Origin of the sequence: Streptomyces sp. NPDC021224 (assembly GCF_044332905.1) — a bacterium.
Classification (GTDB): Bacteria; Actinomycetota; Actinomycetes; order Streptomycetales; family Streptomycetaceae; genus Actinacidiphila.
On sequence record NZ_JBIRPW010000012.1, the window covers coordinates 91,144 to 148,814 of the forward strand.

Below are 57,671 nucleotides of genomic sequence, written 5' to 3' on the forward strand. Positions count from 1 at the left end.
GGCGTACTCGGCGGACCCCGCGTCCCCGGCTGAGCCCGCGTATCCGGTCGCCGCTGGCGACGCGCCCGTTCCGGCCCACCTGGTCGTACCCGGCCATTCGGGCGCCTCTGGGATCCCGGCCGACTCGGTTCACGCGGCCGACCCGGCGTACTCGGCGGACCCCGCGTCCCCGGCTGAGCCCGCGTATCCGGTCGCCGCTGGCGACGCGCCCGTTCCGGCCCACCTGGTCGTACCCGGCCACTTGGGCGCCTCTGGGATCCCGGCCGACTCCGGTCACGCGATCGACCCCGCGTACCCGGCCGCCGGTGACGCTACCGGCCCCGCTGCCCCGACCGACCTCGGCCACTCGCGAGCCCCCGGAAGCCCGGCCGACCCCGATCCCGACCCCTCGCCCGACGACGTGTCGCCCTGGTCCGGTGCCGGGGTCGTCGTCGAGGTCGGGGCGGACGTCACCGGTCTCGCCCCCGGCGAGCGCGTGTTCGGCGTCTTCCCGGGGGGCGAGGCCCCGGGGCGGTTCGTGGTGGCCGACCTCCGGGACGTGGTCCGCGTCCCGGAGGGGTGGAGCTTCGCGCAGGCCGCCGCAGCGGGGCCCGCGTTCCTCACCGCCTGGCACGCCCTCGCGGACCTGGCCCGTACCGGATCCGGCGACCAGGTGCTCGTGCACGGCGCCGGGACGGCCGTGGGCCTGGCCGCCGTGCAGGTCGCCCGGCACCTCGGCGCGGAGGTGTACGCCACCGCCCCGGCCGGGGCCCGCGACGCCCTGGGCAGCCTGGGGCTGGACGCGGGGCATCTGGCCGAGCCCGAGGCCGACGTCTTCCCCAAGACCCTCCCGGCCGGGTTCGACGTGGTCCTCGACCCGCTGGGCGGGGACACCGCCGAGGCGTCGGAGGCGCTCCTCGCCGCCGGGGGCCGCTACGTGGCCGTGGCCGGGCGGTACGAGGCGCCGGGCAGTGCCGCGTACCCGGAGTCGGCCCCCGCGTGTGCCGCGGACGCCGGGGCCGCCCGGCAGCGGGAGATCCTGGCCGAGCTGGCGGACCTGCTCGCCGGGGCCGTGCCGCCGCCCGTGCGGGCCGTGGACGTACGGGCCGCCGCCGGGGGCCGCGACCTGCCGACCGCGCCGCCCGCCACCGCGGCCGGTCCGGAGGCCGCGGAGGTCCTGACCTTCCCCCGGCCGCTCGACCCGGACGGCACGGTCGTCGTCACGGGCGCGAGCGGCACCCTGGCGCAGCACGTCGTACGCCGCCTGGTCGGCGCCCACGGCGTACGGCACCTGCTGCTGCTCAGCCGCAGCGGCGCCGGGCTGCCCGCGGACCTGGACGACGCGCAAGCGACGACCGGGCGGGCGGCCGGGCAGGTGACCGCGCAGGTGACCGCGCAGGCGGTGGCCTGCGACGTCGGCGACCGCGACGCGCTCGCCCGCGCCCTTGCCCACATCCCTTCCGCACACCCGCTGACCGCCGTCGTGCACACCGCGGGCGTCCTCGACGACGGCGTGCTGGAAGCCCTCACCCCCGAGCGGCTCGACGCCGTGCTGCGGCCGAAGGCGGACGCGGTCCGGCACCTGGACGAGCTGACCGCCGACGCCGACCTGGCGGCCTTCGTGGTCTTCTCCTCCGCGGCCGGTGTGCTCGGCACGCCCGGCCAGGCCAACTACGCGGCCGCCAACGCGTATCTGGACGCCTTCGCGGCCCGCAGGCACGCGGACGGACGGCCCGCGGTCTCCCTCGCCTGGGGCCTGTGGAGCGAGGCGAGCGGCATGACGTCCGGCCTCGGCGACGCCGACCGCGGCCGGATCGCCCGCAGCGGACTGCTGCCGACCGGCACCGACGAAGGACTCGCCGCCTTCGACCGGGCGCTGACGGCCGCCGTGCCGTTCCTCGTCCCGGCGCGCGTGGACACCGCGGCCCTGCGCACGCCCACCGCACCCGTCCTGCTGCGCGACCTCGCGCCCGCCCCCGCCCCCTCCCGGCGCACCGCCGCCGAGGCCGCCCCGGCGGCGCCCGAGCCGCTGCGCGACCGGTTGCTCCAACTGCCCGCCGAGCGGCGCCGCGAGACGCTGCTCGACATCCTGCGCGCGGAGGCGGCCGACGTGCTCGGCTACGGCGACCCGCGCCGCATATCCGCGGACGGCGCCTTCCGCGATCTCGGCTTCGACTCCCTCACCGCCGTCGAACTCCGCAACCGGGTCAGCGCCCGGACCGGCCTGCGGCTCAGCTCCACCGCGGTGTTCGACCACCCCAGCCCCGCCGCCCTGGTCGACCACCTGCTCGCCGGACTCGCCCCCCGCCCGGCCGAACAGGGCGCCGGTGAACCCACCTACGAGCAGGTCATGGCCGATCTCACCCGGCTCCGCGGCCACTTGACGGCACTCACCCTGACCGGCGCCCAGCGCACCGCCCTGGCCGAGACCGTCCGCAGCATGTCGGTGCCCTGGACGGCACCGGCCTCCCCGGCGCAGACCGAGGAGGAAGCGCCCGCCGACCTCGAATCCGCGAGCGCGGCGGAGGTCCTCGCCTTCGTCACGAACAGCCTCGGCATCTCCGTCTCCGGCGACGAACCGCCCACCGACCCGAGTTGAGAGTGAGTTCATGCCCACCGAAGCAGAGCTGCTGAAGTACCTCAAGGCGGTCTCCGAGGAACTGCACGCCACCCGCGGCCGGTTGCAGGAGCTGGAGACCCGCCGCGACGAGCCCGTGGCGATCGTCGGCATGGCCTGCCGGCTGCCCGGCGGCGTGTCCACCCCGGAGCAGTTGTGGGATCTCGTCGTGAAGGGGGAGGACGCCGTCGGCGACTTCCCCGACGACCGCGACTGGGACGTCGAGACGCTCTACGACCCCGAACCCGGCCGCGCGGGCGCCACCTACACCCGCTCCGGCGGCTTCCTGCGCGACGCGGCGGAATTCGACCCGGCGTTCTTCGGGATATCCCCCCGCGAGGCGCTCTCCATGGACCCGCAGCAGCGCCTCATGCTGGAGGCGTCCTGGGAGGCGCTGGAGAACGCCGGGATCAACCCCCAGACCCTCAAGGGCACGCGCGCCGGAGTCTTCGCCGGATCCTTCCACCACGACTACGACCCCGGGGGCGGCAGCGTCGGCAGCCTCGTCTCCGGCCGCGTCGCCTACACCCTGGGCCTCCAGGGCCCCGCCGTCACCGTGGACACGGCGTGCTCGTCCTCCCTGGTCGCGCTGCACCTGGCCGCCCGCGCGCTGCGCAGCGGCGAGTGCTCGCTCGCGCTGGCGGGCGGGGTGACGGTGATGTCGTCCCCGACGACCTTCGTGGAGTTCTCGCGGCAGCGGGGGCTGGCGCCGGACGGGCGGTGCAAGGCGTTCGCGGACGCGGCGGACGGTACGGGGTGGGCCGAGGGCGTCGGCGTGCTGGTGGTGGAGCGCTTGTCGGATGCGCGGCGCAACGGGCACCGGGTGCTGGCGCTGGTGCGGGGTTCGGCAGTGAACCAGGACGGTGCGTCCAACGGTCTGACGGCCCCCAACGGTCCGTCCCAACAGCGCGTCATCCGCGACGCGTTGACGGCCGCGGGGCTCGACACGGCCGACGTGGACGTGGTGGAGGCCCATGGCACCGGCACCGCGCTGGGCGACCCGATCGAGGCGCAGGCGCTGCTCGCGACATACGGCCAACAGCGCCCCGACGACAGCCCGTTGTGGCTGGGCTCGCTGAAGTCGAACATCGGGCACACACAGGCCGCGGCCGGAGCCGCGGGCATCATCAAGATGATCGAGGCGATGAGGCACGGCGTCCTGCCCCGGACCCTGCACATCGACGAGCCGTCGCACCATGTCGACTGGGACGAGGGCCAGGTGCGGCTGCTGACCGAGAACCGCCCCTGGCCGGAGGCGCATCGGCCCCGGCGCTCGGCGGTGTCCTCCTTCGGCTACAGCGGAACGAACGCCCACGTCATCCTCGAAGCGCCCCCCGTCCCCCCGGAATCGCCGGCCCCCGAACCCACCGGGGCCCTCCTGCCGTGGGTGCTGTCGGCGCGGACCGAGGACGGTGTACGGCGCCAGGCCGCGCGGCTGCTGGCGCATCTCGATGACGCTCCGGGGCTGGGGTTGCGGGATGTGGGGCTGACGCTCGCGTCGGGGCGGGCTCTGCTGGATCACCGGGCGGTTGTGCTGGGTGCGGACCGTGAGGCGTTGTCGTCGGCGTTGGCTGCGGTCGCTGCCGGTGAGGACACGCCGGACGCGGTGGTCGGCTCGGCGGCGGCTTCGACGGGTGTGGTGTGGGTGTTTCCGGGCCAGGGCTCGCAGTGGGCGGGTATGGCGCGGGAGTTGCTGGATTCGTCCGAGGTGTTTGCCGCGCGGATGGGTGAGTGTGCCACCGCGCTGGACGCTCTGACCGACTGGTCGTTGCTGGAGGTGGTGCGGGGGGACGGGGCTGAGCTGGAGCGGGTGGATGTGGTCCAGCCGGTGTTGTTCGCGGTGATGGTGTCGTTGGCGGCGGTGTGGGAGTCGCTGGGGGTCCGTCCGGCCGCCGTGGTGGGGCATTCCCAGGGGGAGATCGCGGCCGCGTGCGTCGCTGGGGCGCTGTCGCTGGAGGACGCGGCCAGGGTCGTTGCGTTGCGGTCGCGGGCGATCCGCTCGCTGGCCGGTCGTGGCGGCATGGTCTCGGTGCTGGCGCCTGCGGAACGAGTGGACGAGTGGGTGACGGACGGGCTTGCGGTGGCGGTGGTCAACGGGCCCGAGCAGATCGTGGTCTCGGGCGCCCCGGACGAACTCGACGCCTTCGTGAAGCGCTGCGAACAGGAGAACGTCCAGGCGCGGCGGATCGCCGTGGACTACGCCTCCCACTCACCCCAGGTCGAGGAACTGCACGCCCAACTTCTCGACGTACTCGACGGGATCGCGCCCCGCAGCTCCGACATCCCCCTGGTCTCCACCGTCACCGGCGAGGTCATCGACACCGCCACCATGGACGCGGAGTACTGGTTCACCAACCTACGCCAGGCCGTCCGCTTCGACCGGGCCCTCTCCACCCTGCTGGCGGCCGGCCACCGGACCTTCGTCGAGGTCAGCCCGCACCCCGTCCTCCTCGGCGCGGTCGCGCAAGGCGCCTCCGGGGCCGGGGTCACCGGTCTCACCGCGGTCGGCACCCTGCGCCGGGACGAGGGCGGCCGTGACCAACTCCTGCGTCACGCAGCCGAGTTGTTCACGGCCGGGGTCGCCGTCGACTGGTCGTCGTGGCTCTCCGGCGGCCGACTCGCCGACCTGCCCACGTACCCCTTCCAGCACCGGCGCTACTGGCAGGCCCCCGTATCCGGCACCGACGTGCGCTCCAACGGTCTCGACCCCGTGCGTCATCCGCTGCTCAGCGCCGCCGTGGACCTCGCGGGTACGGGCGAGGTCGTCCTGACCGGCCGGGTCTCCCGGGCCACGCATCCGTGGCTGGCCGACCACGCCGTGCACGGCACCGTCGTCCTGCCGGGCACCGCCTTCGTCGAACTCGCCCTGCACGCGGGCGACATGGCGGGCCACCCCGGTGTGCGCGACCTGACCCTGCACGCGCCGCTGTCGTTGCCCGAGCGCGGGGACGTCGATCTCCAGGTGCAGGTGGGCGCCGCCGACGGCACCGGGCGGCCGGTGGAGATCCACTCGCGGCGGCACGGCTCGGCGGAGTGGACCCTGCACGCCCGCGGGCTCCTCGTCGAGGGGTCCGCCCCGCTGTCGGAGGACGCCGGGAAGCTGCTCGGCGCCGCGTGGCCGCCCGCCGAAGCGCGTCCGCTCGACGTGGACGCGCACTACGAGGCCCTGGCCGCCGCCGGGTTGGAGTACGGCCCCGCCTTCCAGGGCCTGTCCGACCTGTGGCGCGCGGACGGCGCCGTACTCGCCCAGGCGGTCCTGCCGGGGCGGCAGGCCGAGGAGGCGACCGCGTTCGGCGTGCACCCCGCGCTGCTCGACGCCGCGCTCCAGGCGGCCGCCGCCGACCGGGCCGGCGGCCCCGACCGCGCCGACGACGCCGACCGTGCGGACGGCCGGACGCCGCTGCCCTTCTCCTTCGGCGCCGTCACCCTGCACGGCCGCGGCGCGGGCGGCATCCGGGTCCGCGTCACCGCGACCGGGCCCGACACCTACACGGTGGAGGCCGCGGACGCCTCCGGGGCGCCGGTCGTCCGCATCGACGACCTGCTCGTCCGCTCCGTGACGGCCGCCGACCTCGCCGTGCCGGAGAGCGGCGAACGGACGCTGCTGGCCCTGGAGTGGACCGCGGCCGACCTGCCGGACGGCCCGGAGGCACCGGAGGCACCGGAGGCACCGGAGCCGACGCTGCTGCGGGTTCCCGTACCCGCCGCGGACGCGGGCAGCGCGCCGGAGCGCGTCCGCCGCGTCCTGCACGAGACGCTGGACGGGCTGCGGGAGTGGCTGGCGCAGCCGCGGCCCGCCGGTGCCCGGCTGGCCGTCGTGACCACCCGGGCGGTCCTGACCGGCGCGGGGGAGGACGACGGCGCTTCGGTGGATCTCGCCCACGCCGCGGTGTGGGGCCTGGTACGGGCGGCCCGCGCGGAGAACCCGGGCCGTGTCGTCCTGATCGACACCGAGGGCGCCGAGGAAACCGGCGCCCCCGCCGCCGACGTACTGCTGGCCGCCGCCCGCTCGGGCGCCCCCGAACTGGCCCTGCGGGCGGGCCGTGTCCTCGTCCCGCGGCTGCGGCAGCGCTCCCCGCAGCCGTCCCGCACACCCCTCGACGCCTTCGGCGGCGGAACGGTGCTGATCACCGGGGGGACGGGCGGGATCGGCGCCCACGCGGCCCGGCACGCCGCCCGGCTCGGCGTCCGCCACCTGCTGCTGCTGTCCCGGCGCGGGCCCGACGCCGAGGGGGTGCCCGCCCTGCGCGCGGAACTGGCCGCGGCCGGTGCGGAGGTGACGGTCCTGGCCTGCGACGCGGCCGACCGCGGCCAGCTGGCGCAGGCGCTGCGGGCGATCCCCGAGGACCGTCCGCTGACCGCCGTCGTCCACTCCGCCGGAGTGCTGCGGGACGGCATCGTCGACTCCATCGACGCCGACGCCCTGGACGCCGTGCTGCGGCCCAAGGTGGACGCCGCGTGGAACCTGCACGAGCTGACGGCCGGTACGCCGCTGTCCGCCTTCGTCGTCTTCTCCTCCGCCGCCGGGGTCCTCGGCGCCGCCGGGCAGGCCGGTTACGCCGCCGCCAACGCGTTCCTCGACGCACTGGCGCAGGACCGCCGCCGTACCGGCGCCGCCGGGCTCTCCCTGGCCTGGGGGCTGTGGGCGGAGGCCACCGGGATGACCGGGCACCTCGCCGAGACGGACATCGAGCGGATCAACCGCGGCGGGATCACCGCCCTCGGCACCGAGCAGGGGCTCGCCCTGCTGGACGCCGCGCTCGCCGCGGACCCCGCGGCTGGCGGGGCCGACCAGGCCGTACTGGTGGCCGCGGCCCTCAACCGGCCGGTCCTGCGCGCGACCGACCCCGGCCTGCTGCCCCCGCTGCTGACGGGGCTGTACCCGCCGCGCGTGCGCGCCGCCCGCGGCCCGGCCGTCCGTACCGGGGGACCGGCCGTACCCGCCTCCCGCGAGGAGGTCGTGGCCCGGCTGCGCTACCGGTTCGCGGGCACGATGGGCTTCGGCACGGACGAACTCGACGTCACCGCGCCGCTGGTGGGGCAGGGCCTGGACTCGGTGATGGCGATGCAGATCCGCAGCCTCGTCGAGACCGACTTCGGCCAGACCCTGCCGATCGCGACCATGTTCAACGCGGCCACCGTCGAGACCGTCGCCGACGCCGTGCTCGCCGGGGCCGCCACCGCCGGAGGCAGCCCGGCCCCCGCCGACGGCACCGAACCGGCCACCGCCACCGCCGTCGCGGAGATCGCGCACTACCCCGCCACCCGGGACGTCGTACGGCTGCTGCGGACCGAGCGGAGCGACACCCCCGGCGCGACCCACCACGTCGGACTGGCCGTACGCCTCGCGGAGCCGACGACCCGGGACCGGCTGGCCGGGGCGCTCGACCGGCTGGCCGGGCGGCACGCGGCGCTGCGTACCGCCGTCGTCCCGGACGACGACGGCGGGCAGCGGCTGGAGGTGCACCGGGCCGCGGCGGACGACCTGCTGCGGTGGACCGAGTCGGCGGACGCCGTCGATCCGGCCGCGCGGCTGCACGCGCTGATGGAGCCGCTGTTCGACCTCACCCGCCCCTCCCTGTGGCGGTTCGAGCTGGTCACCGGCCCGGCGGGCGACCAGGTGCTGGTCTTCGGGGCGCACCACGCGGTCTCCGATCTGGCGTCGCTGATGCTCGTCGCGCACGAACTCGACGCCGAACTCGCCGGTCAGGCACCGCCCGCGGCCGTCACCAACCGGGACGTCGAACTGCTGCTGCGCTCCCAGCCGGCCGGGGCCGACGCCCCGCCCACCGCGGCCGACGCGCGGGCCGACTTCGCGGGCGCCCAGCGGCTCGACCTGGAACTGGGCCGGCCCCGCCCCGCCGAGCGGACCTACCGGTCGGCGACGCACCTGACGCATCTGCCGCCCGAGCTGGCCCGGCGGGTCGCGGACGCGGCCACCCGGCTGAGCGTGACGCCCGCCGCGTTCTGGCTCGGCGCGCTCACCGTGCACCTGGCGAGGCTGCGCGGCCGCGACCGCTTCGTGCTGGCGGTACCGGTGGACACCCGGATGCACGTGGGCGCGCTGGACGCGATCGGCTACTTCGGCCTGCCCATCCCGTTCGCCGCCCGGCTCGCGGCGGACGACACCGGCACCGACGTGCTGCGGCGCACCGACCAGGGGCTCAGCCGTCTGCTGGAACGGGGCATCAGCTTCTTCGACGCGATGCCGGCCATGGTCGCGGAGGGGCTGTACCGCAGGAACGCCCCGCTGGTCGAGGTGTACTTCAACTACATGCCGCCGCAGGCCGGGGCCGCCGGGAAGCTGTCGGTCCTGCCCGCCGGGACCGGCTGGTCCGACCTGGACCTGATGATCACGGTGATGCCGGGCCTGGACACGGTGGTGCTGGAGTACAGCACCGACATCCTCGACGAGGCGGCGTGCGCGGCCCTCGCCGAGGGGGTCCTCGCCGTCGCCGCGGAGATCGCCGACGACCCCGCCGTCCCCGCCGTCCTCCCCACCCCCGCGGCGGCCGAGCGGGAGACGGCGGTACGGGAGGAGGCCCCCGCCGCCGAGCCCCCCGGCGTGGTCGCGGTCGCGGCCACCTTCGCCCTCGGCAACCTCCCCGCCCTGGTCGGCGTCGCCCTGGAGGACGCCCTCGGCGGCGCCTTCGAGGTCGCCGAGGCCCCCTACCACCAGGTCCTCGCGAGCCTGCACGACCCGGGCAGCGTCCTGGCCGCGCCGGGCACCGCCGCCGCGCTCGTCCTGCTGCGCCCCGGCGACCTCGTCCGCTTCGCCCCCGGCGACGACGACCTGCCCGCCCAACTGGCCACGGAGTACCCGGCCGCGCTGCGCGCGCTCGCCGAGCGCACCCGCACCCCGGTCGTGGTGGCCTTCCTCCCCGAGCGGGCGCCCGACGAGCGGCTGCGCGGCTGGGAGGAGCAGGTGACGCGTGGGCTCGCCGAGCAGCCCGGGGTGGCCGTGCTGCCGTCCGGGTGCTGGGCCGACGAGTATCCGGACGGCGGCTTCGACGAGATCTTCGACGAGCGCACCGACCAGATGGCCCATCTGCCCTTCCAGGAGGAGTTCCAGGCCGTCGTCGCGCTGCGGCTGGCCGACGTGCTGGAGCAGGCCCGCCGCAAGGCGCCGAAGGTCATCGTGGTCGACGGCGACGAGACGCTGTGGAGCGGCGTCGCGGGGGAGGCGGGCCCGGAGAACGTCGATCTGACCGGGCCCCGCGCACTGCTCGCGCGGCGGCTGCTCCAGTGGCGCGCCGCCGGGGTGCTGCTCGCGCTCGTCTCGAACAACGACCAGGACACCGTGCACGCCGTCCTCGACCGGCCCGACAGCCTCCTGGGCCGCGAGCACTTCGCGGCGATCTCCGCCGCCTGGGAGCCCAAGTGGACCCGGATCACGCGGATCGCCGACCAGCTCAACCTGGGCGTCGACAGCTTCCTCTTCCTGGACGACAACCCGGTGGAGATCGCCGCCGTACGCGCCCAGCTCCCCGGGGTGCTCTGCCTGACCTGCCCGCCCGCCGACCGGCTCGCCGACTTCGTCACCCGGCTGTGGCCGATGGTGCCCCGCGCGGCGACCACCGAGGACGCCGCCCGCGCCGACTTCTACCAGCAGGAGCGGGTACGCGACGCCGCCCGTGCGGAGCTGGGCTTCGCGGAGTTCCTGGAGAACCTGCGGCTGGAGCTGGACATCGAACCGGTGTCCGCCGCGACGGCCGAACGCACCGTCCAGCTCAGCCGCCGCACCAACCAGTTCAACCTCCGGCCGCGCCCGCTGGACGACGCCGGGCTGGAACGGCTGCGGCGGGACGGCGAGGTGTGGACGGCGACCGCCCGCGACCGGTTCGGCGCCTACGGGCAGATCGGCGTCCTCGCCCTGCGCAAGGACGGCGAGGCGCTGGAGGTCACCGCCTGGATGATGAGCTGCCGCGTGCTCGGCCGGGGGGTGGAGGACCGGCTGCTGGCCTGGCTCGCCGACCGGGCCGAGGCGCTGGGCTGCACGGCGGTGCGCCTGGTCGCCGAGCACACACCGCGCAACATCCCGGCCCGGCGCCTTGTCTCCCGCCTGGGCGGCGGCGAGGTCGAGGCGCGGCGGCTGGAGACGGAGATGGCACCGGCACAACTCCGGGAGTTCCGTTCCTGGGGCCTCGGATCGGAATCAGCAGCGGAGGTCGGCAATGCATGAGCCGGACGGCGGCGCGAGCCGCGACAGCAGCGACACCCGGCGGGAGGCGGAGGCACAGGCCGAGGCGCTGGAACGGGGCGGCACGCGCCGCACCCAGGCGGCCGATCTGCTGGCCCGCTTCCGCAAGGCCGCGGCGCCGCCCGCACCGCGGCCGTCCCCCGGCGGTGCCCGGCCGCGCGGCGCCGAGCAGCTCGCGGCCTCCATCGCGGCCCTGGCCGCCCGCTTCCTGCCCGGCGAGACCGCCGACGTCGACACGGACCTGTTCGACGCCGGGCTGTCGTCCGTGGACGCCGTCGAACTCGTCTCGCTGATGGCGCGCGAGCTGGACGTCACGATGAGCCTGGACGACGTCTTCGCCGACGCCCGGCCCGCGCGCCTGGCCCGCCGGCACGCCCCGGACCGTACGGCGGAGCCGGACGGGACGGGCGCCGCGGACACCCTGCCCGCCGTACGGACGGGGGCCCTGCCCGCGGGCCCGGACACCTCACCGGGCACGTCGTCGGACGAGGGGGCCGGCAGCGAGGACCTGGAGATGATCCTCGCCGACCTCGCCCTCGCCGACCGGCTGCCGTTCAGCCGCCAGGCCGAGCGGATCGCCCCGCGGCTGATCCTGCTCACCGGCGCCACCGGCTTCCTCGGCAGCCACCTGCTGCTGGACCTGCTGCGGCGCGGCGACGCCGACGTGGTGTGCCTGGTCCGGGCCGAGGACGACGCGGCCGCCGAACGGCGGCTGGGCGAGGCGCTGGTGAGCTTCGGCCAGCCGTGGTCCGGCGAAGTCCGGCGCCGCGTACGGGCGTTCGCCGCGGATCTGCGCCAGCCCCGGCTCGGCCTCTCCCAGGAGCGCTGGGACCGGCTGGCCCACGAGGTCGACTCGGTCGTCAACGTGGCCGCCGCCGTGGACTTCCTGCGCGGCTACCCGTCCCTGCGGCAGACCAACGTCATCGGCCCGCTGCACCTGGCCGAACTGGCGATGGCGGTACGGTCCAAGCCGCTGCACCACATCTCGTCGGTGGCCGTCTTCAACGAGGTCGGCATCGCCACCATGGGCGAGGACGACCCGGTGGCGCACGTCGACCGGCTGTTCGCGGGCTACGACAAGTCCAAGTGGGCCGCCGAGGCGGCGCTGCGGCGGGCCCGCGAGCACGGGCTGACCGCCACCTTCATGCGGCCCGGCGCCATCGGCGGCCACACCCGTACCGGGGTGTACAACCCGCGCGACCTGAGCACCGGCCTGATCGGCGCCATCTCACGGTTCCGCACCGTCCCGGCGTTCCGCTTCATGAACCTGGCCCCGGTGGACTGGATCAGCAAGGTCGCCGCCGCGATCGTCTACGACCCGCAGGCGTGGGGCCGCAACTACAACCTGACCGGCCGCGCCGAGACGCTGCCGGAACTCGTCAAGGACATGAAGCTCGCCGGGATGAACGTCCGCCCGACCGGCTGGCGGGAGTGGCGCGAGGACCTGATGCGCCGGCACGAGAAGGAGCCGGTCCCCGAACTCGACTTCCTGGTACGGATCCTGGGCAGCCCCACCGCCGTCAAGCTCTTCGAGGCTCTGATGTTCGGCCCGGCGGCGGGGATGGACCGCACCGAGGAGTTCCTCGCCCGGCACCGGCTGCCGCTGCCCGAACGCTACGGCTCCGAGGCCCAGTTGAAGGCCTTCGAGCGGATGGCCGAGGACGGTGTGGCCCGGCTGCCCAGCCGCGAGGACCCGCCGTACCTGTCCTTCCGGGAGCGCACCCGGGGCCGCGTCGGCCCGGTCGGGCAGGAGCCGGACACCGAGTGCCGGACCGCGTTCACGCTGTCCGTCGCGAGCATGTACCAGGTGGTGCGGCACCGCAGGATCGACGTGCGTGGCGAGGTCGTCTGCGCGCGGCTGCACCCGAAGCCGCTGACCGTGCTGGACGGCGAGATCCTGGTCCGCCCCGACGAGGGCATCCCGCACCGGCACGGCAACGACCACCCGCTGCTGCGCTACCAGCTGACCCTCCAGGACGAGGACGGCGGCCGCTGGTGGCTGGAGGGCTGGAAAACCGCCCGCGCCCGGCACGACTTCTGGAAGCAGACCCGCACGGTCGAGGTCACCCTCGGGCGCGAGGGCGAACCCGCGAGCTTCGCCGGTGTCGTGCAGGTGCCCGGGAAGAGCTACGTGCCCGACCAGATCGACGGCATCCGCGTCGATCCGCGGCTGTCCTCCCAGGAACAGCGGCTGGCCAAGCTCACCTGGCTGTCCTGGTTCTTCCTCCAGGTCGGCATGGGTCTGGCGGAACCGTCGATGCGCGCCGCCGCCGAACTGCTGGACCTGCGGCGGGACGCCATCGACCGGGATCGCGACAAGCACCGGCGCAAGCTGCGCAAGCTGATGATCGAGAAGGAGCAGATCCGATGACGCCCAGGCCTCTTCAGCACGCCCTGTCCGCCCGGGTCGAGGACATCCCGTTCACCGCCTCCGACGGCACCCGGCTGGGACTGACCCGGGTCGTCGCCGACACCGCCGGTGACACCGCCGAACGCCCCGCGGTGCTCGTCCTGCACGGCCTGACCGCCTCCGCGGACATGTTCGTGCTGCCGGAGACCCGCAACCTGGTGGACGTCCTGCTGGACGCCGGGTACGAGCCATGGCTGCTGGACTGGCGCGGCAGCTGCCGGCTCCCGTACAACGAGGGCCGCACCCGCTACACCTTCGACGACGTCGCGCTCTACGACATCCCCGAGGCCGTTGCGCTGGTGCGGCAGCACACCGACGACCGCCCGCTGCTGGTCGTCGCGCACTGCATCGGCGCGCTGTGCCTGTCGCTGAGCATGGCGGCGGGCCTGGTGCCGGGCCTGGCCGGAGTGGTCGCGCAGGGCGTCTTCCTCACCCCCAAGATGTCCTGGAAGACCCGGGCCCGCCTGCACTTCGGCGGTGAGCTGCTGCGCTCGCGCTTCGCGCACATCCCGACCGACATCCGGAAGGTGGGGCTGCGCTCGAAGTACGCCCTGCTGTTCGCCGAGGTGTCCCTCGGCGCCGAGTGCAAGGACCCCAACTGCCAGATCCTGCACAACGATTCATGGGGCGTCGGCGGCTCGCTCTTCGTGCACGACAACCTCGACCCGCGCACCCACGACCGGCTCGCCGACCTGTACGGCACCGTCCCCATGTGGGTGCTGCCGCACCTGCGCAGCGTGGAGCTGGCGCACACCATGATGCGCCACAACGACAGCGACGACCGCTACGCGGCGCTGCCCAAGAACGCGCTCGACGACGCCGACCGCATCGAGGCGCCGCTGATGCTCGTCTCCGGGGACGACAACCGGTTCTGGTACGACTCCAACAAGGTGTGCCACGAGATCCTCACCACCCGGCACCCCCAACTGGACGTCCGCTACGTGGAGATCCCCGGCTACGGCCACCTCGACACGTTCATCGGCCGCAGCGCAGCCCTCGACGTCTTCGGGCACATCGTGGACTTCCTCGACGAGCACCGTCCGTCCGCCGACCGCAGCCCGGCGACCCGTCCCGACGCCGCGGTCCGCTGAGTCCGACGCCGAATCCGACGCCGAATCCGACGCCGCCCGGTGCCACCGGGCGGCGCCGACGGGGCTCGGAGACGTGGGTCCACCGGGCGGGGGCCTCAGGGTGCGATGCCGCGCAGGATCAGGTCGACCACCCGGTCCGACAGGCCCGCGTCGAGCGCGGCGCCCTGGCGGAAGGCGCCGCGGGTCATCATCGTCCCGGCGACGAAGTCGACGAGCAGCTCCAGGTCGTCGCCCAGCTCCGGGCGGACCGCCCCGATGGCGATCCCGTGCTCCAGCACGCGGCGCAGCGCCGCCCGGCGCCGGGCGATGACCGTGTCGTGGTACTTCCGCCACAGCACCGGGTTGTTCTGCATCTGCCCGAGCATGTTCCGCAGCATCGCCGAGTCGCGCTTGGCGAGCCCGCGGCGGCGCATCGACTCGACGGCCACGAACAGGTCGTCGCGGAAGCTCGCGCCGCGGAAGCCCAGCGGGCCGGTGAGGTCGCTGTCCGCGGGGACGTCGATCTGCGCGAGGACGTCGAGCAGCAGCGCGTCCTTGCCGGACCACCGCCGGTAGACGGTGGCCTTGCCGACGCCCGCCTCCCGTGCGATGCCCTCGACGGAGAGGTCCGCGAAGGTCGCCCCGTCGCCGATGAGCCGCAGCACGGTCTCGACGACCTTGCGGCCCACGGCCGCGTCCCGCGGCCGCCCGCGCGGCGCGGCGACCACGCCCTCGGGGTGCGGGGCCGCCGCCTGCGCGGTGTGCGGGGCTGAGCCGGTGTGCGGGCCTGGGCCGGTGTGCGGGCCCGGGCCCGCGGGTGGGCCGCTCACCGTTCGGCACCGGCCTTCGCCAGCTCCTCCGTGCCGCCGCCGCCGGCCGACGCGGGCGCGGCGGGCGGCTTGGGGGGCAGGAAGACCAGGACGACGAGCGCGCCGAACAGCGCGACGAGGCCGGAGGCCACGGCGGTGACGTGCATGGCGTGGATGAAGGCGTCGTGCGCGGGCTGGACGATCCCGGCCCCCTTCGTGCCCATGTGCTCTGCCGCGCCGAGCGTCGCCTCCACGGACTCGGCCGCCGAGTGCCGCTGCGCGGGCGGCAGGTCGCCGAGGTGGCCGTCGATGCCGTGCCGGTAGACGGTGGACATCAGCGAGCCGAGGACGGCGACCCCGAGCGCGCCGCCGACCTGCCGGAAGACGTTGTTGACGGCCGAGCCCGAGCCCGCCTTCTCCCGTGGCAGCGACGACATGATCATGACGGTGGCGGGCGGCATGACGTGCGCCATGGCCGTACCCATGACGAAGAACAGCACCTCCAGCACCCAGATCGGGGTGTCCACGTCCATCAGCAGGAAGCCGATGAAGGCGAGCCCGGTGAGGGCCATGCCGACCGCGCACACCGCGCGGGCGCCGAACCTGTCGACCAGCAGCCGGGCGCGCGGCGCGAAGATCATCTGCGCGGCGGCGAGCGGGAGCAGCAGCAGGCCGGACTGGAGGGCGCTGTACCCGCGGACGGACTGGTTGTAGAAGACCACGAAGAACGTCACGCCCATGAGGGCGAAGAAGACCAGCCCGATCGCGGTGACGGACGCGGAGAACTGCCGCTTGGTGAAGTACGAGATGTCCAGCGCCGGGTGGTCGATGCGGCGCTCGTAGAGCACGAACGCGACGAGGACCAGCAGGCCGCCGCCGGAGGTCAGCCACACCTCGGGGTCGGTGAAGTCCCCGAGCTGGCCGCCCTTGATGATGCCGTAGATCAGCAGGACCAGACCGGCCATGGACAGGATGACGCCGACCGGGTCCACCCGGCCGGGCCGCGGGTCCTTGGAGTCGGGGACGAGCACGAACATCGCGATCAGGCCCGCGATCACGATCGGCACGTTGACCAGGAAGACCGAGCCCCACCAGAAGTGCTGGAGCAGCAGCCCGCCGGTGATCGGCCCGATCGCGATGGCCAGGCCCACCACACCGGACCATATGCCGATGGCCTTCGGCTGCTCCTCGCGCTCGAAGACGTTCATGATGATGGCGAGGGTGGCGGGCATGATGAAGGCGCCGCCGAAGCCCATCACCCCGCGGTAGGCGATGAGTTCGCCCGCGGACCCGGCGGTCGCGGACAGCGCCGACCCGGCGCCGAAGACGAGCATGCCGAACAGCAGCACCTTCTTGCGCCCGATGCGGTCGCCCAGCAGCCCCGCCGTGAACAGCAGCCCGGCGAAGACCAGCGTGTAGGAGTTGATGGCCCATTCGAGCTGGCTCTGCTTGGCGCCGAGACCGGTGGGCTTGGGCTGGGCGATGGTCTTCATCGCCACGTTGAGGATCGAGTTGTCCAGTACCACGACGAGCAGGCTGAACAGCAGAACGGTGAGGATCGCCCAGCGGCGGCGGTGTATCGCCTCGGGCACGGCGGGAGTTGCGTTGGCGGCCATGCCGCCAGGGTAGATCCGCATTACGATACGGCCCCGTCCCGTATCGCAAAGTCCCGGCAAAACGTGGCCCGTGAGGAGTGGTTGCCGACCGGCGCGGGTAATGTTCGCGCCCGTACGGCAGGGCGTCACCGCGTTCACGTTGGGCGGCGGGGCGTGCGGGGGAGCGGCGGGGGAAGGCGGTCGGCATGGACACAGCCCCTGTGCCGCCGCGACCGGCGGACCCGCCGCGTATCCCGCCAGGGCGGAGGCCCGCCAAGCGCACCCTTCTGCTCGCCGGGGCGGCGGCCGTCGTGCTCGGCGTCGTGCTCGCTCTCACGCTCGGCGGAGGTGACGGCGGTGACGGCGGCTCCGCGGACGGTCCCGGGCGCCCCCTCCCGGGCCTGCGCGCCGACGACGTCCGTACCGTCGTCCTCGACGGGGTGTCCGGCACCGTCAGGATCACCGCCGACCCCGGCGCGCAGGCCGTCACCGGCAGTTTCCACCGCCCCGACGGCCATCCGGCCGCCCTGCGCGGCAGCACGTCCCACGACCGCGTCCTCACCCTCAACTGCCCCGACGACGACGGCCGTCCGCAGCCGTGCGCGGGAGACCTGGCCCTGGTGCTGCCCGCGCACACCGGCCTGCGGATCCGGCAGACCTCCGGTGAGGCCGAACTCGACGGACTCGGCGGCGACCTCGACCTCGACGCCTCCTCGATCCGCCTCACCACCCGGGATCTGCGCCCCGCGCACGCCGCCGTCACCGTCGTGTCCGGCAGCGCCGACCTCGGCTTCTCCGCCGCCCCCGCCGGACTCGACGTGCACGCGACCTCCGCGTCCGTCGCCGTCCGCCTGCCGAGGACCGAGGACGGCTACGCCGTCACCACGGCCGCGGCCTCCGCGGACGTCCGGGTCGGCGTGCCCCGGGACTCCGCCGCCGCCCACCGGGTGGCCCTCACCGTGACCTCCGGCTCCCTCTCCGTCGACAACGCCTGACGCGGGGCGGTCAGTTCGCGCGCATCACGTCGTAGCCGACGAAGGTGAACAGGCGGACGCCGGGCGTCAGCGGGCGGGGCGCGGTGGTGGAGCGGTGGACGCCGACGCCGTAGACCGCCTCGGGGGCCGACACCCACTGCCGGGTGAAGCCGCGATCCTCGAACCACCCGCAGATCAGCGGGAAGTTGTCCGGGTCCTCGCGGTGCCGGGTCCAGATGACGGCGCCGCCCTCGCGGACCAGCTCGGTGCAGTGGTCGACGGTGCGCTCGATGTCGGCGTCCGAGATGTTGCCGAACAGGCCGCAGACCAGGACGATGTCGGCCGGCACGGCCCCGGCGTAGTGCGTGGTGTCGGCGGCGTCCCCGGCGATCGCCTCGAAGTGCTCCAGCCCCGCTGCCCGCGCGGCCTCCCGCGCGTCCCGCACATTGCGCGCGTCCAGTTCGACGAGCCGCACCCGGGCGTCCGCCGCCCGCGGATGCCCGGCCAGGGCCCCGATGACGTCCCGCCCCTGCCCGCCGCACAGGCTCACGATGCGCACCGGTCCGGGCGGCATCCGGTCCAGCTCCTCGCGCAGCCGCGCCTGTACGGTCTCCAGCCGCCGCGGGTAGGTGGAGTCGGGACGGTCGTAGTTCTCGTGCCATGCGTGCCAGTCCATGCACGGCACTGTAGGGAAGGGGCGGCCCGGAGGGCGCCCCGATTTCCGCCGGTGGAGCCTCAGGGCTCCAACTGCCAGGTGTGCGCGCCCGGGTGGGCGGCGAACTCGCAGCACGGGGTGCCGGCGGAGGGGCAGACGTCGAGGCAGTCCGGCAGCACCAGGACCGCGGTGGGCGCGTGGCCCCGCACCCAGGGCGCCCACAGGGCGCCCGCCGGATCAGGCAGGTCCAGCACGAGCGCGTGGTGGTCCCCGGAGTCGTGCGCCTCCAGCGTGCACCGCAGCTCCCGCTCGACGTCCGCGGCCCCGCCCGCCGCGAAGTAGAGCGCGGCGTCGAGCAGGTGGGGCGGCAGCCGGGTCCGTTCCCCGCACGCCCGCCGCCGCTCGTCCGGGGCCCGCAGCTCGACCCACACGTCCTTGCCGTCCCCGGTCGGCTCGACCCCCCACGTGTCGGCGACCCCCTCGACCACGAGCAGCCCCCGCCCACCCTCCGCCGCCCAGTCCGGCGCCTGCACCGCGGGCAGCTTCTCGCTGCCGTCGCTGACGGTGACCCGCACGCCCCGGCTGCGCCGCTCCAGCGTGAGCACGCACGTCACGCAGTCCGTGTGCTTCCCGACGTTCGAGAGCAGCTCGGACGCGCACAGCGCGGCGGCGTCGGCAAGCTCCCCGTACCCCCAGAGCCGCACGTACGCCCCGACGTCATGCCGCACCCCGGCGACCGCCTCTGCTCTGACCTCCACGACCTGCCGGTGGCACTGCCCGGGAAGCGGTTGAGCTGTCGCTGTCATGGCCTCTCCCTGCCGCCCGGCCGCGGGCGTGCGTCGCTCGTTCGGACGCTGCGTCATCGGACGCGCATCCTCCGTTACGCCCCAGGCTGGACCCAAGTAGGGTGTTCCCGCAACCTGTTCAGCTTCAAAGTTGCAGGAATCCTAGAAGTGGCGCACCAGTTCGACATTGACGAGACATGGAGCTATGAGGTACGAAAAAGTGACGTCCAACACACCTGCAATGGGGGTCAAGTTGCCCAAGCACCTGCGCCCGACCGTCCGGCGCCGCAAGGTCGGCAGCGAGTTCAAGCGCCTGCGCGAGGCGGCAGGAGTCACGATGGACCAGGCCGCCGAGCGGATCGGCGGGGACAAATCGAAGATCTCCCGCCAGGAGAACGGGCGCCAGAGCGTCAGCAAGCTCGAAGCGGAGGCCCTGCTCGAGCTTTACCACGTCGACGATCAGCGCCTTCGGACAGCCCTGATCACCATGGCCCGCGAGAGCCGCCGCAAGGGCTGGTGGGCGCAGTACGGTGACCTGCTGGCCGACTCCTTGCAGGAGCAGTTGAGCATCGAGTCCGACGCGGAGCGGATACTGATCTTTCAACCTCAACTGATTCCCGGGTTGCTCCAGACCCGCGCCTACGCGTACGAGTCCATCCGCCGGGCCATGCCGAAGACGGCCACTGACGAGGAAGTAGAGCCCTACGTCCAGCTACGGCTGGCGCGCCAGGAGATCCTGCGGGGCGAGAAGGCGCCCAAACTCGTCTGCGTCCTCGACGAAGCCGTGCTGCACCGCCCGATGGGCAGCCCCGAGGCGATGGCGGAACAACTGCGGCGGTTGGTGGAGGTCAACGATCCGCCGCACCTGACGATCCAGGTCGTCCCGTTCTCCCACGGCTGGCACGCCGGTGTGGACGGCGCCTTCAGCATCTTCTCGTACCCCGATCCGATGGACCTGGACGTCGTCAGCATCGCGTACCTCGACGGCGCCCTCTACCTGGAGGAGGACGGCCCGGTCGAGCGTCACCAAATGGCCTTTGACCAACTACGCGCCGCCGCCCTATCGTCTCAGCAGTCCATGGCCCTGATTTCCAAGCTCGCGAAGGGCCTGCTTGGCGGCTAGAGACGGGTACGACGATGATGCGGCACGACTTCCCCGCGACCGGATGGCGCAAGTCCTCCTACAGCAGCGACAGCGGGCCGCAGTGCGTCGAATTCCAGCCCGCCCCGCAGGGGCTCGTCGCTGTCCGGGACAGCAAGAACCCCGCCCTCGGGGCTCACGCCTTCACCGCCACGGAGTGGATGCACTTCGTGGACGCCGTGCGCAATGGCGAGTTCGACCGCTGACGGCGGGCCCGGCGGGTCAGACCGCCGGGAGGGACGGGTCCGGCTCCCAGGGGGTGGGGGCGGTGATCGACCAGCGTTCGTGGTCGCGCCAGGCGCCGTTGATGTAGAGGTAGTCGGGGGATATGCCCTCGAAGCGGAAGCCGAGGCGCTGGACCAGCGCGAGGGACGGCTTGTTCGCGGGCTGGATGTTCGCCTCCAGGCGGTGGAGGCGCAGCTCGGTGAAGGCGTGCTCCAGGACGAGGGTCAGGCCCTCGGTCATGTAGCCGCGGCCCGCGGAGGGGGCGAAGGCCGCGTACCCGAGGGACGCGCCCTGGTAGCGGCCGCGGATGATCGAGTTGATGTTGACCGTGCCCGCGGCCGCGCCCGTCTCGCGGAGGCGGACGAGGAAGCCGAGGTTGGTGCCGTCGTCGAAGCGGTGCATCCAGGCCCGGAAGGCCTCCGCTGTCTTCGGCAGCTGCATGTACGGCCCGTACAGCTCGGCGCTGGCGGCCACGAGTGCGCAGAATTCGTCCTGGTCGGCAAGGGTGAGCGGGGAGAGTTCCACCCGCGGCGGCGTCGTGAGCATGACCCCCACGCTAAGGCATGCCGCCGGTGGGCGGTCAGCCCGTCGTGACGGACGCCGTGGCGGACATCGGCAGATGGTCGGACCAGCCCGACAGCGCGGAGTCGCTCAGCACCTGGCAGGAGGTGAAGGCGCTCTTGGAGAACAGGTAGTCGTACTTGCGGTCGCCGCGGGTCGAGCCGTTCCACATCGTGCCCGTGCCCTTGCGGGCCGTGCCCGTCGGGCCCTGTTCGCACTCGTGGTAGGCGGCGTAGAGCGGGACGAGGATGGTGCTGTCGGCGCCGCTGGCGGGGTCGTCCGGGGGGCGGGTGTTGAAGTCGCCGCCGAAGACGGTGTCGTGGCCGTCGCCGACGATCTCGTGGAGGCGCTGGACCTGCGCGGCGCGGTAGGAGAAGCCGGGGCGCGGGTCGATGTCCTCGCCCTGCGGGGTGAGGTGGCTGGTGCAGAAGCGGACCGGGGTGCCGGTGGTGCGGCGTACGCACAGCGCCTTGAGGGCGAGCCCGCCGTCGGGGGATTCGAGGTCGAACTCCTCGCGCGAACCGTACGTGCCCTTCACCGCGATCGCGACGCCCTGCACACCGATGAGGGCGTCCCCGCGGCAGCGGAAGTCCGAGGTGGCGGACGGATTGGCGTAGCGCGGCGGGTAGGTGATGGTGCCGCCGGGGCTCGGCAGCGAGGTGCCGAAGCGGGCCTCGGCGGGCTGGGTGTACGGCACGAAGGCCACGCTCCAGCCGCTGCCGAGTTTCTCGCCGAGCCAGGTCACCTCGCTCTTCGTGGCGGTCTTGGCGCTGTCGTAGGACGCGTCGTTCTCCGCGTCGTTGCCGCACACCTCCTGGAGGAAGACGGCGTCGGCGGAGTGGCTCACCGCGAGGCTCGCGACCTCGGCCGCCAGCTCCTCGGGCTTGTTGCGCGACGGGCAACTGCCGCTCTCCCCGCAGATGTTCCACGTCAGTACGTGGACGCTGCTGGTGGTGGCCGCCGCTTCCACGCGGGTCGGCCCGTCGGAGGAGTGCCCGGACACCGCCGACCGCACCGCCGAGCCCGTCCAGACCAGCGCCGCCGCGGCCAGCACCCCGGCCACCGCACCGAATTGACGTCGTCTCACCGTTACCTCCCCGTCCCCCGCAGGCCGCGCACAGTTTAGAGTAAGGGCGAACTGGCGATCGAGGGGGACGTATGTCAGGACGGACGGCGAAGGCAACCCGCAGGCACCGCCTGGTGACGGCCCTGGTCGTCGCGCTGGCGACCGGCGTGGTCGTGGCCCCCGGCCCCTCCGCGGGCGCCGCGGGCACCGGGCACACCCGTGCCACGGACCTGAACGGGGACGGCGCCGGTGACGTCGTGGTGGCCTCCTCCGCCCGGATGACCCGCTGGGCAGATCCCGCGGTGGGCGCGGCCGACCTGGGCGGCTCCGTCTACCTGCTGCCCGGCGGCGCCCCCGGCGCGCGGCCGGGCCCCGTCGTGGTGAGCCAGGACAGCAGCGCGTCGGTCCCCGGCAGCTCCGAACTCGGCGACACCTTCGGCCAGTCCGTCGCCACCGGCGACTTCGACGGCGACGGGAAGGCGGACGTCGCCTTCGGCAATCCGCACGAGGCGGTCGGCACCGTTCCGGACACCGGCGCGGTGACCGTCCAGTACGGCCAGAGCGCCGCGCCCTACCTGGGCGCCGGGACGGGCGGGCTCACCTGGATCGACCAGAACGCCGACGGTGTCCCCGGCGACAACGAGCCCGCGGACCACTTCGGCACCAGCCTGGTCACCGGCTACTTCAACGACGACGACTACGCCGACCTCGCGATCGGCGCGCCCGGCGAGGCCATCGGCACGGCCTTCGAGGCGGGCCGGGTCACCGTCCTGTACGGCGGCCCCACCGGCCTGACCGCCACCGGGGCGCAGGAGTTCGACGGGTCGGTGGCCGGTGCCGCCGAGCCCTTCGACCACTTCGGCGCCTCGCTCGCCGCGGCCGACCTGCGCGGCGACGGCCACGACGACCTGGCCGTGCTCGCCTCGGGCGAGGCCATCGGCGGTGTGGACGGCGCATGGGGCGCCGCCGTCGTACTGACCGGCACCGCGAGCGGGCTGTCCGCCGCCTCCCCGGCGGTGGTCAACGTGGGGACCACCGGGACGTCCGGCCACATCCGCACCCTGGTCGCCGGCCGCTTCACCGGCACCGGCTACGCCGACCTCGCCCTCTTCGCCGACCAGCAGCGCGGGGCCGCACCCGGTTCGGGCGCGGTCGTGGTGGCCCCCGGCGGCACGACCGGCGTCGGCACCGTACCCGTCGTGCCCCTTCCTGCCCCGGCCGTGACGGCGTACGCCCTGTGGGGCGGCTCCCTGGCCGCGGGCGACGTCAACGGCGACGGCCGCGACGAGCTGGCCGTCGGGGCGCTGCGCGGCGCGGGCGACAAGGGCAGCGTCACCGTCTTCACCGGCGACCCGGCCGGCCTCACCGCCCGCCCCAGCGCCACCTTCACCGAGGACTCGCCCCCGCTCGCCGCCACCGGCAAGCCCGGCGAGGGCTTCGGCTACGCCGTCTCGCTCCAGGACCACACCGGCGACGGCCACGCCGAACTCCTCGTCAGCGCCCCCTGGGAGGACGCCACCGCCCCCGCGGCGCGGACCTCCACGACCGGCTCCGTCCTCTTCGAGCTGGCCCTGACCATCCCCGCGTCCGGCCCCCCGGTGCTGACCTCCGCCCTCGCCACCGCCCGCCAGGCCCCCTCCGCCTTCGGCCCCGGCGGTGTCGGCCTGGCCGGCGGTGTCACCGCCCTGACGGAGAACGGCGTCGAGCCCGCGCCGTGGCTGGACCGGCTGCCGTACAACTAGCTCCCGTACGACCAGGACAACCGGCGCTGCGCGTAAGGCGCTCAGGCCGCCCCGGTCAGGCGGTTCGCCAGGGTCGTGAGGGTGTACGCGCCGATGCCGAGGACGACTTCCAGGGCGTTGCGCTCGGTGTAGCCGTGGGCGAGGAGGGACTGGAGGGTGGCGTCCGGTACGGCGCCCGCGGTCGTCATCGCGTCGAGGGTGAAGGTGCGGAGTGCTTCGAGGCGGGGGTCGGGGAGGGGGCGGGCCTCGCGGAGGGCGGTGACGACGTCGGGGGAGGCGGGGAGTTTGCGCAGCCTCGCGGTGTGGATGCCGATGCAGACGTGGCACTGGTTGCGGACGGAGACCGTCATCGCGACGGTCTCCTGCGAGAGCGCGTCCAGCGTGCTGGTCTCGAAGCTCGCGTTCAGGGCGAGGAAGCCGTTGAGCAGCTCGGGCGAGTGGGCGAGGCGGGCGGCCGCGTCGGGCAGCCCGCCGAATTCCTTCTTGATCGCCCGCAGCGCGGGCTGCGACTCCGGCGGGGCGCTGTCGAGGGTGTGTGCGGCGAACATGGGAGCCCCCTAAAATGGACAACATGGTTGACGATGAGACGATGGTAAACCAGGTTGTCCATATAGGGAAGCCGGAGTCGCGGTCCCGGCCCGGGTACGAGCTGCCGCTGCTGCTCCTCGCGGGCTTCCGCACGCTCATCGACGAGGTCCACGCGGAACTCGCCGCCCAGGGGCATCCGGACCTGCGGCCCGCGCACGCCTTCGCCCTCCAGGCCATCGGGCCCGACGGGGCGGGCGCGAGCGACATCGCCCGCACGCTCGGCATCTCCAAGCAGGCCGCGGGCAAGACCGTCGACAAGCTCGTCGCCCTCGGCTACGCCGTGCGCGCGGACGACCCCGCGGACGCGCGCCGCAAGCTCGTCCGCATCAGCCGTTCCGGCTACGACGTCCTCGCCCGCTCCGCCGCGGTCTTCGACCGGCTGCGTGCGCAGTGGGCGGCCGCGCTCGGCGAGGACGCGGTGCGGACGATGGAGGACGGTCTGCGCACCGTCGCCGCGCCGGGGGCGTTCCGGTTGGACGCCGCGTCCTGGATCGGGTCCTGAGCCGTTCTTCCGGAGGAGCGCCGCGGCGGCGGCAGCGGAAAAGGGGGAAAACGTCCGGGATTCGTCACAAGCCGCCCCCCGGCGGAACCCGCGGGACGGGTGGGGCCGTCGGTTCACATGCCGATCGCCTAAGGTCGGCACAGCACCCGGCACGGCTATGCACGGCGAGGCGAGGTTCCGAATGACGCAGGCGCAGAGCGGCACGGACGCCACCGCGGGGGACGAGGAGGTGCGGCCCGCGGCGGGGGAGAGCCGGGTGCGGGCTGCGGGGCGGAAGTTCGCGCGCTGGTGGCGTCCCACCGGGATGTGGCGGCGCGGGATCGTCACCGCGGCGGTGTGCGTCCTGCTCACCGGTGTGCTGTTCTTCCACTCCGACATCCCCAACCGGATCGGCAACCTCGGGAGCCTGACCGAGACGTTCCTGCCGTGGCTCGGCCTGGTGCTGCCGGTGCTGCTGGTGGTCGCGGTGCTGCGCCGGTCGGCGACCGCGCTGATCGCGCTCGTGCTGCCGGTGGCCGTGTGGGCGAACCTCTTCGGCGGTCTGCTCATCGACAAGTCGGAGTCCGGCGGCGACCTCACCGTGCTGACGCACAACGTCAACGCCGACAACCCCGACCCGGACGGCACCGCGCGGGACGTGGCCGCGGCCGGGGCGGACGTCGTCGCGCTGGAGGAGCTGCCGGAGAGCCAGGCCAAGCGCTACGCGAGCGACCTCGCGCGGGCGTACCCGTACCACTCGGTGCAGGGCACGGTCGGGCTGTGGAGCAAGTACCCGCTGAGCGGGGTGCGTCCGGTGGACATCCGGATGGGCTGGACGCGGGCGATGCGCGCGGCCGTCGCCACGCCGGACGGGCCGGTCGCGGTGTACGTGGCCCATCTGCCGTCCGTGCGGGTGAAGTTCGACGCCGGGTTCACCGCGGGGCAGCGCGACCGGGCGGCGGACGCACTCGGCCAGGCCATCATCGCCGAGCCGCTGCACAGCGTGGTGCTGCTCGGCGACCTCAACGGCACGATGAACGACCGCGCCCTCGCCTCCGTGACCTCCCAGATGCGCTCCACCCAGGGCGCGGCGGGCAACGGCATGGGCTTCAGCTGGCCGGCGAGCTGGCCGATGGCACGGATCGACCAGATCATGGTCAAGGGCGCCGAACCGCGCTCGTCCTGGACCCTGCCGAAGACGGGCAGCGACCACCTCCCGATCGCCGCCCGCCTCCAACTGCCCGCGAAAAACGGCTAGTCGCCCTCGCGCCAGCGGTCGGTGACGGGCAGCCGACGGTCCTTGCCGAAGCCCTTCGCGGAGATCTTCGTGCCCGGCGGGTACTGGCGGCGCTTGTACTCGGCGGTGTCCGTGAGCTTCAGGACGCGGGTGACCAGCTCCGGGTCGAAGCCCGCCGCGACGATCGCCGCGTAGCCCTGGTCGCCGTCCACGTACAGCGCCAGGACGCGGTCCAGGACGTCGTAGTCGGGCAGCGAGTCGGTGTCGACCTGGCCGGGGCGCAGCTCGGCGCTCGGCGGCTTGCTGATCGAGTTCTCCGGGATCGGCGGTGTCTCGCCCTTCTCGGCGGCGACCGCGTTGCGCCAGCGGGCGAGCCGGAAGACGGTCGTCTTGTAGACGTCCTTGATCGGGCCGTACGCGCCGACCGAGTCGCCGTAGAGGGTCGAATACCCCACCGCCAGCTCGCTCTTGTTGCCCGGCGCGAGCACGATGTGGCCCTCCTGGTTGGAGATCGCCATCAGCGTCACCCCGCGCAGCCGGGACTGCAGGTTCTCCTCCGCGAGCCCGGTGAGCCCCAGCGACTCCATGTACGCGTCGAACATCGGCGCGATGGGGACGGTCCGGTAGTTCAGGCCGGTGCGGCGGGCGAGTTCGGCGGCGTCACCCCGGGAGTGGTCCGAGGAGTACGCCGACGGCATCGACACGCCGTACACGTTCTCCGCGCCGACCGCGTCGCACGCCAGCGCCGCCACGAGCGCCGAGTCGATACCGCCGGACAGGCCGATCAGCACCGAGCGGAAGCCGTTCTTCTGGACGTACGCGCGCAGGCCCGTCACGAGCGCGCCGTAGACCTGGGCGTCGTCGCCGAGCGGCTCGGCGACCGCGCCCGCGAACTGCGGCTCGTACGCCGGGACGGGCTTGTCCGACAGCGTCAGGTGCTGGATCTCCAGCCCGTCGTCGACGACCCCGGACGCAGGGGAGGGCGTGGCGGCCGGCAGCTCCAGATCGAGGATCACGCACTCCTCGGTGAACTGCGGGGAGCGCGCAACGACCTCGCCCTCCGCGTCCACCACGATCGTGTCGCCGTCGAAGACCAGCTCGTCCTGCGCGCCGACCATCGCGACGTACGCCGTCGTGCAGCCCGCCTCCCGGGCCCGCTTGCGCACCAGCTCCAGCCGGGTGTCGTCCTTGTCGCGCTCGTACGGCGACGCGTTGATCGACAGCAGCAGCCCGGCGCCCGCGGCGCGCGCGGCCGGTACGCGGCCGCCGTCCTGCCACAGGTCCTCGCAGATCGCCAGCGCGACGTCCACACCGTTCACCCGGACCACGGGCATCGTGTCGCCGGGCACGAAGTAGCGGAACTCGTCGAAGACGCCGTAGTTGGGCAGGTGGTGCTTGGCGAAGCGCAGCGCGACCCTGCCGCCGTGCAGGACCGCGGCGCAGTTCTGCGGGGCGCCCGCGGGCTGGCCGTAGCGCGGGCGGGCGTTCTCGCTGCGGCCGAGGTAGCCGACGACGACCGGCAGCCCGCCGAGGCCCTCGGCGTCCAGCCGGGCCGCGAGGTCGGCGAGCGCGGCGCGGCTCGCCTCGACGAAGGACGACCGCAGGGCCAGGTCCTCCACGGGGTAGCCGGTGAGCATCATCTCGGGGAAGGCCACGAGGTGGGCTCCCTGCCCGGCGGCGTGCCGGGACCAGCGCAGCACGGACTCGGCGTTGCCGGCGATGTCGCCGACGGTGGAGTCGATCTGGTTCAGGGCGAGTCGTAGTTGAGGCACGTGGTCATTGTAATCGTCATTTCGACGAAATGCTGTCTGCCGGGTCACACCCGGCGGTCGTTGCGCATGTCGCGCCGGGCAACGGGCAAGGGGCGCGTGGGAGGTGTTCCCACGCGCCCCTGAGGACGAGGTGCCCGGCCGGGCGGAGGCTCAGGTCCGCAGCCAGGCGGCCGTGTCCGCGGGCAGGCGGCCCCCCACGAGCGGCCCGCTGGTCAGCAGAACCTCCGCGTGCGCGGGCAGCTCCGCCGGCTCCTCCGCCAGGTTCAGCACGCACACGAACTCCGGCGACCGCCGGAACGCCAGGACCGACGGGTCGGACTCCAGCCACGCGAACGTACCGTCGCCGAGGCCCGGCTCGGCCCGGCGCAGGCGCAGCGCCTCCCGGTAGAGGGAGAGCATGGAGTCCGGGTCGGCGGACTGCGCCTCGGCGGTGCGGGAGGCCCAGTCCGCGGGCTGCGGGAGCCACGGTTCGGCGGTGGCGCCGGCGGGGCTGAAGCCGAAGGGCGGCTCGGAGCCGCTCCACGGCAGCGGCACCCGGCAGCCGTCACGGCCGGGGTTGGTGTCGGCCGAGCGGAGGTACATCGGGTCCTGGAGCTTGTCCAGCGGGATGTCCTCGACCTCGGGCAGGCCCAGCTCCTCGCCCTGGTAGAGGTACACCGAGCCGGGCAGCGCAAGCGTGAGCAGGGCCGCGGCCCGCGCACGGCGGGTGCCGAGCTCCAGGTCGGTCGGGATGCCGAAGGCCTTCGTGGCGAAGTCGAAGCCGGTGTCGGCGCGGCCGTAGCGGGTGACCGTACGCGTCACGTCGTGGTTGCACAGCACCCACGTGGCGGGCGCGGCGACGGGCGCGTGCGCGGCGAGCGTGACGTCGACGGAGGTGCGCAGCCGGTCGACCTCCCACGGGCAGGACAGGAAGTCGAAGTTGAAGGCCGTGTGCATCTCGTCGGGCCGCAGGTAGCGCGCGAAGCGCTCCGCGTCGGGCAGCCACACCTCGCCGACCAGGATGCGCGCACCCGGGTAGGAGTCGGCGATGGCGCGCCAGCCGCGGTACACCCCGTGCAGCTCGTCGCGGTCGATGTACGGGTGCGGGACGCCGGGCTCGTCGGTGAGGTCGGGCAGCCCCGGGTCCTTCATGACCATCGCGGCGGAGTCGATGCGCACGCCGCCGGCGCCGCGGTCGAACCAGAAGCGCAGGATGTCCTCGTGCTCGGCGCGGACCTCGGGGTGGTTCCAGTTGAGGTCGGGCTGCTCGGAGTCGAAGAGGTTGAGGAACCAGTCGCCGGGGGTGCCGTCCGGGTTCGTGGTGCGGGTCCAGGCGGGGCCGCCGAACTGCGAGGGCCAGTTGTTGGGCGGCAGCTCGCCGTTCTCGCCGCGCCCGGGGCGGAACCAGAAGCGCTCGCGCGCGGCCGAGCCGGGGCCCGCGGCCAGCGCCTCGCGGAACCACGGGTGGGCGGCCGAGATGTGGTTGGGCACGATGTCGATGATGGTCCTGATGCCCAGCGCGAGGGCTTCCGAGATGAGCTTCTCGGCCTCCGCGAGGGTCCCGAAGACCGGCTCGACGTCCCGGTAGTCGGCGACGTCGTAACCGCCGTCGGCCATCGGCGAGGGGTACCACGGGCAGAACCACAGAGCGTTGACGCCCAGCTCGGCCAGGTACGGCAGCCGGGACCGCACACCGGCCAGATCACCGGTCCCGTCACCGTTGCTGTCGGCGAAGCTCCGCGGATAGACCTGGTAGATGACCGCGCCGCGCCACCAGTTCTCGTCGGCCTCGGGCTGAGGGGTGTCTGCCACGTCAACGTCCTTTCGGGCAGGTGGGACCCCGCCGCCGGCCCCGGATGGCGGGGATGTGGGCATGAGGGCCGGCGGCGGAGTGCTGTGGGGTGGAGCGTTACGGAAGGCTGGGCAGCGTGTCGGACTGCCGGGCCGGTCAGCCCTTGAGGCTGCCGGCGGTCAGGCCGGACATGATGTTGCGCTGGAAGAGCAGGAAGATCAGCAGGGTCGGCAGCGCCGAGATCGCGAGCGCGGCGATGAGGACGTTCTGCGGGACGCCCTGCGAGAGCGAGTTGATGCCGATGTTGATCGGCTGCTTCGTCGGGTCGGGCTCCACCAGCATCGGCCAGAGGAAGTCCTTCCACACGTTGACCACCGCGAAGATCGACACGACGCCCAGGATCGGCCGGGACATCGGCAGCACGATGGACAGCAGGGTGCGCATCGGCCCGGCCCCGTCGATGGCCGCGGCGGCCATGAGGTCGTTGGGGATCGAGTCGAAGAACCGCTTGAGCAGGAAGATGTTGAAGCCGTTGGCCACGGTGGGCAGCCAGATCGCCCACGGGTGGTTGATCAGGTTGACGTGCAGCAGCGGCAGGTCCAGCACCGTCATGTACTGCGGGATGATCAGCACGGCCGACGGGATCATCAGCGTGGCGAGCATGCCGCCGAGCACGATGTTGCCCAGGACCGGGCGGAGCTTGGACAGCGCGTAGGCGGCGGCGACGTCGAAGACGAGCTGGAAGAAGAGCGCGCCGAACGCGTAGTAGAAGGTGTTCCACAGCAGCTTGGCGAGCTTCAGCTGCGTCCACGCGTTCTTGTAGTTCGACGGCTCGGGGTGGTGCGGGAAGAGGGTGGGCGGGTTCTGCACCACCTCGTGCACGGACTTGAAGCCGCTGGTGACCATCCAGTACAGCGGGCCGATGAAGACCACCGTGAAGACGACCAGGACCAGCGTCAGCACGGTCCAGTAGATACGCCTGCCGCGCGGCCGGGCGAGCGTCGCGGACGATATCAGCGTCCGGTTCTGCGGAGTGAACTCTGCCATGACCTGTGATCCGTCCTAGTCGCTGTTCCGGTTGAGCCGCGCGTACACACCGGAGAATCCGATGAGTACCAGGAGCAGGAAGAGGCCGAGGGCCGCTGCGCCGCCGAAATTGTTGTAGCGGTAGCCGTACTGGTAGACCATGTAGACGACCGTCATCGTGGAATTCTCCGGGCCGTTTCCGCCGGCCATCAGGTACACGTTGGTGAATTCCTGCATGGTCGCCACGACCTGCAGCAGCAGCATGAGCGAGAGCACCAGCCGGGTCTGCGGGATGGTCACGTGCCAGATCTTGCTCCACAGGCCGGCGCCGTCCAGGTCGGCGGCCTCGTACAGCTCACCGGGGATGTTCTGGAGCGCCGCCAGGTAGATCAGGGTCGCGCTGCCCATGCTCATCCAGGTGGCCGCGATCACCACCGAGATGAGCGCGGTGTTCGACGAGTCCAGCCATTGCGACGTCGGCAGGTGGAAGAAGTGCAGAATGCGGTTGAAGAGGCCGTATTCCGGGTTGTAGAAGTACTTGAAGAGCAGGGCCCCGGCCACCGGCGGAAGCATCACCGGAAGGTAGACCAGCACCCGCAGGTACGCCCTCGCGTGCCGCAGTTCGTTGAGCAGGATCGCCACGAAGAAGGGCACCGCGAAACCGATGACCAGCGCGTAGAGCGTGAACAGTCCGGTGTTCTTCCAGGCCGTCCAGAAATACGGGTCGTGGTAGACAGTCTTGATGTTCTGGAAACCGACCCAGCTGGTCACACCGCGTTTGGTGTGCTGGAAGCTCATGATGAACTCCCGGACCATCGGGTACCAGGAGAACAGCCCGAAGCAGATGATCGCGCCGATCAGGAATCCGTAGGCGCGCAGGTTCTGGCTGACCTTGCGGCCCAGGCCGCCCCGGCCGCCCGCGCTACGGGGACCGGCGGCCCGCCCGGCGTGGCGCCGTGTTGTCTTGTCGGGGACGGTCGTCGTCGCCGCCATGGGAAGCTCCTCGGCTGGAAGCGTGCGTGGTCGAGGGTGGGAGTCGGGGCTCGGTGGCCGGGCTCGGGGCCGCGCCCGCGGGGCCGGTCACCGACCGGCCCCGCGGGGGCTGCGCTGTTACTGGCTCGCGGCCAGCAGCTGGTTCGCCTGCGTCTCGGCGGAGGAGAGCAGCTTGTCGACGTCGGCGTTCTTGTTGCTGAGGACGCCGGACATCACGGTGTCGAGCACGGTGTAGAGCTTCTGCGCGTTCGGCGGCTCACCCTTCACCGGGACCTGCGCGTCCACGTAGGACTTGTAGTTCTGGACCGGCACCGTGGCGTACTGGGTCTTGTCCGCGGTGTCCGTGGCCTTGGACTGGCCGGTGAAGAAGAAGGGCTGCGGCAGGCCGACCGGGATGCCGTACGCCTTGTTGCGGGCGTAGTTGAACTGGCCCTTCTTCAGGGTCAGGAACTTGAAGTTGATCCAGGCGATGCCCGCCTTGATCTGGTCCGGGGTGTCCGACTTCTTGAAGAAGTAGTCGTTGCCGCCCATCAGCGAGGTCTTGCCGCCGGGGATCGGCGCCATGCCGAGGTCGTCGAAGTTGGCGCCGTACTGCTGGACCATGAGCTGGATGTCGTCGGGAGCCGCGAGGTACATGCCGATCTGGCCGGCGCCCATCGCCTTCTGGCTCTCGCCCCACTCCTTGCCCGCGCTCTGCGGCATGCTGTTGTCGACCCAGCGCATGTCGTGGATCGTCTGCAGGATCTGCTTGGCCTCGGGACCGTTGAAGGTCGCCTTGGAGCCGCTGTCGTCGACGACGGTGTTGCCGGCGCCGTAGAGGGCCGAGGTCAGGTGCCAGCCACCCTGGTTGCCGGCGCCGTACTCGAAGAAGCCGTGGATGCCCTTGCTGCCCAGCTTGTCCTGGATCTGCTTGGCGTCGGTGCGGATCTCGTCCCAGGTGGTCGGCGGCTTGTTCGGGTCCAGACCGGCCTCGGTGAAGATCTTGCGGTTGTAGATCAGGCCCATCGAGTAGTTCGTGGTGGGCAGGCCGTAGAGGCGGCCGCCGTCCTTGAGGATGTCGAGGACGCCCGGGTCGATGTCCTTGAGGTTCGGCACCGTCTTGTCATTGACGTAGTCGGTGATGTCCGCGGCCTGCCCGGCGTCCAGCACCTGCTGGAGGTCGGTGACGTACGAGTAGAACGCGTCGGTCTCGGACCCGCCCTGCAGCTGCGCGGTGAACTTGTCCGTCTCCTCGCAGGGGAACGCGTCCTTGCTGTTGATCGTCACGTTCGGGTACGTCTTGTGGAACTCGGCGACATCGTCGAGCCACTGCTTGCGCTCGGGCTTCTTCGTGGTCGGCGGCATGCAGTCGACGCTGATCGTCACCTTGGTCTTCGGGTCCAAGGGGGTACCGGCGCTGGCGCTGCTGGTCTTGCTGCCGCCGTCGTCCTTCTTGTCCTTGCTGTCGGAGCACGCGGCGCTCGTCAATCCGATGCCTGCGACCAGCGCGAATGCCACCAGTCTGCGGTAGCGGATTCCACTCATGATCAAACCCTTCCCCTGAACCACTGCGCGTCGTTGGACTGCGATTGGGACCCCTGCGGCGCATGATGCACATGATGTCCGGCGCAGGTGCAGCGCGACCGTCTCGGGTTGGCTCAACGTACTTAACCCGATAGATGTCCGCAAGATGTCGCGCGAATTTCGCAAAGACACGACTTGGTCACGACGCCTGGTGAGCGGGTTACGCTGCGCAGACGACGGAGCGCGCATCATCCGCGCACCGGTCACCGGTGCGCGGAAGTGCGCGCTCAGCCCTGCCAGGACCCCCGAGGGGCCCGCGACTACGCGTTGGTGCGCGCCTCCGGGTGCGGGATACGGGCGGGGTGCGGGGCCGGTCCGGTGGAACCGCGCACCACCAGTTCCGGTTCGAAGAACAGCTCGTCGTGGTCGACCGAGGCGCCGCTGATCTCACCGGCCAGCAGGTCCACCGCGGCCCGGCCCATCGCCTCGATCGGCTGGCGTACGGTGGTCAGCGGCGGCTCGGTGCAGTTCATGAGCGAGGAGTCGTCGTAGCCGATCACCGACACGTCCTCGGGCACCGACAGCCGGCGCCGCCGGGCGGCCCTTATCGTGCCGAGCGCCAGCAGGTCGGAGGCGCAGATGAAGGCCGTGATGCCGCGCGCCAGCAGCCGGCTCGCCGCGGCCTGGCCGCCCTCCAGCGTGAAGAGCGCGTGCTCCACGGTGACCGACGGGTCCACCCGGCGCGCGGCCGCGAGCTTGCGGCGCGAGGGCACGTGGTCCGGCGGGCCGAGCACCAGCGCGATGCGCTGGTGGCCCAGCGACATCAGGTGGTTCATCGCCTGCTCCACCGCCACCGCGTCGTCGCACGAGACGCGGGGGAAGTCGAGATGGTCGATCGCCGCGTTCATCAGCACGGTGGGCAGGTTGCGTTCGGCCAGGCGCGCGTAGTGGTCGTGCGGGGACTCGGCCTGGGCGTAGAGCCCGCCGAAGAAGACCACCCCGGACACATGCTGCTGGAGCAGCAGTTCCACGTAGTCGGCCTCCGAGACGCCGCCCGCGGTCTGGGTGCAGAGCACCGGGGTGAAGCCCTGCTGTGCCAGCGCGCCGCCGACCACCTCCGCGAAAGCGGGGAAGATCGGGTTCTGCAGCTCGGGCATGACCATGCCGACCAGCCGGGCGCGTTCCCCGCGCAGCTGGGTGGGCCGTTCGTAACCGAGCACGTCAAGAGCGGTGAGGACCGCGGCCCGGGTAGCGTCGGAGACGCCGGGCTTCCCGTTCAGCACCCTGCTGACGGTGGCCTCGCTCACTCCGACCTTCTTTGCCACCTCGGCAAGTCGTCGTGTCATGGCGTCGATTCTAGTACAGGTGGCGCAAGTTTCTTGCGGTGATTTTGCGAGATCTCTGCAAGTCATCCAAATTTTGCGAAACCTGGTCGACATATTGCTGTGTCAGATCGGGGTCCCTAGGGTGTCGGACGTCACATGAGCGACTCCCCTCACGAAGGGATCCCCCCACCGCATGGACACCAGACGTCACAGCACCCGCTGGCTCGGCGCCGCCACCGCGGCGGCCCTCGCCGCCGGCGGCCTCGCCTTCGTCACCCTCGCCCCGCAGGCGGGCGCCGCGACCCGCGCCCAGGCGGTGTCGCCGTTCGCGGTCAGCGGCGGTGCCACCGTACCGTTCACCGAGTACGAGGCCGAAGCCGCGGCCACCAACGGCTCGCAGCTCGGCCCCGACTACACGCAGTCGACGGTCGCCTCCGAGGCGTCCGGGCGGCGCGCGGTCACCCTCGGCGGCCAGGGCAAGTACGTCGAGTTCACCCTCACCAAGCCCGCCAACGCCGTGGACGTCGCGGTGAACCTGCCGCGCGGCGCCTCCGGCAGCGTCTCCGTCTACGTCAACGGCAGCAAGATCGCCGGCAAGCTCGCCGTCACCTCGCAGTACTCCTACGTCGACACCGGCTGGATCGCCGGGGCGAAGACGCACCACTACTTCGACGACTCCCGGCTGCTGCTCGGCCAGGACGTCCCGGCCGGCGGCAAGGTCAAGCTCCAGCTGGACGCCGGGGACACCGGCAGCGCGACGATCGACGTGGCCGACTTCGAGCAGGTCGCGGGCGCCGCCACCCAGCCCGCGAACTCCGTGTCGGTCGTCGCCGACGGCGCCGACGCCTCCGGCGGCGGCGACTCCACGCAGGCCTTCCGGCAGGCGATATCCGACGCCAAGGCCCAGGGCAAGGAGGTCTGGATCCCGCCGGGCACCTTCAAGGTCACCTCGCAGATTCCGGCCGACGGCGTCACCCTGCGCGGCGCGGGCAACTGGTACTCGGTCGTGCGCAGTTCGCACTTCATCGACCAGACCTCGGCGAGCGGCAACACCAAGCTCTACGACTTCGCCGTCTTCGGCGACGTCAGCGTCCGCAACGACAACTCGCCCGACAACTTCGTCACCGGCAGCCTCGGCCCCAACTCCGTGGTCTCCGGGATGTGGATCCAGCGCGAGAAGGTCGGCCTGTGGCTGACCGGCAACAACGACAACCTCGTCGTCCAGAACAGCCGCATCGTCGGCACCACCGCCGACGGCCTCAACCTCGACGGCAGCGCCCACAACGTCACCGTCAAGAACAACTTCCTGCGCAACCAGGGCGACGACTCGCTCGCAATGTGGTCCCTCGGCTCGCCCGACACCGGCAACACCTTCACCGGCAACACCATCGTGCAGCCCAACCTCGCCAACGGCATCGCGATCTACGGCGGCAGCGACAACACCGCCTCGAACAACGTGATCGCCGACACCAACGCCCTCGGCAGCGGCATCGCCATCTCCAACCAGGCCTTCCTGCAGCCCTTCAACCCGCTGTCGGGCACCGTCACCGTGTCCGGCAACACCCTCATCCGCACCGGCGCCCTCAACCCCAACTGGGGTCACCCGATGGGCGCCTTGCGCGTGGACTCCTACGACTACGCGATCAGCAACAACATCCGGATCAGCGACACCACCTTCGTCGACAGCCCCTACAGCGACTTCGAGTTCGTCTCCGGCGGCGGCCACGGCTACACCGTCAGCGGCGTGACCGTCAGCGGCGCCACCGCGTCCGGCACCGGCACGGTCGTCGTCCAGGCGGAGACCCCCGGTTCGGCGTCCTTCAGCAACGTCACCGCGACCGGCACCGGCTCCACCGGCGTCTACAACTGCTCCTACCCGGCCAACCTGCCCGCCTTCACGATCACCAAGGGCTCCGGCAACAGCGGCTGGGACGGCACCTGGGGCGACTGCGCCAGCTGGCCCCAGCCCGGCAGCGGCCCCGGCACCACCACCGGCGGCAGCACCACCGGCGGCGGTGACGGCGGGACGACGACCCCGCCGTCGAACGGCAACCTCGCGCTGGGCCGCCCGGCGAGCGACACCGGCCACGCCGACGTCTACGGCGCGGGCAACGCGGTCGACGGCAACGCGAACACCTACTGGGAGAGCACCAACAACGCCTTCCCGCAGTCGCTGACCGTCGACCTCGGCGCGGCGCGGCAGGTCGGCCGGCTCGTCCTCAAGCTGCCGCCCGCGGCGGCCTGGGCGAGCCGCACCGAGACGCTGGCCGTGCTCGGCTCCACCGACAACTCCTCCTGGAGCACCCTGAAGTCCGCCACCGGCTACACCTTCGACCCGGCGAGCGGCAACAGCGTGACGGTGACGCTGAGCGGGGCGAGCACCCGCTACCTGCGGCTCACCGTCACCGGCAACACCGGCTGGCCCGCGGGGCAGCTCTCCGAGCTGGAGGCCTACACCTCGTAGGCGCTCAGCGCTGCTTCGCCACCCGGGGCCTGGCAGGCGGGCGCCGGGTGGCGCGAGCGGTGCCGGCGGCGGGGGAGCCGCCGTCGCGCAGATGCAGGGCGCGCAGCGCGATCTCGGTGGCGAAGCGCTCGTCGGGACGGGTGAGCTGGTCGCCGAAGGCCCGCTCCAGGATGCGCATGCGGTAGCGCACCGTCTGCGGGTGGACGTCGAGCTGCTCGGCGATCTGCGCGGCCGTCCCCCGGGTGGTCAGCCAGATCCGCAGGGTGTCGACCAGCCGCGCCTGCTGGGTGGGCGTCAGCGCGGCGAGCGGGGCGAGGAAGCGGGCGGCCATCTGCTCGGCCAGCGCCGGATCGCCCAGTAACCACAGCGACAGCAGATGGTCCTCGCAGCTCAGCAGCGGGCCGCCGGACACCGCCCCCGTCCCGGCCAGCGACAGCGTCTGCCGCGCCCAGCGCAGCGAGTCGGCCGCCTCGCCGAGCCCGGTGGTCAGCCCGACCGCGGCCCGGCAGCCGCCCAGCGCGTCGTCCAGGCACGCCCGGCGGGCCTCGGTCAGCGGCCCCGGCACGAGCAGATGCGGCTCGGGGTCGGCGAAGTCCTGGAGCATGTCCGGGTCCAGCGCCTGGCGGCGCGGGTGGGTGCCGGGGGCGACCGCCACCATCGTGACCTCGTCCGGCAGCCTCCACCCGCAGTGCTCGGCGAGTTCGGCGAGCGCGCTGCGGGCCACCGCGGTGCCGCCGAGGATGCGCCGCAATAACCGGCGGCGCCGGTTGTCCGGCTCCTCGCCCAGCTCCGCGAGCGCCTGGACGTAGCCCTCGCGGGAGAGTTCGGCCAGGTCGCCCATGTAGGCGAAGAGCGCGTCGGCGAAGGTCAGCATGAAGGCCGCCGACAGGTTGTAGCGGCGGCTGACGGCACGCACCCGGCGCAGCGCGACCTGGCATCCGATGCGGTAGGCGGCCTGGAGGTTGTCCAGGCTGCGCCCCTCGTACGCCTCGTAGCGCCCGAAGCGCCGGCACAGGTCGTCGCGCTGCGCGGTGGTGGCGGTGGGGGCGGCCACCCGGTCCACGAAGCTGGCGATGCTCTGCTCGATGCCGAACCGGATCACCTTGCTGTTGGGACCTTCCAGAAGGTGCCCGTATTCGGGGATCGCGGCGACGATTTCAGCAGCCATCTCTTTCAATAGACCCGGGAGTTCCGGGCGCATGATGGCGGCGAACTCCCGGGGTATGGGACCCGTGATCTCCCCCTGATCCGGGACCTGCCGCATGACGGACATGAGCCTCCCCCTCCGTACCGCCTCATCGCGTCGGTGGCCTCGCTGCAACATAGACCAAATGTTCACGCTGCGCAGCCCCGCGGATGCGGAAACGTTGTCGGCCGTACCGGAGCAGGGCTGTGGCCGGGGCGGGCGGGGTGCGGCGGGGGCGGGCCGGGCGGGCGGGGAAACACTCACTTCCCGACAAAAACGGCGGGGGTGATGTTGCCCCGGTGACAGAAAATTACCCGACGGTAAGGTTCCGGAAGGAATCTTGGACCGGATTGTTGCGCCCTTCGGTTACCCGTACGTAACGTCCAGCCCTGCAAGGGCACCCGAGGGAATCGGTGCTCCACGTTCCAGGTAGCAGTCGCAGCCGAATTCCGCCCCCGACGTGCGGTGATGACGCACATGAGGCAAGCGGTTCCGGTTAATCAGGTACGTCGAACTCCCCGGTTTCACGAAAGGATTCAGCCATGCGTAAGTTCACCAAGGCGTTCACGGGTACGGCGGCGACGGGTGCCGCCATCATCGCCGCGATCGGCCTGGCGGCCGGCCCGGCCTCCGCCGTCACGCCCACCCAGGTGACGATCAGCGGGAGCGGCACCAACGGCGCCTTCACGGCCACCGCGTCGAAGCCGACCCTGAAAGACAACAAGACCGGCGTGACGCTCAACTGCAGCTCCGCCGCGGCCGCCGGCACCGCCACCAACGGCACCCACGCCGGCACCCAGGCGGCCACGCTGACGTCCCTGACGTGGACGTCGTGCAACATCAGCGGCATCGGCTTCGGGGTGACGGCCAACGCCACCCCGTGGTCCCTGAACGCGACCGACGTCACCAACGCGTCGGGCGTGACCGCCGGCAACATCACCGGTGTCAACGCGACCCTGTCCGGCGCGTGCAACGCCACCGTGACCGGCACGGTCACCGGCACCTACACCAACAGCACGCACACGCTGGCGATCAACGCGGGCACCCTGACCGTCTCCGGCGTCAGCGGCCTGTGCCTCGGGCTGATCAACAACGGCGACTCGGTCACCTACACGGCCAACTACGTCACCACCCCGGCCCTCCAGGTCACCGCGAGCTGACGGCAGCGCGACCCGCGCCGTCCGCACCAGCACCGTCTGCACCGAGCCCCGGCGGGCACCCTGCCGCCGGGGCTCGCTGTCCCTCAGGGGCGCCCGGTACTCGTCCGGTGACAAGTTCGGGATTCCGCTTTGTCACCGGTTGACAAGAAAGCGGCCCGCGCGGGATCCCGTCGAATTCGGCCTCGTCGATCACTTGTACGGCCTTATTACCCGCCCGTAATGTCCGTGCGTCGCCGACGCGCCAGCCAGAGGAGTCCGTTGATGCGAGGTGCCGTGAACCCGCGCAGGGTGGTGCTGACGGCCGCCACCGCGTCGGTCGCCGTACTCGCCGGTATGCTGCCCGGCACCCCCTCCGCTGCCTCCGGCTCCGGCACCGCCGTCGAGATCGCCTACACCTGCGCGTTCGGCACCGGGAGCGGGACGGACGGCGGCGCGACCGTGACGCAGGACGCCACCGTCACCGTCCAGCAGACCTACCCGGCGAGCGCCGTGGCCGGAAGGAGCTTCCGCCCCGGCGCGCTGACCGTCGAGGTGGTGCTCGACAAGAAGGCCGCCGACGCGGTGCTGCCCGCCGGCACCACGTCGGCCACCGCCACCGCCTCGCTCACCGCCCGCGTCACGCAGGGGCCGTCGAGCGCGGACGCCCCCTGGCCGGGGCTGCGCGCCGCGGCCGCGCCCGCGACCGACGGGCTGGACCTGACCTTCACCGGTGACGCGACCGCGGTCACGGCCACCGCGCCGGGGACCGTACGCTTCGACGCCGGACGGCTGGACCTGGCGATCGCCGCCCTGGCCGACCCCACCGCACCGCCCTCCGGCTCCGCGACCGACTCCCCGCCGCAGGACTCCGGCTCCGGGACCACCGCGGACGCGGCCGGATCCGCCGCGGCCGGCGCCGACACCACCGTCACCCCGGCCGCGGGCACGACCACCGGCGGCGTCACCGCGGCCTGCACTCCGAAGGACGGCCAGGCCACCCTGCTCGGCGAGGTCGTGGTGTCCGGGGCGGCGGGCCCCGGGCGGTCCGCCACCCGCACCCCGCCCGGCGCCGGCTCGGCGGCCCAGAACCCGTCCACGGGAACGGCCGCCTCCGCGGGCGCGGGCGAGAGCCCCGCGGCCACGAGCCGCAAGGGCACCCTGGAAGTGGCCGCGCCCCCGCACTCCGGCGTCTCGGACTGCCCGCCGCCGCCGGCCGGCGAACCGGACCAGGCGATCCTGGACGCCGTGCCCCGCCCGGAGGGCGCCAACCCCATCGTGCTCCCACCGGACCAGCGGCAGGCCGAGTGCACCTTCCTGACCGGGCTGTCCAACGTCGGCAAGCTCAAGGGCGCGGCGACCGTCAACGACCTCGACGACCACCCGGCGATGACCAACGTCACCCAGGTGGGCACCTGGTTCGGCTTCCAGCCGGACGGCTCGATCTACCTGGAGCTGGACAGCATCGTCACGCTGGACCTGCCGCCGGCCAAGTCGACCTTCCTGACCTTCGGGTTCATGCCCACCACCGCCATGATGACGATGACCCAGCTCGCCCCGCTGACGCTGGTCATCGCCGGCAGCAGCGGCGACGACTACATCACCTACACCGACGTCTACGGCAAGCTGGACCTGCGGCTGAGCGACATCAAGGTCAACGGCACGCCCCTGGACGTCGGTGCGAACTGCCACACCGTCAGGCCCCTGGATCTCCATCTGGTCGGCACCGACTACACCTACAAGGGCCACGACGGCGTCACCCGGCCGTCGGACTACAACGAGATCGTCGGCGGCCCGCTGCACCAGGACCAGCTCACCATCCCGCCGTTCACCGGCTGCACCGCGCACGGGGACGACGTGGACGCGCTGCTCACCGCGTCGATCTCCGGCCCGGACAACTCGCTCAACTTCATGCAGGGGCCGCTGTGCATCCCCAGTGCCTTCCTGAACTGCGAGCCCGAGATCCAGTACCCGACACCGCCGCACCGCTGAGCGGCCCCGACATGCCAACCGAACGCAACGTCCTGCCGCTGAGCCACTGGAGGAGAGCGGTGCCATGGGAATCGAAGTGACCGTCGAGGGCCTCACCAAGTCCTTCGGCAAGCAGAACGTCTGGCAGGACGTGACGCTCACACTGCCGCCCGGCGAGGTCAGCGTCATGCTGGGCCCGTCCGGCACCGGCAAGACCGTCTTCCTGAAGTCCGTCATCGGACTGCTCAAACCGGAGCGCGGCCGCGTCCTCGTCAACGGCGTGGACATGGTCAACGGACCCGAGCGGGAGATCTACGCCACCCGCAGGCTCTTCGGCCTGATGTTCCAGGACGGCGCCCTCTTCGGCTCCATGAACCTCTTCGACAACATCGCCTTCCCGTTGCGCGAGCACACCCGCAAGAAGGAGTCGGAGATCCGCCGCATCGTCATGGAGCGGATGGACATGGTCGGCCTGGTCGGCTCCGAGGGCAAACTCCCCGGCGAGATCTCCGGCGGCATGCGCAAACGCGCCGGGCTCGCCCGCGCACTCGTCCTGGACCCGCAGATCATCCTGTGCGACGAACCGGACTCCGGCCTGGACCCGGTGCGCACCTCCTACATCTCGCAGCTGCTCATCGACCTCAACGCGCAGATCGACGCGACGATGCTCATCGTCACCCACAACCTCGACATCGCCGCGACCGTGCCGGACAACATGGGCATGCTCTTCCGCCGCGAACTCGTCGCGTTCGGGCCCCGCGAACTGCTGCTGACCAGCGACATGCCGGTCGTACGGCAGTTCCTCAGCGGCCGCCGCGAGGGCCCGATCGGCATGGCGGAGGAGAAGGACGAGGCGACACTCGCGCTGGAGCAGGGGTCGGGCACGGCCGCCCTGCCGCCCGCGCCCGGTGTGCTCGCCCCGCAGCTGGAGCCGAGCCCCGGACTGCCGCCGCGGCAGGCGGTGCAGCGGCGCCGGGCGCGGCTGCTCGCGATGTGGGACCAGCTGCCGGCCGCGGCCCGCGCCGCCGTGCAGTCGGGGCTGGCACCGGTGCAGGGGGAGCCGGCATGAGCGCACCCGTGCGGCTGCGCGAGCCGGCCGAACGCCGGTCCTTCCCCGGTACGGGCGCGCTGCGGCAGACCGGCCAGCTGATGACGCTGGCCGCCACCACGGTCCGGGACACCTTCCGGCGGCCCTTCCAGGTCCGTGAGCTGATCGAGCAGTTCTGGTTCGTGGCGAGCGTGACGATCCTGCCCGCCGCGCTGGTGTCGATCCCGTTCGGCGCGGTCATCGCGCTCCAGGTGGGCTCGCTCACCCAGCAGCTCGGCGCCCAGTCCTTCACCGGCGGCGCGAGCGTGCTCGCGGTGATCCAGCAGGCCAGCCCGATCATCGTGGCGCTGCTGATCGCGGGCGCGGGCGGCAGCGCGATCTGCGCCGACCTCGGCTCGCGCAAGATCCGCGAGGAACTCGACGCCATGGAGGTCATGGGCGTCTCACCGGTGCAGCGGCTGATCGTGCCGCGGGTGCTCGCCACGATGCTGGTCGCGGTGCTGCTCAACGGCCTGGTGTCGGTGGTCGGCACGGCCGGCGGCTACTTCTTCAACGTCATCGTCCAGCACGGCACCCCGGGCGCCTACCTGTCGAGCTTCTCCTCGCTCGCCCAGCTGCCCGACCTCTACATCAGCGAGATCAAGGCGCTGGTCTTCGGCTTCATCGCCGGCATCGTCGCCGCCTACCGGGGCCTGCACCCGCGCGGCGGGCCCAAGGGCGTCGGCGACGCGGTCAACCAGTCCGTGGTCATCACCTTCCTGCTGCTGTTCGTCGTCAACGTCGTGCTGACCGCGATCTACCTGCAGCTCGTCCCGCAGAAGGGGGCCTGACCCATGGCACTCCTGGACCGCTCGCTGCGCTGGCTGGACGAGACCGGCGACCACTTCATCTTCCACGTCCGCGCGGTGCTGTGGATCCCGCGCACCCTGCGCCGCTACCTCAAGGAGGTGCAGCGGCTGCTGGCCGAGGTCGCGTTCGGCAGCGGCGGCCTCGGCGTCATCGGCGGCACCGTCGGCGTGATGATCGGCATGACCCTCGCCACCGGCACCGTCGTCGGCCTCCAGGGCTACGCGGCGATGAACCAGCTCGGCACCGCCGCCTTCACCGGCTTCATCTCCGCCTACTTCAACACCCGCGAGATCGCCCCGCTCGTCGCCGGCCTCGCGCTGTCCGCGACCGTCGGGGCCGGATTCACCGCCCAGCTCGGCGCGATGCGGATCAACGAGGAGGTCGACGCCCTGGAGGGCATGGGCATCCGCTCCATGCCGTACCTGGTCAGCACCCGCATCATCGCCGGGGTCGTCGCGATCGTGCCGCTGTACGGCATCGGGCTGCTCAGCTCCTACGCGGCCTCGCGCGCGGTGACCGTCTTCTTCAACGGCCAGTCACCGGGCACCTACGACCACTACTTCGGCATCTTCCTGTCGCCCACCGACGTGCTGCTGTCGACCCTGAAGGTGCTGATCTTCAGCGTCATCGTGATCCTCGCGCACTGCTACTACGGCTACACCGCCAAGGGCGGGCCCGCCGGGGTCGGCATCGCGGTCGGCCGGTCGGTGCGCAACGCCATCGTGATCATCGCGGTGACCGACTTCTTCCTGTCGCTGGCGCTGTGGGGCGCCACCACCACCGTGCGGGTGGCCGGATGACCACCACCGAGACCCGCACCCCCGCCCCCGTGCCCCCGCCGCCCCCCGCGCGCCGCCGGGGCGACCCCGGCAAGGCCGGGCGGCGCACCGCCGGGATCGTCTTCCTGCTCGTGCCCGCGCTGCTGGCGTGGCTCGCGGTCGCCGTCTACGACAAGGACTTCAGCGACGACGCGACCGTCACCGTCATGACCGGCAGCGTCGGCAACGAGATGCACCCCGGCGCCGACGTCAAGGTCCGCGGGGTCGTCGTCGGCCGGGTCAGCTCCATCCACGCCGACGGCAAGGGCGCCCGGCTGACGCTCGCCATCGACCGCGACCAGCTGCGCCGCATCCCCGCGGGCGTCACCGCGCAGATGCTGCCCACCACGCTCTTCGGCGCCCGCTACGTCGCGCTCGTGCCGCCCGAGGGCGCCCGGTCCGGCGGGCCGTCGCTCCGGGCGAGCAGCACCATCGAGCAGGACCGCTCGAAGGACGCGATCGAGCTCCAGCAGGTGCTCGACAACGTCCTGCCGCTGCTCACCGCCGTCCAGCCGCAGAAGCTCGCCGCGACCCTCAACGCCGTGGCGACCGCCCTCGACGGCCGCGGCGCCCAGCTCGGCACCACCCTCGTCCAGCTCGACGGCTACCTGCGCAAGCTCAACCCCGAACTGCCCGCGCTCACCGACGACATCAAGCAGCTCGTGACCGTCAGCCACGTCTACGACGACGCGGCGCCGGACCTCGTACAGGCCCTCACCGACTTCACGCGCACCTCCAGCACGATCGCCGCCGAGCGCGCCAACCTCGACACCCTGTACGGCACCGCCACCGGCACCGCCCAGGACGTCACCACCTACCTCCAGCAGAACAGCCCCAACATCATCCGGCTCAGCGCCGACAGCCGCGGCACCCTGGGCCTGCTGGCGAAGTACTCGCCGTCCTTCCCGTGCACCTTCCGCACCCTCGCCGACTTCGTGCCCGTCATGGACAAGGCGCTCGGCAAGGGCACCGGGCAGCCCGGCCTGCACGTGAACCTCACGACCGTGGCCTCCCGCGGCAAGTACCTGCCCGGCAAGGACACCCCGGTCTACGGCAAGAGCGGCGGCCCGAAGTGCTACGCCGTCCCCTACACCGGCGGCAAGGGCACCACCCCGCTGGCCAACTCCCCGCAGGAGAACGAGCTGATCAACGAACTCCTCGCGCCGGGCACGCAGACCGCCCCGAGCGCGCTGCCGGACTGGAGCAGCCTGCTGACCGGGCCGGTCTTCCGCGGAGCGGAGGTGACCGTCCGGTGAAGCGCCGCAGCCTGACCGGGCCGATCGTCAAGTCGATCATCTTCATCCTGGTCACCTCGCTGGCCACCGCCGTCCTCGCGATCAGCATCGCGGGCGGGGGCGTCGGCGACACCTACGGCTACAACGCCCTGTTCACCGACACCACCGGGCTGATGTCCGGCGACAGCGTACGGATCGCGGGCGTCAAGGTCGGCACCGTCGACTCGGTGTCGGTCTACCGGCACAACCTGGCCAAGGTGCACTTCTCGGTGCAGCGCGAGCGGACGCTGCCGAAGTCCGCGACGCTGACGATCAAGTACCTCAACCTCGTCGGCCAGCGCTACATCGACCTCGCCCAGGGCACCGGCCCGGTCGGCGAGACGCTGGAGCCGGGGCAGACCGTGCAACTGGACCACACCACCCCGGCGCTCGACCTCACCCAGCTCTTCGCCGGCTTCCAGCCGCTGTTCGAGGGCCTGTCGCCGCCCGAGGTCAACCAGCTGTCCGGCGAGATCATCCAGGTCCTCCAGGGCGAGGGCGGCACCGTCGACTCGCTCATCGGCTCCATCGGCTCGCTGACGACCACGCTGGCGGCCAAGGACCAGGTGATCGGCCAGGTCATCGACAACCTCAACACCGTGCTGACCACCGTCAACACCCGTGAGGCCAACTTCAACGACCTCGTCGACACCCTCCAGCAGCTCGTCACCGGCTTCTCCGGCGACCGCGAGCCCATCGGGCAGTCCATCACCGCGATCTCGCAGCTCACCAACAGCACCGCCGGACTGCTCACGCAAGGGCGCGCACCGCTCAAGGAGTCCATCGACCAGCTCGGCCGGCTGTCGTCCAACCTCGGCGACGCCACCCCGCAGATCCAGTCCTTCCTCACCAACGCCCCGAAGAAGTTCCAGGCCCTCGGCCGCGCCGCCTCCTACGGCTCCTGGCTCAACCTCTACCTGTGCCAGGCGACCGTGAACGGCGTGACCACCACCGACGGCAGCACCCCGCCGACCGGGATAGCGATCAGCGAAGCGAGGTGCCGGTGATGAGGCGTCCGGGACTCAGGTTCGTACGGGCCCGCGCCGACCGCGGCAGGCCGCTCTTCAAGCCGCTGCGCGACCGCAACCCGGTCGCCGTCGGGGCCGTCGGGCTGCTCGTGCTCGCCCTCGTCGGGCTGCTGGCCTACAACGCCGACGCGCTGCCCTACATCGGCGGCGGCACCAGCTACTCCGCCGACTTCACCGAGGCCGCCGGGCTGCGGCCGGGCAACGAGGTACGTGTCGCGGGCGTCAAGGTCGGCAAGGTGACGGGGGTGTCGCTGGACGGCGCCAAGGTCAAGGTCACCTTCAAGGTCCGGCACACCTGGATCGGTGACGCCAGCACCGCGGCGATCGGCATCAAGACGCTGCTCGGCGAGAAGTACCTCGCCGTCGACCCGCTCGGCAGCCGCGAGCAGGACCCGCACCAGCGCATCCCCAAGAGCCGCACCACCTCCCCGTACGACGTCACGCAGGCCTTCGACGGGCTCGGCAAGACGCTCGGGGCCATCGACACCCAGCAGCTCGCGACCAGCTTCCAGACGATCTCCGACACCTTCAAGGACACCCCCGGCTCGGTGCACAGCGCCGCCACCGGGCTGTCCGCGCTGTCGCAGACCATCTCCAGCCGCGACGCCCAGCTCGCCCAGCTGCTCACCGGCAGCAAGCAGCTCACCCAGACGCTGTCCGACCAGAACGGGCACTTCCAGACCCTCATCTCGGACGGCGACCTGCTGCTCGGCGAGATCGAGAAGCGGCGCAGCGCCATCCACAGCCTGCTCACCGGCACCCAGGACCTGAGCACCCAGCTCAGCGGCCTGGTCGCCGACAACGACAAGCAGCTCGGCCCCACCCTCGACGCGCTCGACCGGGTCACGACCGTGCTGCTCACCAACCAGACCAGCCTCGACCAGGCGCTCGCGCTGGCCGGGCCCTACTACCGGGTCATCGGCAACACGATCGGCAACGGGCACTGGTTCGACAACTACCTGTGCGGGCTGCTGCCCGACAGCTACCTGCCGGCAGGCACGCCGCCGCCCACCGACGGCTGCATCCCGCCCAAGGCGACGGGAGGAGCGAAATGAGGATCCCGCGCCCGCGGCTGACCCTCCCCGAGGTGCGGCGGCCACGGCTGCCCCGGCGGGTGATCGTGACCGTGGTCGTCCTCGCGATCGTCGCCGCCGGGGCCGTGACGGCGGGCTTCGTCGCCTTCGGCGGGCCCGACGGCAAGCATGTGACGGCCTACTTCGACCGCACGGTGGGCGTCTACAAGGGCTCCGACCTGCGCATCCTCGGGGTGAAGGTCGGCACCGTCGAAGCCGTGCGGCCCAAGGGCAAGCAGGTCGAGGTGAGCCTGCGGCTCGACCACGGTGTCAAGGTGCCCGCGGACGCCGGGGCCGTCATCGTCGCCCCCAGCGTCGTCGCCGACCGCTACGTCCAGCTCACCCCCGCGTACACCGGCGGCCCGCAGCTCGCCGACCACGCCGTCATCACCGCCGCGCACACCGCGACGCCCGTCGAGATCGACCAGCTCTACACCAGCGTCACCCAGCTCAGCGACGCCCTCGGCCCGAACGGCGCCAACACCACCGGGGCGCTGTCCGAGCTGCTCACCGTCGGCGCCGACAACCTCGACGGCAACGGCAAGGCGATCGGCGACAGCATCACCCAGCTCGGGCAGGCCTCCAAGACGCTCGACGCGCACAGCGGCGACCTGTTCTCGACCCTGGCCTACCTGCAGTCCTTCACCACGATGCTGAAGAACAACGACGGCAAGGTGAAGGCCGCCGCCGACCAGCTCTCCACCGTCACCGGCTTCCTGGCCGCCGACAAGGAGGACCTCGGCGCCGCGCTCTCCACGCTGGCCACCGCCCTCGGACAGGTCAAGAGCTTCATCGACACCAACCGCGGACGCCTCAAGACCAGCATCGACCAGCTCCAGCCGATCACCCAGACCCTGGTCGACCAGCGGGCCTCGCTCGCCGAACTCCTCGACACCGCACCGCTGGCCGCCGACAACCTGCTGGGCGCCTACAACCCGGGCACCCGCACCATCGACGGCCGCACGGACATCAACGAACTGAGCCTGGGCGGTGGCACGCACCCCGCGTCGTCCACCTCCGCGGCCCGCACGAAGTCGCCCGCCACGGACCTCCCGCTGCCCTTCCCCGCCACCGGCACGACCACGACCGAGGGGGCCGCGCGATGAGCCGACGCCGTACGACGCGCGGCGCCGCGGCCGCCGTGCTGCTCGGGCTGGCCCTCACCGGCTGCTCGGTCGGCGGGGTGCAGAGCCTGCCGCTGCCCGGCGGCGCGAACCTCGGCAGCAACCCCTACACCGTCAGGGCGCAGTTCGCGGACGTCCTCGACCTGGTGCCGCAGGCGTCGGTCCGCGTCAACGACGTCGCCGTGGGCCGCGTCACCTCCGTCAAAGTGGCCTCCGACGGCTGGTCCGCGCTGGTCACCATGAAGGTCAACGGCAAGGTGCAGCTGCCCGCGAACGCCTACGCGCACCTGGAGCAGTCCAGCCTGCTCGGCGAGAAGTACATCCAGCTCTCCGCGCCGCCCAAGAACGAGGCCGCCACCGGCACCCTGCGCGGCGGCCCGGTCATCCCGGTGTCGCACACCAACCGCAACCCGGAGATCGAAGAGGTCTTCGGCGCCCTGTCGATGGTCCTCAACGGCGGCGGGGTGCAGCAGCTCAAGACCATCAACACCGAGCTGAGCAAGGCCCTCACCGGCAACGAGCCCCAGGTCCGCGACATGCTCACCCAGGTCGACACGCTGGTGAGCGACCTCGACGCGCACAAGGCCGACATCACCTCCGCCCTCGACGGGGTCAACCAGCTCTCCGCCACCCTCGCCGCCCGCGACACCAAGATCGGCACCGTGCTGGACGGCCTCAGCCCCGGCCTGAAGGTGCTGGACGAGCAGCGCGGCTCCCTCGTGACGATGCTCCAGGCCCTCGACACCCTCTCCGGCGTCGCCGTGGACACCGTCAACCGCAGCAAGGACGACATGGTCGCCGACCTCAAGGCCCTCGCCCCCACCCTGCAACGGCTCGCCGACTCCGGTCAGGACCTGCCCGACTCGCTGCAGGTGATGCTCACGTACCCGTTCACCGACGAGGTGCTCAGCGGCGTCAAGGGCGACTACCTCAACGTCTACCTCGACCTCACCGCGGCCCCCGGCACCTCGCTGACCTCCCTCCTGGAGGAGAAGGACAACTCCTACCCCCCGACGTACCCGCCGACGCCCGAGGCCGCGAAGAAGGGCAAGGCCGGCAAGGTCCAGCCGCTGCTGCCGCTGCCGCTGCCCTCGGTCACCACCACGACGAGGGGGCGCTGATGCTCACCAAGGCCACCGTCACCAAGAACATCGCCTTCCTGGTCGTCGCCGTGCTCGTGCTCGGCTACCTCGGCGTCAACTACGCCGACCTCGGGCGCTACGTCGGACTGCGCGGCTACTACACCGTGACCGTCGAACTGCCCGCGACCGGCGGCCTGTTCGAGCACTCCGACGTCACCTACCGGGGTGTGTCGGTGGGCCGGGTCGGGCCCATCTCGCTCACCTCGGACGGCGTCGAGGCGAAGCTGCGCATCAACAAGAGCGCGCCGCGCATCCCGCAGCACCTCAAGGCCGTCGTCGCGAGCCTGTCGGCGGTCGGCGAGCAGTACATCGACCTCCAGCCCAGCACCGACGACGGCCCCTACCTGCGCGACGGCTCCCGCGTCGACCAGGCGAACGCCGAGATCCCCGCACCCGTCACCAACCTCCTCACCAGCGTCAACGACCTCGCCGCCTCCGTGCCGCTGGAGTCGCTGCGCACCGTCGTCGACGAGTTCGGGCTCGTCTTCAACGGGCAGGCCGACAACCTCCAGTCGCTGCTGGACACCAGCGGCCACTTCATCGACGCGGCCGACACCAACCTGCCCACCGACACCCAGCTCATCGTCGACGGGCAGACCGTGCTGAAGACCCAGGCAGACGAGGGCGACGCCATCCGCTCCTTCGCGGACAGCGCCAACCAGCTCGCCGCCCAGCTCAACACCTCCGACGCCGACCTGCGCCGCCTCATCACCACCGCGCCCGACGCCGCCACCCAGGTCAGCGCGCTGCTGCGGGACGTCGGACCGCAGCTCAGCGTGGTCCTCGCCAACCTGCTCACCACCTCCGACATCGCCGTCACCCGGCAGAGCGGCATCGAGGAGTACCTGGTGACCGTGCCCGCCGTGGTCGCCGCCGGATCGTCGTCGGTCGACGCGAGCGGCATGCACTTCGGGCAGGCCGTCACCTTCTTCTCCCCGCTGCCCTGCACCTCCGGCTACGGCGGTACGACCTACCGCACCGGGCTGGACACCGGCACCCCGAAGACCGCCTTCAACACCGCGGCCCGCTGCACCTCCCCCGCCTCCAGCGGCATCGACGTCCGCGGCTCGGCGCACGCGCCGGGGAGCGGCGCCGTCCCGAAGCCCGCCGAGCCCGGCTCGGTGCTGCCGACGAACACGGGGACGGCCACGAGCACGGGCATCCTCGCGCCCGCCACGACGACCATGGGCCCGCAGCTGCCGGGGGCGCTCGCACTGCCCGCGCTGCCCCCGGGCGGGCCGACCACGATGGCCGGACTGCTGGGGGTGACGGGATGACGCGGGACATGACGAAGGAGCAGGCGGAACCGGTCGAGTCGGACGAGCCGGCCGTCGAGCCGGGCGATCCGGCTGTCGAGCCGGCCGTCGAGCCGGAGACGGCGGAGGTGGCCGCGGCGGACCGGACGTACGTGCTCGTGCTGCCGTCGCCGCGGGGGCTGCTGCGGGCGCTGCGCAGACGGCCGGGTAAGGCCGTGTGGGCGGTGGCCTGGACGGTCGCAGCCGTGGTGTGTGCGCTGGGGGTGTGGTCGTACGTGGACACCAGCGGCGACGGGTCACTGAGCTACGGCAAGGCGCGGGACGCCGCCCTCGCGGACGGCACGAGCGACATCGCCCGGCTCAACACCGTGGACGCCGCGCACGCCGCCGACGACCTCACACGGTGGCTCGCGGCGACCACCGGACCGCTGCACGACCGGCTGAGCAGCACGCACGCCGCCGACACCACGACCGTCGAGCAGTCCGGCACCTCCACCCGGGGCAAGGTCACCGACGCGGCGGTCACCGAGCTGGACACCCGGGCGGGTACGGCGAAGCTCATCGCCACCGTCGAGGTCCGGGTCACCCCGGCGTCGGGCACGGCCACCACCGACCGCAAGCGTTTCGAGGCGGGCCTGTCGCGCACCGGGGACGGCTGGAAGCTCACCGCGCTCACCGCGGTACCGGTCGGGGCGAGTTGAGAGCGGAGGACGAGGCAAGGTGACGACGACCGAGCAGAAGGCCGCGCAGGACGCGGCACCGGATTCCGGGGAGCGGGAGGACGAGGCCGCCGCTGCCCTGCCCGACACGGAGCCGGAGGCGGACACGGAGCCGGAGACGGAGCCGGAAGCGGAGCCGGAGGCGGACGCGGACCCGGACGGCGGCGCGGGTGAGGCCCGCCGCCCCTGGTGGCGCGTCCGCCCCCGGCTGCCCGCGGCCGTACGGCGCGATCCGCGGCGGGCCGCCGCCGTGGCCGTGATCGCCGCCCTGCTGCTCACCGGCGGCGGATTCGGCTATGCCGCCCAGCAGCTGAAGTCCCCGGCCGCCGCCCGCAACCACGCCCTCACCGACACCGAGGCGACCAGCCGGCTCACCGGCGAGATCAGCAACGCGCTCGGCCGCATCTTCGCATACACGCCCACCGACACGCAGTCCACCGAGCAGGCCGCGCGCGACACCCTGGAGGGCGCGGCGGCCTCGCAGTACCAGAAGCTCTTCGCGCAGATCCGCGACCAGGTCGCGGGCCAGCAGCTGACGCTGAGCACCCGGGTGGTGCGCGCCGCGGTCGTCTCGCTCACCGGCGACCGGGCCCGGCTGCTGGTCTTCCTCGACCAGACCGCGCAGCGCGCGGGCGCCGAGCCGACCACCGCGGCGGCCCAGCTGTCGGTGTCCGCCCATCTGGTGGGCGGCCACTGGAAGATCGACCACCTCACGGCCCGGTAGGAGAAGCCCCGATGGCACGCACGCAGTCCTCCCGTACCGCGTCCGGCACGCCGGGCACCCCGCCCGGCGGCGAGGGTACGGGCCGCCGCCCGCTGCTCGCGGTCGCGCTCGCCCTCGTGCTGGCCGCGGCCGTGGCCGCCGCGCTCGCCGGGTGGTCCTGGTACGGCGCCGCGCACGACGACGACGCCTCCTTCGCGCGCACCCGGGACACCGTCCTGGCCGCCGCCGAGCAGGCGGTGCAGAATCTCAACACGCTCGACCACGGCGACCTCGACCACGGTCTGGACATCTGGGAGTCCTCCACCACCGGCGATCTGCACACCCAGCTCACGCAGGGCCGGGCGGACTTCGCCAAGCAGGTGCAGCAGGCGCAGACGACGACCACCGCGAAGGTGCTCTCCGGCGCGGTCACCGAGCTGGACACCAGGACGGGCAAGGCCAGTGTGATGGTCGCGCTGCGGATCACCGTCCAGGCGCCCAAGCAGCAGCCCGCCGTCAAGGAGTCGCGGATGCTCGGCGAGCTGACGCGTACGGCCTCCGGCTGGAAGCTCAGCGCGCTCGGCCAGGCGCCGACCGGCGAGAGCGACGCCGGCACCGTCCCGCCCGGCACGGCCACCCCGACCCCCACGGCCACCACCCCGAAGCCCACCGCAAGCCACTGACGGCCGTACGCGAGAGGACCGACGCGCCATGTCGACCACCCGTCATCTGATCAACCGGCAGCGCAGGCTGGCAGCGGTGTCCGCGGCGGCGGAGGAGCGCGCGGCGGACGGCGCGGCCGAGCCCGCCGGGGCCGTCCGCACCCAGCAGGCGGCCCGCGCCCGTACCCGTACGGCGGTGCGGGTACGCCCCGAGGCCGACGAGCCGGGGCCCGCGGCGGAACGCCCGCCGAAGGCCGCGGGGAAGTCCGCCGGGAAGGCCTCGGGGAAAGCAGCGGCGAAGGCCCGGCCGGAGAAGGCGGCCCGCCGGCCCTTCCCGGTCGCGCTCGCGCTGCTCGCCGCCGCGACCGTGCTGCTCGGCGGCTTCGCCGCCTTCGCCGCGAGCCGGGCGTCCGGGCTGCACGACTCGGTGGCCGCGCACAACACCGCGCTCACCGACACCGCCCGCACCAGCGAGGTCAAGGGCCAGGTCGCGGAGGCGGTCAACGCCGTCTTCTCGTACGACTACGCCGACCCGGCCCGTACCGACAACGCCGCCAAGCGGCTGCTCACGGGCAAGGCCGTGCAGCAGTACGCGACGATGCTCGCGCAGGTGCGCGCGCAGGCGCCGACCCGCAAGCTCGTACTGACCACCACCGTCACCGACACCGGCGTCGACACGATCGACGGAAACCGCGCCCACCTGCTCGTCTACGCCGACCAGCGCAACACCAGCACCGCGAAGGCGGCCGCGGGCAGCACCTACGCCCCGGCCATGTTCGCGGTGGACGCCGTCCGGACCGGCGGCACCTGGAAGATCGCCGCGATCGACACCTTCGGCTGAGGCGGCGGGAGGAGCGACGCGCGTCCTCGCAACCGGCACTATGGACGGTGAGCCGTGCCTGCAACGCACCCGAAACGGTGTGATGCAATGCTCATGATCCCCCGCCCGGACCAGGCGGGGGAGCGGTGCCTGACCGGCGAGGATGGATGGATATGGATAAGCAGCAGGAGTTCGTGCTCCGGACCCTGGAGGAGCGGGACATCCGCTTCGTGCGGCTGTGGTTCACCGACGTGCTGGGCTATCTGAAGTCGGTCGCCGTCGCCCCCGCCGAACTCGAACAGGCCTTCGACGAGGGGATCGGCTTCGACGGCTCCGCGATCGAGGGCTTCGCCCGGGTCTACGAGTCGGACATGATCGCCAAGCCCGACCCCGGCACCTTCCAGATCCTGCCCTGGCGCGCCGAAGGCCCCGGCACCGCCCGGATGTTCTGCGACATCCTCATGCCCGACGGCTCGCCGTCCTACGCCGACCCGCGCTACGTTCTCAAGCGCGCGCTCGCCAAGACCTCCGACCTCGGCTTCACCTTCTACACGCACCCCGAGATCGAGTTCTACCTGCTCAAGGACAAGCCGCTGGACGGCACCAGCCCCACCCCCGCCGACAACTCCGGCTACTTCGACCACACCCCGCAGGCCGTCGGCATGGACTTCCGCCGCCAGGCCATCACGATGCTCGAATCCATGGGCATCTCCGTGGAGTTCTCGCACCACGAGGGCGCCCCCGGCCAGCAGGAGATCGACCTGCGGTACGCCGACGCGCTGTCCACCGCCGACAACGTGATGACCTTCCGGCTGGTGATGAAGCAAGTCGCCCTGGAACAGGGCGTGCACGCCACCTTCATGCCCAAGCCCTTCTCGGAGTACCCCGGTTCGGGCATGCACACCCACCTCTCCCTCTTCGAGGGCGACCGCAACGCCTTCTACGAGTCCGGCTCGGAGTTCCAGCTGTCCAAGGTGGGCCGGTCGTTCATCGCGGGCCTGCTGCGGCACGCGGGCGAGATCTCCGCGGTCACCAACCAGTGGGTCAACTCCTACAAGCGCATCTGGGGCGGCTCGCAGCGCACCGCGGGCGCGGGCGGCGAGGCCCCCTCGTACATCTGCTGGGGCCACAACAACCGCTCGGCGCTCATCCGGGTCCCGATGTACAAGCCCGGCAAGACCGGCTCCACCCGCGTCGAGGTCCGCTCCCTCGACTCCGGCGCCAACCCCTACCTCGCCTACGCCGTCCTCCTCGCGGCGGGCATGAAGGGCATCCAGGAGGGCTACGAACTCCCGGCCGGCGCCGACGACGACGTGTGGGCCCTCACCGACGCCGAACGCCGCGCCCTCGGCATCGAGCCCCTCCCGCAGAACCTGGGCGAGGCCATCGACCTCATGCAGCACAGCGAACTGGTCGCCGAGACGCTCGGCGAGCACGTCTTCGAGTTCTTCCTCCGCAACAAGAAGCAGGAGTGGGAGGAGTACCGCTCCCAGGTCACGGCCTTCGAGCTGATGAAGAACCTGCCGAACCTGTAGGGGCGAGCTTCCCCGCCTGCGTGCCCGGCCGGTCGCCGCGACCGGTCCGGGCAGGGCTGGGTGGACCGCTCAGCAGCAGGGGGTGCAGCACTTCGGGGCGGGCTCGACGCAGACGGTGACCGCGTCGGTGTTGCCGGCCGGGCGGGGGTCCTTCTCGCGGGCGTGCGCGGTCGCGGTGTTGGTGACCCGGCCGGTCGCGGTGGCCTTGGCGCGCAGCACCAGGGTCTCGGTGCAGTCGACGGCCAGACCGCCGACGGACCAGATGCCGGTGGCCGGGTCGTAGGTGCCCGCGGTGGCGTCGGCGGACACGAAGGCCAGCCCGGCGGGCAGCGGATCGGCCACCGTGGTGCCGGTCGCCACGTTCGGCCCGGAGTTGCGGACGGTGACGCGGTAGGTGACCGTCTGGCCGACGGTCACCGTCGTGGCGTCCGCGGACTTCACCACGCTCAGGTCGGCGGCCGGACGCACCACGGTGAGTGTCTCGTCGGACGTCGCGGTCAGCGGCTCCGGCTCCGGGCCGAGCCGGTTCTCGTACGTGGCACTCGCGGCGTTGACGATCCGTCCGCCGCCGCTCGCCTCGTCGATCGTCACCCGGTACTCCACCGTGGTGCCCCGCGGCAGGGCCAGGGTGTTGGGCAGGCTGCCGGACATCTCGGCGGTCGCGCCCTCGCCCAGCCGGAAGACCACCGCGCGGCTGCGCACGTCGTAGGAGGCCTGGTCGTCGCCCTCCGCGTCGGTCTTGGGCCCGCTGTTCGGGCCGTCCACGACGCGCAGCGAGCCCGGCAGATACGTGGTGCCCGGCGGGATCGCGTCGGTCAGCGTCAGCGCCTCGGCCGCGCCGCCGCCCTCGTTGCGGGCCGTGATGCGGTACGTGATGACGTCGCCGATGTCGAGCGGCCCCGCCGGGATCGCGTCCTTGGTGAGCACCACCAGGGGCGCGGTGCCGAAGAAGACCCCGTCCAGGAAGTTGCCGATCGACTGGTTGCCGCCCGCGGCCGCGACGGAGCGGAAGGCGAAGCGCGTCGTCGTCTGGCCCGCGGGCACCACGTAGGTGCCGGTGTAGTGGCCCCAGGCGGTGTTGCCGTCGGTGAACTGCCGCTGCTCGACCGTCGCGCCCGGCACGCCGATGTCCAGCGCCATGGTGTCCTGGCCGTTGCGCCCGCGGTGGTCGAGCCGCCAGTAGAGCTTCGTGCCCGGCGTCGTCGGGAGGTCCTGGTAGAGGGTGGAGACCTGGGTGGCGTTCAGCTCGGCGAACTGCGCGCCGTCCGCGGACGGCACGCCCAGGAAGCCGGAGTGCCACAGCTCGACCAGGTGGTCGGCGGCCGTGGTCAGCCAGCCGGGGACGTGGCGGGCGGCCTGCGGACGCGAGGCGTCCGGCAACTGCTCCTCGCCGGAGACGGCCGGCTCCTCGAAACTGCCGTTGGCCAGGGTGACACGGAGCGGGATGGGTGAGGTCACTGCTTCCCCCTTCGAAGCGCTGTCGTCCGGCGGCGCCGCCCGGACTCGTCGCCGGGTCTCGTCGCCCGGCCGGCCCGCACGCGGGATCGCCGCGCCCGGGAAGCCGGACGGCCGCCGGAGACGTCCCGAGAGAAGCGCGGCGGAGCCGGTCGTGGAAAGACGCCCCGCATATGTCTCGGCCAAGTCGCCGCGGCACGTTTGACCGCTCCGCGACCCGCCGGGCGCGGGCCTTCCGCCGGCCGTGCGGCGCGGGGCGCACTCGGCCCCCGCCACGCACGGGCCGCCGCGCCGCCCCGCGCTCCCGTGGAGGCTCGCCCGGCCTGCGTCCGGCCGCCGCCGTGGGGTCCGGCTGAGGTCGGGCCGCCGCCCCGTGGGATACGGCCTCCGTCCCGGCCCGGGGGCCGATCAGTAACGCTCCGCCTCCGGCGTCCGTCCGGGGGCGGCCTCCCCGCTCCGGACCCGGACGCCGTCCGCGCCCGGCGGCGTGAGCCGATTGGCCGAGAACGCCTGCCCGCCGCGCCGCGCGGCGCCTCGCGCGGGTGAATCGCGGGGGTGAGGAGTTGACTCCTGTCAGGCTTTGGTCACAGCCTGGGCGGAACGGGGGCTTCCGTCACACACCGGACGTACGCTCGCGCACATGACCATGGGGGACGAACTGCTCCTGCTGGCGATCACGCCGGGCAGGCTGCGCAGGGGGTTACGGATCCGGTCGCCGCAGCGGCTGCGGCTGGCGTTACGGGCCGCGGAGCTCGCGGAGCTGGCGCTCGCCGGGCGCGTCGAGGTGGGGGAGCGGCGGATCACGGTACGGGACCGGACGCCGGTCGAGGTGCCCCGCCTCAGCGGGGTGCTGCGGGTCCTGGACGGCGCGGAGCCGCCGCCC

At 72.5% G+C, this 57,671-nt stretch carries 42 protein-coding genes and 1 pseudogene (1 of these 43 running past the window's edge); 28 read left to right on the top strand and 15 right to left on the bottom strand.

From position 1 onward, the window contains the following. Positions 1–241 precede the first annotated feature (241 nt). From ACH4PY_RS26560 to ACH4PY_RS26575, 4 genes and pseudogenes are all read left to right on the top strand, one after another. Positions 242–2,578: an SDR family NAD(P)-dependent oxidoreductase gene (locus ACH4PY_RS26560; protein ID WP_398187853.1), complete on the top strand. Its 2,337-nt coding sequence runs from the start codon at positions 242–244 to the stop codon at positions 2,576–2,578. Between the two features lie 46 nt (positions 2,579–2,624). Further along, positions 2,625–10,778, top strand: a pseudogene (locus ACH4PY_RS26565) (HAD-IIIC family phosphatase); the annotation flags it as partial. Further along, positions 10,771–13,167, top strand: a complete 2,397-nt coding sequence (locus tag ACH4PY_RS26570) for a thioester reductase domain-containing protein (protein WP_398187856.1) — start codon at positions 10,771–10,773, stop codon at positions 13,165–13,167. The pseudogene ACH4PY_RS26565 and the gene ACH4PY_RS26570, both read left to right, overlap by 8 nt. Next, the gene (locus ACH4PY_RS26575) at positions 13,164–14,297 is read left to right on the top strand and encodes an alpha/beta fold hydrolase (protein WP_398187859.1); all 1,134 of its coding nucleotides are present in this window, start codon (positions 13,164–13,166) and stop codon (positions 14,295–14,297) included. Before ACH4PY_RS26570 ends, ACH4PY_RS26575 begins: the two co-directional genes overlap by 4 nt. Before the next feature lie 95 nt (positions 14,298–14,392). On the opposite strand, the gene ACH4PY_RS26580 is transcribed toward ACH4PY_RS26575, so the two are convergent. Together ACH4PY_RS26580 and ACH4PY_RS26585 are read right to left on the bottom strand one after the other, a co-directional pair. After that, positions 14,393–15,106, bottom strand: coding sequence for a TetR/AcrR family transcriptional regulator (locus ACH4PY_RS26580; protein ID WP_398187862.1), 714 nt, complete (start codon positions 15,104–15,106; stop codon positions 14,393–14,395). Next, a complete protein-coding gene (locus ACH4PY_RS26585; protein ID WP_398187865.1) occupies positions 15,103–16,701 on the bottom strand; it encodes a DHA2 family efflux MFS transporter permease subunit in 1,599 nt (532 codons plus the stop codon). Before ACH4PY_RS26585 ends, ACH4PY_RS26580 begins: the two co-directional genes overlap by 4 nt. Before the next feature lie 185 nt (positions 16,702–16,886). Between ACH4PY_RS26585 and ACH4PY_RS26590 the strand changes: the two genes are divergently transcribed. Further along, a complete protein-coding gene (locus ACH4PY_RS26590) occupies positions 16,887–17,675 on the top strand; it encodes a hypothetical protein (protein ID WP_398187868.1) in 789 nt (262 codons plus the stop codon). A gap of 10 nt (positions 17,676–17,685) precedes the next feature. Here the strand turns inward: ACH4PY_RS26590 and ACH4PY_RS26595 are convergent, their stop codons facing one another. Both ACH4PY_RS26595 and ACH4PY_RS26600 read right to left on the bottom strand, forming a co-directional pair. Continuing rightward, the gene (locus ACH4PY_RS26595; protein ID WP_398187871.1) at positions 17,686–18,330 is read right to left on the bottom strand and encodes a class I SAM-dependent methyltransferase family protein; all 645 of its coding nucleotides are present in this window, start codon (positions 18,328–18,330) and stop codon (positions 17,686–17,688) included. A 59-nt stretch (positions 18,331–18,389) separates the two neighbouring features. Beyond that, the gene (locus ACH4PY_RS26600) at positions 18,390–19,115 is read right to left on the bottom strand and encodes an ATP-binding protein (RefSeq protein ID WP_398187873.1); all 726 of its coding nucleotides are present in this window, start codon (positions 19,113–19,115) and stop codon (positions 18,390–18,392) included. Positions 19,116–19,314: 199 nt separating this feature from the next. On the opposite strand from ACH4PY_RS26600, the gene ACH4PY_RS26605 reads away from it, so the two are divergent. Both ACH4PY_RS26605 and ACH4PY_RS26610 read left to right on the top strand, forming a co-directional pair. Continuing rightward, positions 19,315–20,217 carry a helix-turn-helix domain-containing protein gene (locus ACH4PY_RS26605; RefSeq protein ID WP_398187875.1) on the top strand — a complete coding sequence of 301 codons (903 nt, stop codon included), beginning with the start codon at positions 19,315–19,317 and terminating at the stop codon, positions 20,215–20,217. Positions 20,218–20,231: 14 nt separating this feature from the next. Beyond that, positions 20,232–20,441 carry a DUF397 domain-containing protein gene (locus ACH4PY_RS26610; protein WP_398187878.1) on the top strand — a complete coding sequence of 70 codons (210 nt, stop codon included), beginning with the start codon at positions 20,232–20,234 and terminating at the stop codon, positions 20,439–20,441. Between the two features lie 16 nt (positions 20,442–20,457). Here the strand turns inward: ACH4PY_RS26610 and ACH4PY_RS26615 are convergent, their stop codons facing one another. Continuing rightward, on the bottom strand, positions 20,458–21,006 hold the full coding sequence (locus ACH4PY_RS26615) for a GNAT family N-acetyltransferase (protein WP_398187881.1): 549 nt from the start codon (positions 21,004–21,006) through the stop codon (positions 20,458–20,460). A 34-nt stretch (positions 21,007–21,040) separates the two neighbouring features. Continuing rightward, the gene (locus ACH4PY_RS26620; protein WP_398187884.1) at positions 21,041–22,108 is read right to left on the bottom strand and encodes an endonuclease/exonuclease/phosphatase family protein; all 1,068 of its coding nucleotides are present in this window, start codon (positions 22,106–22,108) and stop codon (positions 21,041–21,043) included. A gap of 71 nt (positions 22,109–22,179) precedes the next feature. Here ACH4PY_RS26620 and ACH4PY_RS26625 point away from each other — a divergent pair, with 71 nt between their 5' ends. Further along, positions 22,180–23,829: a hypothetical protein gene (locus ACH4PY_RS26625; protein WP_398187886.1), complete on the top strand. Its 1,650-nt coding sequence runs from the start codon at positions 22,180–22,182 to the stop codon at positions 23,827–23,829. A gap of 41 nt (positions 23,830–23,870) precedes the next feature. On the opposite strand, the gene ACH4PY_RS26630 is transcribed toward ACH4PY_RS26625, so the two are convergent. Beyond that, positions 23,871–24,377: a carboxymuconolactone decarboxylase family protein gene (locus ACH4PY_RS26630; RefSeq protein ID WP_398187889.1), complete on the bottom strand. Its 507-nt coding sequence runs from the start codon at positions 24,375–24,377 to the stop codon at positions 23,871–23,873. Between the two features lie 41 nt (positions 24,378–24,418). Here ACH4PY_RS26630 and ACH4PY_RS26635 point away from each other — a divergent pair, with 41 nt between their 5' ends. Then, positions 24,419–24,919 (top strand): MarR family winged helix-turn-helix transcriptional regulator, encoded by a 501-nt coding sequence (locus ACH4PY_RS26635; RefSeq protein ID WP_398187892.1) that lies wholly within the window; start codon positions 24,419–24,421, stop codon positions 24,917–24,919. A gap of 304 nt (positions 24,920–25,223) precedes the next feature. After that, the gene (locus tag ACH4PY_RS26640) at positions 25,224–26,156 is read left to right on the top strand and encodes an endonuclease/exonuclease/phosphatase family protein (protein ID WP_398188187.1); all 933 of its coding nucleotides are present in this window, start codon (positions 25,224–25,226) and stop codon (positions 26,154–26,156) included. On the opposite strand, the gene ACH4PY_RS26645 is transcribed toward ACH4PY_RS26640, so the two are convergent. From ACH4PY_RS26645 to ACH4PY_RS26670, 6 genes are all read right to left on the bottom strand, one after another. Next, entirely contained in the window at positions 26,153–27,907 is a 1,755-nt protein-coding gene (locus tag ACH4PY_RS26645; protein WP_398187894.1) for an NAD+ synthase, read from the bottom strand. The genes ACH4PY_RS26640 and ACH4PY_RS26645 overlap by 4 nt on opposite strands. A gap of 150 nt (positions 27,908–28,057) precedes the next feature. Continuing rightward, on the bottom strand, positions 28,058–29,698 hold the full coding sequence (locus ACH4PY_RS26650) for a glycoside hydrolase family 13 protein (protein WP_398187898.1): 1,641 nt from the start codon (positions 29,696–29,698) through the stop codon (positions 28,058–28,060). A 136-nt stretch (positions 29,699–29,834) separates the two neighbouring features. Continuing rightward, positions 29,835–30,725, bottom strand: coding sequence for a carbohydrate ABC transporter permease (locus ACH4PY_RS26655; RefSeq protein ID WP_398187900.1), 891 nt, complete (start codon positions 30,723–30,725; stop codon positions 29,835–29,837). Positions 30,726–30,740: 15 nt separating this feature from the next. Continuing rightward, on the bottom strand, positions 30,741–31,697 hold the full coding sequence (locus tag ACH4PY_RS26660) for a carbohydrate ABC transporter permease (RefSeq protein ID WP_398187903.1): 957 nt from the start codon (positions 31,695–31,697) through the stop codon (positions 30,741–30,743). 117 nt (positions 31,698–31,814) lie between these two features. After that, positions 31,815–33,221 carry an ABC transporter substrate-binding protein gene (locus ACH4PY_RS26665; RefSeq protein ID WP_398187906.1) on the bottom strand — a complete coding sequence of 469 codons (1,407 nt, stop codon included), beginning with the start codon at positions 33,219–33,221 and terminating at the stop codon, positions 31,815–31,817. 299 nt (positions 33,222–33,520) lie between these two features. Then, positions 33,521–34,546, bottom strand: coding sequence for a LacI family DNA-binding transcriptional regulator (locus ACH4PY_RS26670; protein ID WP_031518284.1), 1,026 nt, complete (start codon positions 34,544–34,546; stop codon positions 33,521–33,523). Positions 34,547–34,718: 172 nt separating this feature from the next. Here ACH4PY_RS26670 and ACH4PY_RS26675 point away from each other — a divergent pair, with 172 nt between their 5' ends. After that, a complete protein-coding gene (locus ACH4PY_RS26675; protein ID WP_398187910.1) occupies positions 34,719–36,989 on the top strand; it encodes a discoidin domain-containing protein in 2,271 nt (756 codons plus the stop codon). 4 nt (positions 36,990–36,993) lie between these two features. Here ACH4PY_RS26675 and ACH4PY_RS26680 read toward each other — a convergent pair whose 3' ends face one another. Next, a complete protein-coding gene (locus ACH4PY_RS26680; RefSeq protein WP_398187913.1) occupies positions 36,994–38,262 on the bottom strand; it encodes a helix-turn-helix domain-containing protein in 1,269 nt (422 codons plus the stop codon). 455 nt (positions 38,263–38,717) lie between these two features. Here ACH4PY_RS26680 and ACH4PY_RS26685 point away from each other — a divergent pair, with 455 nt between their 5' ends. The 16 genes from ACH4PY_RS26685 (at position 38,718) to glnA (ending at position 55,333) form a co-directional block, all read left to right on the top strand. Next, a complete protein-coding gene (locus ACH4PY_RS26685) occupies positions 38,718–39,335 on the top strand; it encodes a hypothetical protein (protein ID WP_398187916.1) in 618 nt (205 codons plus the stop codon). 261 nt (positions 39,336–39,596) lie between these two features. Next, positions 39,597–41,303 carry a DUF6801 domain-containing protein gene (locus ACH4PY_RS26690; RefSeq protein WP_398187919.1) on the top strand — a complete coding sequence of 569 codons (1,707 nt, stop codon included), beginning with the start codon at positions 39,597–39,599 and terminating at the stop codon, positions 41,301–41,303. Positions 41,304–41,367: 64 nt separating this feature from the next. Next, entirely contained in the window at positions 41,368–42,351 is a 984-nt protein-coding gene (locus tag ACH4PY_RS26695; protein ID WP_398187923.1) for an ABC transporter ATP-binding protein, read from the top strand. Then, positions 42,348–43,160 carry an MlaE family ABC transporter permease gene (locus ACH4PY_RS26700; RefSeq protein ID WP_398187926.1) on the top strand — a complete coding sequence of 271 codons (813 nt, stop codon included), beginning with the start codon at positions 42,348–42,350 and terminating at the stop codon, positions 43,158–43,160. The genes ACH4PY_RS26695 and ACH4PY_RS26700 overlap by 4 nt, the downstream gene beginning before the upstream one ends. Positions 43,161–43,163: 3 nt before the next feature. Continuing rightward, complete coding sequence (locus ACH4PY_RS26705) at positions 43,164–43,979, top strand: ABC transporter permease (RefSeq protein WP_031518290.1); 816 nt, start codon at positions 43,164–43,166, stop codon at positions 43,977–43,979. Continuing rightward, positions 43,976–45,253 (top strand): MCE family protein, encoded by a 1,278-nt coding sequence (locus tag ACH4PY_RS26710; RefSeq protein WP_398187931.1) that lies wholly within the window; start codon positions 43,976–43,978, stop codon positions 45,251–45,253. The genes ACH4PY_RS26705 and ACH4PY_RS26710 overlap by 4 nt, the downstream gene beginning before the upstream one ends. Continuing rightward, positions 45,250–46,278, top strand: coding sequence for an MCE family protein (locus ACH4PY_RS26715; protein ID WP_398187934.1), 1,029 nt, complete (start codon positions 45,250–45,252; stop codon positions 46,276–46,278). The genes ACH4PY_RS26710 and ACH4PY_RS26715 overlap by 4 nt, the downstream gene beginning before the upstream one ends. Continuing rightward, complete coding sequence (locus ACH4PY_RS26720; RefSeq protein ID WP_398187937.1) at positions 46,278–47,354, top strand: MCE family protein; 1,077 nt, start codon at positions 46,278–46,280, stop codon at positions 47,352–47,354. The genes ACH4PY_RS26715 and ACH4PY_RS26720 overlap by 1 nt, the downstream gene beginning before the upstream one ends. Next, positions 47,351–48,478 carry an MCE family protein gene (locus ACH4PY_RS26725; protein ID WP_398187940.1) on the top strand — a complete coding sequence of 376 codons (1,128 nt, stop codon included), beginning with the start codon at positions 47,351–47,353 and terminating at the stop codon, positions 48,476–48,478. The genes ACH4PY_RS26720 and ACH4PY_RS26725 overlap by 4 nt, the downstream gene beginning before the upstream one ends. After that, the gene (locus tag ACH4PY_RS26730; RefSeq protein ID WP_398187943.1) at positions 48,475–49,617 is read left to right on the top strand and encodes an MCE family protein; all 1,143 of its coding nucleotides are present in this window, start codon (positions 48,475–48,477) and stop codon (positions 49,615–49,617) included. The genes ACH4PY_RS26725 and ACH4PY_RS26730 overlap by 4 nt, the downstream gene beginning before the upstream one ends. Beyond that, positions 49,617–50,915 (top strand): MCE family protein, encoded by a 1,299-nt coding sequence (locus ACH4PY_RS26735; RefSeq protein ID WP_398187946.1) that lies wholly within the window; start codon positions 49,617–49,619, stop codon positions 50,913–50,915. The genes ACH4PY_RS26730 and ACH4PY_RS26735 overlap by 1 nt, the downstream gene beginning before the upstream one ends. 170 nt (positions 50,916–51,085) lie before the next feature. Then, a complete protein-coding gene (locus tag ACH4PY_RS26740; RefSeq protein ID WP_398188190.1) occupies positions 51,086–51,595 on the top strand; it encodes a hypothetical protein in 510 nt (169 codons plus the stop codon). A gap of 19 nt (positions 51,596–51,614) precedes the next feature. Continuing rightward, positions 51,615–52,337, top strand: a complete 723-nt coding sequence (locus ACH4PY_RS26745; RefSeq protein WP_398187949.1) for a hypothetical protein — start codon at positions 51,615–51,617, stop codon at positions 52,335–52,337. Between the two features lie 11 nt (positions 52,338–52,348). Further along, on the top strand, positions 52,349–52,999 hold the full coding sequence (locus ACH4PY_RS26750) for a nuclear transport factor 2 family protein (RefSeq protein WP_398187952.1): 651 nt from the start codon (positions 52,349–52,351) through the stop codon (positions 52,997–52,999). Between the two features lie 28 nt (positions 53,000–53,027). Beyond that, positions 53,028–53,819: a hypothetical protein gene (locus ACH4PY_RS26755; RefSeq protein ID WP_398187955.1), complete on the top strand. Its 792-nt coding sequence runs from the start codon at positions 53,028–53,030 to the stop codon at positions 53,817–53,819. Positions 53,820–53,971: 152 nt separating this feature from the next. After that, a complete protein-coding gene (gene glnA, locus ACH4PY_RS26760; protein WP_398187958.1) occupies positions 53,972–55,333 on the top strand; it encodes a type I glutamate--ammonia ligase in 1,362 nt (453 codons plus the stop codon). Positions 55,334–55,402: 69 nt separating this feature from the next. On the opposite strand, the gene ACH4PY_RS26765 is transcribed toward glnA, so the two are convergent. Beyond that, the gene (locus tag ACH4PY_RS26765) at positions 55,403–56,791 is read right to left on the bottom strand and encodes a hypothetical protein (protein ID WP_398187960.1); all 1,389 of its coding nucleotides are present in this window, start codon (positions 56,789–56,791) and stop codon (positions 55,403–55,405) included. Between the two features lie 637 nt (positions 56,792–57,428). On the opposite strand from ACH4PY_RS26765, the gene ACH4PY_RS26770 reads away from it, so the two are divergent. Further along, positions 57,429–57,671: the 5' end (the start) of a GPP34 family phosphoprotein gene (locus tag ACH4PY_RS26770; RefSeq protein ID WP_398187963.1), read on the top strand. Its footprint extends 504 nt past the window's final position; only the first 243 of its 747 coding nucleotides appear in the window; it begins with the start codon at positions 57,429–57,431; its stop codon lies beyond the right edge, outside the window.

Coding starts and splice junctions, on each gene's coding strand:
- ACH4PY_RS26570 (WP_398187856.1), top strand. CDS start 10,771: ATGCATGAGCCGGACGGCGGCGCGAGCCGCGACAGCAGCGACACCCGG.
- ACH4PY_RS26575 (WP_398187859.1), top strand. CDS start 13,164: ATGACGCCCAGGCCTCTTCAGCACGCCCTGTCCGCCCGGGTCGAGGAC.
- ACH4PY_RS26585 (WP_398187865.1), bottom strand. CDS start 16,701: ATGGCCGCCAACGCAACTCCCGCCGTGCCCGAGGCGATACACCGCCGC.
- ACH4PY_RS26590 (WP_398187868.1), top strand. CDS start 16,887: ATGGACACAGCCCCTGTGCCGCCGCGACCGGCGGACCCGCCGCGTATC.
- ACH4PY_RS26595 (WP_398187871.1), bottom strand. CDS start 18,330: ATGGACTGGCACGCATGGCACGAGAACTACGACCGTCCCGACTCCACC.
- ACH4PY_RS26600 (WP_398187873.1), bottom strand. CDS start 19,115: ATGACAGCGACAGCTCAACCGCTTCCCGGGCAGTGCCACCGGCAGGTC.
- ACH4PY_RS26610 (WP_398187878.1), top strand. CDS start 20,232: ATGATGCGGCACGACTTCCCCGCGACCGGATGGCGCAAGTCCTCCTAC.
- ACH4PY_RS26615 (WP_398187881.1), bottom strand. CDS start 21,006: ATGCTCACGACGCCGCCGCGGGTGGAACTCTCCCCGCTCACCCTTGCC.
- ACH4PY_RS26625 (WP_398187886.1), top strand. CDS start 22,180: ATGTCAGGACGGACGGCGAAGGCAACCCGCAGGCACCGCCTGGTGACG.
- ACH4PY_RS26630 (WP_398187889.1), bottom strand. CDS start 24,377: ATGTTCGCCGCACACACCCTCGACAGCGCCCCGCCGGAGTCGCAGCCC.
- ACH4PY_RS26635 (WP_398187892.1), top strand. CDS start 24,419: ATGGTAAACCAGGTTGTCCATATAGGGAAGCCGGAGTCGCGGTCCCGG.
- ACH4PY_RS26640 (WP_398188187.1), top strand. CDS start 25,224: ATGTGGCGGCGCGGGATCGTCACCGCGGCGGTGTGCGTCCTGCTCACC.
- ACH4PY_RS26655 (WP_398187900.1), bottom strand. CDS start 30,725: ATGGCAGAGTTCACTCCGCAGAACCGGACGCTGATATCGTCCGCGACG.
- ACH4PY_RS26660 (WP_398187903.1), bottom strand. CDS start 31,697: ATGGCGGCGACGACGACCGTCCCCGACAAGACAACACGGCGCCACGCC.
- ACH4PY_RS26665 (WP_398187906.1), bottom strand. CDS start 33,221: ATGAGTGGAATCCGCTACCGCAGACTGGTGGCATTCGCGCTGGTCGCA.
- ACH4PY_RS26670 (WP_031518284.1), bottom strand. CDS start 34,546: ATGACACGACGACTTGCCGAGGTGGCAAAGAAGGTCGGAGTGAGCGAG.
- ACH4PY_RS26675 (WP_398187910.1), top strand. CDS start 34,719: ATGGACACCAGACGTCACAGCACCCGCTGGCTCGGCGCCGCCACCGCG.
- ACH4PY_RS26680 (WP_398187913.1), bottom strand. CDS start 38,262: ATGTCCGTCATGCGGCAGGTCCCGGATCAGGGGGAGATCACGGGTCCC.
- ACH4PY_RS26685 (WP_398187916.1), top strand. CDS start 38,718: ATGCGTAAGTTCACCAAGGCGTTCACGGGTACGGCGGCGACGGGTGCC.
- ACH4PY_RS26690 (WP_398187919.1), top strand. CDS start 39,597: ATGCGAGGTGCCGTGAACCCGCGCAGGGTGGTGCTGACGGCCGCCACC.
- ACH4PY_RS26695 (WP_398187923.1), top strand. CDS start 41,368: ATGGGAATCGAAGTGACCGTCGAGGGCCTCACCAAGTCCTTCGGCAAG.
- ACH4PY_RS26700 (WP_398187926.1), top strand. CDS start 42,348: ATGAGCGCACCCGTGCGGCTGCGCGAGCCGGCCGAACGCCGGTCCTTC.
- ACH4PY_RS26705 (WP_031518290.1), top strand. CDS start 43,164: ATGGCACTCCTGGACCGCTCGCTGCGCTGGCTGGACGAGACCGGCGAC.
- ACH4PY_RS26710 (WP_398187931.1), top strand. CDS start 43,976: ATGACCACCACCGAGACCCGCACCCCCGCCCCCGTGCCCCCGCCGCCC.
- ACH4PY_RS26720 (WP_398187937.1), top strand. CDS start 46,278: ATGAGGCGTCCGGGACTCAGGTTCGTACGGGCCCGCGCCGACCGCGGC.
- ACH4PY_RS26725 (WP_398187940.1), top strand. CDS start 47,351: ATGAGGATCCCGCGCCCGCGGCTGACCCTCCCCGAGGTGCGGCGGCCA.
- ACH4PY_RS26730 (WP_398187943.1), top strand. CDS start 48,475: ATGAGCCGACGCCGTACGACGCGCGGCGCCGCGGCCGCCGTGCTGCTC.
- ACH4PY_RS26735 (WP_398187946.1), top strand. CDS start 49,617: ATGCTCACCAAGGCCACCGTCACCAAGAACATCGCCTTCCTGGTCGTC.
- ACH4PY_RS26750 (WP_398187952.1), top strand. CDS start 52,349: ATGGCACGCACGCAGTCCTCCCGTACCGCGTCCGGCACGCCGGGCACC.
- ACH4PY_RS26755 (WP_398187955.1), top strand. CDS start 53,028: ATGTCGACCACCCGTCATCTGATCAACCGGCAGCGCAGGCTGGCAGCG.
- glnA (WP_398187958.1), top strand. CDS start 53,972: ATGGATAAGCAGCAGGAGTTCGTGCTCCGGACCCTGGAGGAGCGGGAC.